We start from the raw sequence: 52,888 nt of genomic DNA on the forward strand, positions 1-52,888 counted from the left end.
TGGGACAATACTTGTCCCGTTACGAAAGTCGCACTGCCTGAGCTACTGATAGCTTCTCATATTGTTTCTTGGGTATTAAGTGATGATGATGAAAAGATCGATGGCTACAACGGCTTCCCTTTCACCCCCAACGTCGACAAGTTGTTTGATAAAGGGCTCATTTCCTTTTCAGATGACGGTTTACTTCTAATAAGCCCACACCTATCAGTTGCAACTCTCAATGCCCTAGGCATTCGTGAAGATACAAAGATCGCAGGGCTTACTGAAGAACACATCTTCTACCTAGAAAAACACAGAAAAACATTCGGGTTTTAACAAAAAAACTCATACCCTTGCTGATGTAAAACGTGTATTTCCACTAGTTGCTCCTGATGGAGCATAATCGGCCGCTTTGTCCATGTTACGAACGGATAGTTTGACTCAGGTGGGTCAATTTTAAATCGGCGTTAGTGGGTCAGTTTCACATCGGATATGACAACAACTGCATATTATTAGTTTTTACGGGCAGAAATAGAATAAATAAGAGGTACTTGTTGATTTTTGTGCAGCATCTGATAACCGGCGCCAGGAACATATTCTAGTCCATCAAAACAGTCATAAGGGCTATAGGGAGATTCAGTGAGTCCTTCAATGGTTAACCCTTCTGCTAATAGGGCGCTGACAACCTCACTAAGCGAGTGGGACCACGTCGCCATAGTTGATGTCGTACCATCGCAGTTTTCAGTGTATGTACCTTCTTCATCAATATCAGGTGTATTTTTTGGAAAGTAGGAATATCCATTTAGCAAATCGTTGAACGAATGAAACTCGACCAGGTGGAATTGACCTCCAGTATTTAGTGATCTGGCTATGGTCTTAGCCCACTTAGACAAATCAGACAACCAGCAAAGTACACCGTATGACGTAAATACGATGTCAAATTGCTTGTCGTTAGTGTCGCCGAACTGCACCACATCACTCTCAATAAAGGTCGCTTCTAACCCCAACGATGTTTTCAACTGATTCGCAGTGGCTATTGCTTTACTGGAAAGATCCACACCTGTCACTTCGGCTCCCAAACGAGCTAAGGACAAAGTATCCTGACCAAAATGACACTGAAGATGGAGGAGCGACTTGCCTTTTATGTCTCCCAGCAAAGTGAGCTCGAGTGGGTTGAGCGAACATTTTCCTCTTTTGAATGACTCAACATCGTAAAATTTTGACTTTATGTGGACTTCAGTTCTGGAGTCCCATGCCTTTTTGTTCAATTTTAAGTAGTTCATCTTGTTGCCTGCATTGTCTTGTGTCGTTGTTGATATCAGTGATCTAAGAGGTAGAGTTTTCGAAAGTGGTCGGCCAGTTTTTTATCCCCATGCGGGGGGGCTATCATATCTCTTGCACTGACAGTAAGAAAAAACTCTGCGGGTCCTCCTATGCGCTCAGGTAGAGAAGCCGCAATAAACAAAGCTGTTCTTCGTACCCAGTCTGGCAAGTGTGTCACTTTTACGCTTCGGTTCTGAGATTCAAATGCTAACTCTGCTATCTGGCCTATAGATAACGTCTCGGGCCCGCCCACACTTAACTCACGGTCATTTCTGTCGATGGCTTTTACGCAAAAATCCGCAAGATCTTCACCATGGATAGGGTTTAGTTTCGTTTCTCCGATTCCAAATACATACGCTCGACCCGATTGTGCCATTTTGTAATACGCTTCCAAATCAGAAAAAAATCCGTTCGGTCTTATCACACACGGGATTAAATGTTTTGTGGAGAGCAGCTTGTCAGCAAACGTCTCTTTGGCATTGAGCAAACGAACATATCGGTACTCTGGCGCTTTGAATGCCGAAATATAGATAAATTTCTCTACTCCGGCCCGCAGCGCTTCTTCTAGTAAGTTGCAGTTGCCTTGATAATCGACATCCATGTAATTGAAGCCATCTTTTTGCCTTGTGATACCAACACATGAAATGACAATATCTACGTCTTCACAACACCCCTTTAGGCTATCAGGGCTAGTAACCTCCGCTATTCTAATTTGTGTATCACTAAGCCCTGTTTGCCTTAGCTTTTCAACATTTCTTGCTAAAGCAAAAACGTCTTCACCTGAGTTTATTAATTCGTTAACAATATGATGGCCGAGGTATCCAGTTGCTCCTGCGACCAGAACTTTTCTTGTTTTACTCTTCACTTTTTCCTCCGCAATTGAATTCAATAACGAAAGCTTACATAGAAATCTTAGCCATTAAATCACCATAAGTGGTGATTATGTTTCCTATTGCGATTGGTAGCGTGATCCATTGTTTTGTTTACTCAGGAATCACTGATATGAACTCAATAAACAAGGCTAGAGCCGCACTTTTTGTCAACGTTTTCTGTTTTGTTTATGGATTGGTGTTGTTAATCAGTAAGTTTCAATATTTGCAGGATGAGCAGCTCACTCATAGCCAAATACTGGACATGCTACTGTCAGATATCCATTACTTCCTGAGCTGGAATATAATTATTTACCTAATTTACGGTTTGTCACTGCTCCATCTGACCGTTACCTTGTTTTTTGCAGCTAAGCGAAAGACACCGCAAACCGCGACTGGTTTTCTAGTGATGGGAAGCATTTGGTCAGGTTACATGTTGTTCAGTGGTGGACTTGCGGTTGAGCTTATCAATAGCGTTGCAGTCCTCTATCAAAACAATCGAGAACTTGCGGTAAAAATATGGATAACAGGAAGCTTGATTCACGAGAGTGTTGGTGGAGGCAACGAGCTAATTGGCGCTATCTGGGTGGGTCTAATTTCCTATATGGTTCCTCATCAAAAAGGGATATCAACGGTAACCAAACGATTTGGCTATGTTACGACTTTTTTGGGGCTGTGTACCTTGTTTGAATCTTATGAAACCTTCTCTAGCCTGTTCGGAGTTGCCTTGATACTCTGGTTTTTACTATTGTATATAGTGCTTCCAACCTCTTTTCAGACTTGGAAAAGGCGAGAATCATGTACCAGAGCACGTGAATGATCATTAAAACGAAACTTCATATTCCTGAGCCGAAATCAACCTATGTGGTGAGACAGACTCTATCGGAAACACTAAAGCAAATTATCAATACGAAACTTACGCTTGTGTCCGCTCCTGCAGGTTTTGGTAAATCAAACCTGGTTGCGGATTGGTGTTCCCGAAAGGAAGAAAAGCTCGCCTGGTTATCTTTGGATAGCAATGACAAAAACAGTGACACCTTTCTGAGTTACCTTGTCGCAGCATTCAGAGAGGCGGACATTACCCTTGCGCAAGAAGCATGGGATCTTGTTCAGGTGCAAAAAGAGGTCAATGCAGACCACGTAATTACCAGTCTGATAAATGAGCTAGCCTATTATCAGGAAGAGCTAACTTTGATACTGGATGATTACCATTTAGCAAGTTCCACAGCGACAGATTCTGTTATCAGTAACTTTCTAGACAGAATGCCTGAAAACATTCACCTGGTTCTTATCACGCGCTCAGATCCATCACTTTCTCTCGCCAGGCTAAGGGCGGAAGGAGAGCTTATTGAAATTCGCGCATCCGACTTAAAATTTACGGATGAAGAAGCCGGGAAGCTGTTGAGCCAAACGTGTCATGCGCAGTTGGAAAAGATCGATGTGGCCGCTGTAAATAGAATAACGGAAGGTTGGGCAGTTGGTTTACAACTCTCTTCTTTGGCCCTCAATAGCAATGCTCACCCTAAAGATATAATCACTCGGCTCTCAGGCTCGCACACCTTTATTCTCGATTACCTGACAGAGCAAGTTCTTTCTGGTATGGACGAAAAGGTTCGACACTTTTTATGTGAGACTTTTTTCCTGAAAGAGCTTTCTGTAGAGTTTTGCAACCATGTATTAAACAGGAAAGATTGCGGTAAAATACTTACTTACCTAGAGTCAAACAACATCTTCCTTATCTCTCTGGACAATGAGAGAAACTGGTATCGTTTTCATCACCTCTTTGCTGATGTTTTACGCATTCACGCCCATATTACAGAGGAGAGAATGCAGAAGCTGAATTTACGCGCAGCAGTGTGGATGGCCAACCAGGGTCGCCTTGTTGATGCGGTTCAATATGTCCGTTGCTGTGGAGAGAAAGAGCTGCTGAAACTATTGGAAAACCATTGGCCAACCGCACGTACACATTCACATGATTCTCAACTGACAGAGTGGTTGGCGTCGGTCGATACAGAAAGTCTTCAAGCATTTCCAATTTTAGCAGGATATTACAGTTTGGTGCTTTTGCCTCACAACCCCGAGCAAGGAATCTTTTTGCTTGATGCAACAAAGAAACATTTCGAGCAACGTGTAACACCATTAAAGGACCAAGAAAAAACAACTCTGGGTATAGTTAATATCGGGCAAGCCTATATTCATGCAGCTCAAAGTAATACCAGAGAAGTACTTGAGAGCGTTCGTAATGCTTTGAGTGTGTTACCGACAAAAGAGCAAGTTTGGCGTGGCTCATCCCGAGCCTTAGAAGGTATAGCGTTATGGCGGGATGGTGAGGTTTCTGGTGCGGAACGTAGCCTTATAGCCGCCGTAGCCAATATGGACCGCTCTGAAGATCTCAGTGCTAAAATCACAAGCCGTTTTTTACTGGGAGATTTCTATTACCAGTTTGGCTGGTTGAATAAGGCTAGGTCTGTTGTCGAATCTGCGATTGATAAGGTCGATCAAAGCAGAAGCTATACCGTCGAAGGGAGTGCTGATGTATACCTGCTGCTTTCAGAAATTGAGTTTGAGCAAGGCAACATTGAAAGCGCATTAAGTTTGCTTGATACCGCTCAGCAGTTTGGTCCTTCTGGCTCTATGCAAGAAACAAAATACCGTTATCCGCTCATTTCTGGAAGGATTGCTTCTTTAGAGAATCGTATTGAAGATGCTATAAAGTACATCAGCGATGCAGAGGCCCTATATGCTGAAACGCCCAATCCATGTCATCGTCCACCCTCGCTCTGGAAAGGTATTATCCTACTCAATCAGGGCAGCCGTGAATTACTCACAAAACAGACTCCTTGTTCCACACCTTTTTATATTAATAGCCTAGCCTATTTGACTGATGTCATTACACAGCCGAACGAACGAAGTGAAATCACAACGATGCTAGATAATGCCTTCTCTGAGGGTGCCCCACCTACATTACAGTTTGTTCAGAAAGTGGTTTGTGCTATCGACGCTGAAGCTAACAAAGACAAAAAATCTGCAGAGGATGCGCTTAGACAGGCTGTATTGATAATGGCCGAAAACAGCGCTTACGTATGGCGTACAGAGATCAAAGCATTACATGAGCTATTTGCAAGATACGATTTATCACCGAAAAAGCTATCAACAACGATGTTAGTAGACTCACTAATTGAGCCTTTAAGTGCAAAAGAGGCGCAAGTCTTAAGCTGGCTAGACACTGAACTCAGCGGCCCTCAAATTGCGTCAAAGCTGTTTGTTAGTCTCAATACGCTCAGAACTCACACAAAAAACATCTATTCAAAGCTTGGCGTGAGTAACCGCCGCGCCGCCATAAATAAAGCGAAGTTACATAAGTTACTTTCTTGAACCAAACTATGATAAATCACATCATCTGGTGATGTGTGTAAAGAGCCCTGTGGGTAACCTAGCCATTAAGCAAACCCGCTTAACCTCTCAGTAAAACAAGGGCTCATTATGAATTCAAAACTTAACTCGCTGGCAATGTCCGGCTTAATATTGCTTTTCGGCACAGTCGTTAACGCTGCAGAAAACCATTCTTCCTTTAAAGTGTTGCTTGGTAGTAAATCGCTGGACTCTAACTGGGGAAAAGATGACTCAATGGACACAATTGGATTTCAATCTACCTACCAACCCGCATCGCTGCCTTTTGGCATTGCCCTGGATTTTTTCGGAAGTGGGAATGAGAGCAAAATTGGTGGAAACACGACCGAAACAACCGTAGGTGAAATCAACCTCGGACTCAGGTACCAACCCACGATGTTAGCAGGTGCTTTTTTGCCCTATCTGGGGGCCGGGGTCAGTTATGTATCAGTAGAGCTGGAAGAATACAGTTCAGGTGTTAAAAGACACTACGAAGATACCGGTATCGGCTATTGGATTGGAGGTGGCATCGATTATGTATTTGCACAGCAGTGGTCAATTGGTATTGATGCACGCTACTCCAGTGCTGATGTAGAACTCAATGGAGAAACGCGTGATGCCGGTGGAATTGGCTGGGGAGCGAATATCGGATACCGCTTTTAGTCAGCAAGTGAGGTGGATTATGTGTAATGTGCACAATGAAGAGTTCGTTTTTTTTAACGTATATGTAGAAGAGAATTTATCTCCAGACTGGCAACAAACTTTTTCAGAAGTAACCGTACAAAAAGTAGCAAGTGGAACCTGTATTGAGGTTTATTGCAAAGATATGTCAGAGCTTCACGGTATCATGAATTTAGTTTTCAATATGGGGCTGAAATTGCAAGCAGTCATCAAACAAGGGTTTTCTGTAGATGTTTAAATTGGAAACGGAGCGATTGATACTTAGAGATATGCAGCTTGAGGATGAGGCGACCTTCGTCGCTATTTCTCAAGATGCAAAATATCAGCGTTTCTATGATGAATCGGATTGTGAACCGAATAAATATCGCGAACTGACAAGGTTGTTTATTGAACAAGCACACGAAAGGCCGCGGAAATCTTATCAATTAGCCATTGAACACAAAACGACCGGGCAGTTTATTGGAACAATCTGCTTACGCCTTGAAAAAGACAACCAAGCATCGGTAGGCACTGGGCTATCCAGAGAGTACCAGGGTAGTGGACTGATACGGGAAGCCGCTCAGGCATTGGCGCAGTATGGATTTTCTAATCTGGGAGTTCACCGTATTTACGCAGAAACCATCAACCAAAACCGGGCAGCCATTAGGCTTTGCCAAGCTCTAGGTATGAGAAAAGAGGCTCACTTTAGAGAAAACCGTTACTTTAGAGGTCAATGGTGGGATACGGTCGTGTTGGCTATCCTGCGAGATGAGTGGGATGGTTGTTAGAAAACTAAAGGTCACTCTATTACAAAAGATAAACACGGACGGAAAATATGGTTCAATTGGCTGCTACTACCTATGTATTCATTATTCTGGGAGTGGTTGTTTTTCAGTTCTGCCTTATTGCTGGGGCGCCTTGGGGGAGAGTGACTCAAGGTGGCCGCCACCATGGTTCGTTGCCTATCTCAGGACGAGTAGTTGCTGGCATCTCTGTCGTGTTACTCGTCTTTATGGCGATAGGTATCGCCTCCGACGCTAAGCTGATTGCAGGTTTACCGAAATGGGTCCCCTATACTGGACTGACCATACAGGCTTTAAGTGCCCTTTTAAACTGGATTACTCCCTCCCGAATAGAGAGGCTCATATGGGCACCCATTACCACTCTGATGTTAACATTGGCACTTTATGTCGTATTTATGTAATTGATAACATTAACTCTGGTTCGAGACATTGGATAATGTCATGCTCGTATGAGTTATCAATAGAGCACAAACTATGACCATACGGCCCTTTTTTTTAAGGGCGGTATCTAAAGAGGAAAATATGAAGTTTATCTTAAACCTATTGATAGCTTCTCCGCTGATTTACTTTGCGATTGCTTTCTCCCTACTCTCGCTACCTTTTAGTAGAGAGCATTCCGACAAAGGTTTAGATTTTAACGTTCTACACATTGATAGTGCTCCTGAAATTGATATCGCTGAAAAATACTATACTGCGCGCGATGGAAGTGACCTTTTTTATCGCTTCTTGTTAGGGGACTCAAAAGTTATTGTTGTCTTAATCCACGGTTCTGGAACGGAAGGAAGGTATTTACTTCCTTTAGCAAAAAGATTAAATGCCTCTCTAAATATATCTGTTGTGTTGCCTGACCTCCGCGGCCATGGAAAGTCTGCATTGGGGAGTATGGGTGACGTAGATTACGTGGGTCAATTGGAGCACGATCTTGAAGATTTAAAAAAAGAGCTTGCATCTAAATACTCTGATTACAAGGTCATCCTTGGAGGACATTCGTCTGGTGGAGGACTGGTTGTTAAGTATGGTGGCAATGAGCTTGAAAAATACGATGGTTATATCTTGTTAGCGCCATATTTAGGCTACAAAGCACCGACTGTTCGCCCGAACTCTGGAGGGTGGGTGCAAGTTAGAAAAGCCAGATACGCTGGGTTAGCTATGCTTAACAACGTAGGAATTAAACGGTTCAACCATCTGCCAGTACTATATTTTAATCGACCTGTAACTATTGATGACGAGTTTCAAGTAGATAGCTATACCTTTCGGATGAACGAGTCTTTTTCTCCTCAGTTTTTTTCTGCTGACCTACAAGAAAACAACAACAACATTCTAGTGTTGGTTGGAGAGAATGACGAAGCATTTTATGCTTATAAATTTGAGAAGATTTTTAGGGAAAACGCACCGCAAACTGACTTGAGAATAATATTCGGCGCTAAACATCTAGACTTGCCAAACAATCATGAAACGGTTGATATCATGCTGGCATGGATCGGAAAAATATATGATAAGGATTTGAAGCGAACAAACCGCTGAAAACCATAATGGTGCCACACAACAAAGAAAAGTAACGCCGCATCAATCATGAGGATAACCACTGCCAATATAAGATCGGGAAATATATCACATAGCTCGTTTAATGAAGCGCTCGTACTCCTTATGAGTATTAAACACGTAGCCCAGCTGCTCACTCACCAAAACCAGTCGCTCGCAACGGCCTAGCTCCATAGTTCGATAACCGAACGCTTCAGTTTTTCTTAACCGAGCTACACCGGCTTCAATTTTCTTCACGGCACTTTCAGCGCGATTAAGGAGAGATTTTGGGGCCTTCTTCGGTAATACGATCTTGATGCTCATTGGTACGTCCTCATAACTTGTTTGGTCACTACACATGAACCATTAAATCACGAATTTTCTATTTCCAAAGCGCAAAAACATGCTGTTTTTTTTGGAGATAAAGGGTCCTTTAAATTGACCAAGCATCGCCCAAAACCCTTGATACACAAGGCTTTCAGTGGAGTTTAAGTTTAGGGGAGCTCAAGAGATTTCGTCTGTTAATTAAAACTCTCTCTTAACCAATGGTCAGCAGCGTCCAGTGCTGGCTCTTGAGGACGTTCGATATATCGTTCTCATTCGACAACGTGTCGATAATGCTTTCTATCGAAGTGTCCAAGGTCGTTGATTTGTAGTGCTGACCGCACGCCGCGCTTTTGTACCAGAAAATGTCTATAGACATAACTCCCTCAACATTTTTTGTTCCTCTGGTTATCTTCCTCTCTCTGCCAGCATTTCCAAAATCACTGGCTACCGGAAAAAGATTGGGTACTATGTTGCTGTCTATATGTACAGTGGATTAAATATGCCTTGCATTCGTTTTCGGTATCATTTTGGCGGCGTTGTTCTTGATGCCAGCGGTCGCGCCTTAAACCGGAGTATAACCGGTAGCAAAGTCCCGCTTCTTAATAAGGACGGCTCTGAAAGGCTTTTTGAGTTCGGCGGCTTTCGAGTCGCACCGCTGCCAGATATTCCCAAGCCTCAGCTTGTGAAAGTTCCGCATATTGCGCAGTTCACGGAAGACGAAAACGGGCTGAAGGGTTGGGTAAATATCCCCAAAAATCACTACTGCGTTGGAGTGTTCGAAAAGAACCGGTGCTTTATCATTCTAGATAGCGGCGCTCCAATAACGCATCCGTTGGCGGCACCGAGAAAGCCTAAGCGAGATGTTGGTAGTGTGGTTTTTTTAAGGGATGTCACTCGCAAACCGTGACACAATTTAGGGATCGCACTCCCTCCCCTAAATGATGTCAGCAAAAAAAAGCCCCGACATTGGTCGAGGCTTTGCGACAATCCCTATTTGGTCAACAATTTCCAGAAAGCGGTCGATTCTTGGTGAAATACATTTTTTGACCATCAACCAGAAGCGCGTGGTGCTTCTCTAGGCACGTTAACACGCTCACCCTTGAGGAGGTATCACTTTTGCTCTCCAAGCCGAACAGAGAGCCAATGTCGGCGTTTTTCGGGTTATTAAGACGGTGAGCTATCAGTCCGTTGATGCAATCCATGTAGTTCCCCTCATCGTGCTTAAAGTGATCGATGCCCTGCGTTGAGAGCAACATCCCCACTCCAAACTCTCGCCCTTCCTTCAGAATCTTTTTCAAGGCTGGAAATTGGTGACTCATCAAGTTGTCGGCTTCATCTACGAGCACAAGGTTACTCAGCGCACGATGATCGCCTTGAGGTTGAGGCTTACCAGATTGGTGCATTTGGGTATAAAACACATCGAGCAGCACCGCGACTATCAAGTTTTGTAGGGCAACATCTGTACCCGACAAGTTAATCACAATCACGTTGTCTTTCAGTGTTTCAAACAAATTCTTGCACTTGCGACCGTTCGGTTCGAACAACTCGTATTCAGCGATATTGTCGAGCGCACTGAGTAGAGAATCTTGAGGCTCCTTTTCTTGGTTAACAAAAATATTGTAAACATCGTTCATTGTCGGCGCGGGACGGCTGAAGGTTTCCGGTCGGTTTCGCTCAATCCCCTTCATGTCGTAAGCCAACATGATGACGTTTTTTAACATGAGCTCTTGCTTGGAACCAAGACGGAAGACTTTCAATAATGTCGAAACCAAACCCTTCGCGGTGTGAAAAGAAATCAAACTTTCCAACTTCAAAATTAGGCCATCTGTTTTCGCTCCAATCATCTTGGCGGGAATGCTTGCCAAATAACATTCTCGAATAACATCGTACATCGCATTATTGCTGTAGGACACAAACAAGAATGAGCAATTACTCTTATAGTCAGAGCCGCGAAATACCTCGGTATCAAAACCCGCGCCTTCCACCTGTATTTCTGGATCTATATGCGCAAGAACTCGCTGCGCCAAACTAGCGACTTTGGGACCGTAGCGGAACGACTTATTTAAAGGGAAGTTCTCGAATGGCAGTAATCCCATTGCATTAACCGAACCTCTGAACTGATATATCGCTTGGAACCGGTCGCCTACTACAATCTTTTGACAGGGCTGAGAAAGAATAATTTGAAGTGTTACTGGGTTGGCATCTTGAGCCTCATCAAAAAGAATGGCGTCAAACGGCAATATCGGATTGGTTAATTGATACGCTTTTAAATAACCGTCATGAGTAGTCGGGCAATTACTCTCGGGCGATACCATCTCATAAGCCAATTCCTTGGCGTGCTTTAAGAACAGGTTGGTTAATTCTTCCTTCTATTCTATTTCGACCTTACTCTTTTTTTATTAGGGTGTCGATAAATTTGTGAACTCGGTCTGGAATGTGAATGGGTTTAACTTCAGTCGATGTACTCGCAATATATTGATTGGCAATAGCAGAGAACAAACGAAAGTTTTTGTTTATCTCAATGGCCTTTTCGAGCGGCCTTGTTTTCTTGAAGCTTGTGAACGATAAAAAATCATCCAATGTCAACCAAGAGGAAACGCGCCTCATAAAACGACTTCTTTCGTCTCTTGAAAATTGGTTTAACGCAAAAGCATGGCTGGTATATATCTCGACATTGTTTCCTTTGAATGTTTCCTTAGCCTCAATCTCAAGTGCTTTATTGAGACAAATGTACAACAACCTTTTTTAGGGCTGTACTTTTCCACCGCCCTTAATATGCTCGTTTTCCCAGACCCCGCCAAAGCCGAACCCTTAAACAGCGTCCATAAGCTCATTCATTTGCGGCGTTAACGTGTGACCGCCTATTGTTCTATTCGCACTCAAACCAAGTTCCTTACATTTTTTGTGTGAACTACACACCACTAAATCAAAGATTGTAGTGGGTGCTTCTTGGTTTAGCCTTGACTTATGAGCCAAACTCACCAATTCTAATACGAGTGACCTAGCAAGTGACTCGCATCGGCTGGAACACGCAGCCGCTATCGAATAGACCTCTCAGGAGGTCGTTTCCGAATTCTTTTCTAATGATATTCAGACATCCGTTCACATCGGCGTTAAGTAGCTTTCCGCAAGATGATTTGTATAGACCGCGCTTTACACGCTTACCGCTGAACGACTTCTCTCCACCTTCGCCGTGCTTTGGGATGTGGTCAAAATCGATAGCACTAGCCTTGCTGGTATAGCTTTCTTCACGAACGATAACCTCGATGCCGTATTCTTCCGCTTTGTACTGGATCTTATTAACCAACTCAGCATGAGGGATAGACACAAACTTCTGATTGTTCACGCGACCAATACCAATGGATTGTTTCCAATCTTTGTTCTTACCAATGACGATAACACCTGTATCGGTTTTTAGGCACATGTCGATAATGAACCTAGACACCTTATGAAGATGATCATTAATCCAGTTGTAACGCTTCATCGACTTAGCCAGAACGTGTTTGCCATTGCCGATTGATTGAAGTTTCGCTTTGTCCTTGTTGTACTTGTTATTGATTGACTTGATGACTTTGCCGTTAATCAGAACAGGGCGCACGCCTTGCTGATTTGATGCGATGGTTGCTAGGTTATCAATACCCAAATCAATGCCAATTACATTGGACTTATTGAGCGAGACAGCATTGCTAGGGCTGTCGTTCTTGTACACAACTTCAATGAAGTAGCACTTACCTTTTGGCACAAAACGAATATCTTGAACGATACTCAGGTCTGCTTTTTGGTTGAATGGCTGGTTGTCGCAGCACATGATTCTGAATGGCTTTAGGTTGATCACGTCAGAGCCAGATAGATGAACCATTCCGTTTTCTACCTTGAACCCATTCCTACCAACAATGAATGTTTTTTGGTGTTGCGCGTAATTAGGGAGCTTTGGTCGTCCATTGAACTTGTCAGGGCTCTTGCGCCACTCCTTGATTGAAGCAAAAAATGACTTCCAATCCTTACCAAGAACTTGAATCACTCGTTGCGCTGACGCTGCGCTAGGCATCCCCCTATAGCTTTCGTGGGCTGCTTTCTTTAGCTCTTTATCGACTGCGCTATGAGAAATGACATTTGAGTTATTAATAAACTCTTGTCGAATGCGATAGTTAGCTACATTGAATACAGACTTAGCCAAGCGGCACGCATGGCGCACAGCTAGGTAATTCTGGTCAGATGGCTTAACAAGTATTCGCTCGGCTCTCATGGTTTACTCTCAAGAAGTTCAAGCGTATGATGCACCTCAAACCAATTAGTGTCAATATTAACCATGGGCAAGAAAGCTAGTTATGGCGCACATTACCACTGCGTTTACAATCTAAAGTACCACTTGGTGTTAGTAACTAAGTATCGACGAAAGGCATTTACCAATCAGATGCTAATCGACCTTGAAGAAAAGATGCGCGAACTAGCTGATAAGTGGGGAGTGACTATATTGGAATTTGGCGGAGAATCGGATCATGTTCACTTATTGCTTGATATGAACCCATCAATACAGCCAAGCAAATTCATCAATAACTTGAAGACTGTCAGTTCTAGGTACATGAAGAAGATTCACGGTGAACACCTAAAGCGATACTACTGGGGAACTAACGCAATGTGGTCTAGAGCTTATTGCTTGATAACAGCAGGAGGCGCACCGTTGTCGGTACTAAAGCAGTACATCGAAGCGCAAGAACGACCTCACTAGGTTATCGCTGCGCGATAATGACTTACATCTCCACCCAAATAGCTTGTCATGCGCGAAGCTTTGACCGCTATTATGGATGGAGAATTACGTCAATTTGTTAAACTCTGAAATTGAATATTTCGTTATCGTCACCCTCTGTTTTATAGGAACTGGCTTAAAATCCGAAATCCCCGCCGCCTTAGCCGCGTAGGTTATTGATTGGTGAGCCTTCATTAAATGTTTTAATTGAGCTCTGATTTCAGAAGCATGCTTCTCAACGTTCTGAATTAATTCCAACTCCCATTGCTGAGCCAAAGGAAAATTCTTTTCACTCAGCGTTTCTGCATCGCCTTTGCTGACAGACTCAACAAGACGAACTAGCTTCCCCTTCCTCTTGATGAACCTCACGCTAAACCACCGCATCCTGAACGATGGCCCAGACAGCTCAATCCTGAACTCGTAGTTTGTTCGCTCCTCTCTGCCTAGCGCTGTGCCCTCTCGATTCTTCTCCCGCTTGGCTACCTCCTTCATCCAAACCATGATGATGTATTGCGCGTCATCAAACAGGTCATCAATTTTCTTGTATATTGCTTGCTGAATCTCTTTCAATTTTACCACCTCGATTTTTACTATATCGAACATTTATGTTCAAAATACCAAACAAAGTTGCAAACCGAAAATTATACTTTTCGGTTTCTTCTAAGATAGAGTTAGATACCAACAAGTATGGTTTTCGGTTTCTTCTAAGATAAAGTTAGAACCCAAAAACTATGGTTTTCGGTTTCTAAGCGGTAATAACCAAAAACTATAGGTTTTCGGTTACTTCTAAGATAAAGGTAGAAACCAAATAGAGTGATTTTCGGTTTCTTTATAAGAAACCGCAACCTATGTGACTTTTTACTCAAGAAAAAGGCCACAGCTTGCCAATCTGGTATGTCTGCGTTTTCCGTGCTTCTCCTACGCTTATCCTCGATAATGAGGCAATCTTGACCCTCACTGAAAGGCGCAAAAACATGGCGCTCTCTATCGGCGCTCACCGCTTGAGAACGAGTCACCTATGTAGCTTGATCGCGCCGTTTGAGATCGCTTTTGGCAAAGGTTTTTTGCCCACCCCCCGAGAGCAAGGGGCCAGCAATTTAGCGACCTACATTTAACATAAAGTTTATTTGCTTTTAGCTGGATTTTTATTTATGCGCCAGTGTTTCTCGATTATTATCCATGCGCGATCATCCTTTTTGGGTTTGATTGTTATAGCGCCTAACTTCACGGCAGCCTCGAAATCTCTTTTGTTTTTCTATGTGAAAATTATCCTAAAATGTCACTTTGTAATGCGGAAAGTAGTGTTATCATATAGAAGTAGACATGAGGAGTTTATGATGATTAATAAATTTTTATTGGCGTTCAATAGGGTTATCTTTAAGGTTCTGCTCGTATTTGCATTGTTATTTGCGCTTTGGGTGGCTCTATACGGATATGATCACGGTCACTTTGGGTATTTGGAGGTTTTCACTTTAATGGGTGCTTACTATCACTTCGCAACCAACTTTGTTTCTGGTAGTTACTTTGACAAAGTAATGAAAGAATTTAATGAACTTCATAACAATGGTAAGCGTGGAGGTTAAAATGTTTATTTGGATGGCTGTTTTTTATATATGTATGATTGTGGTATTACAGTTGACTGGTGCAATTGTTCATGTTTCATGCTTGCCAACGGTGGGTTCAACTTCTAATGGAAACATTAAAAGGTTGCTTTTTTGGATGGCTTTAGGTAGATAGTTTTTTTCTAATTTTTTGGTTATCCATAAATATTATCAAGTGGAGTTGTTGATAACATCCCCACCTTTGATTTTTGTGCTGTAATTTTATGAGTGTAAATTGTCGGAGGAAAATTTATTAATGGCAGTTAACTTATCGTTCAAAGAGTCTTCTTCAGCAACAGGTGGTAGCTCTGGTGAATACTCAGTTTTAAGCGGAGAAGTAATCGACTCTAACGTGTCCACACAGACTCACATTGAATCTAGCCATGCAATGACGTCTATTGGACCTGTTATTCATGAGGTTGGTTCAAGAAGCACAACAAAAACTGTTTTCTGGATTAGATTTGATAGCGGCAGAGAGGTAAAATACTCTATTAATCGTCAGCTCTGTCTTTATTCTTATTTCCTAGTAGCTTGAGTGTTACTAAGCCGCCGAGTGCAGCTAGAACAATCGCTCCTAGAGCCATACCGATCACGATGTATAAACCGGTATAATCAGACATAGTATTTCTCCCATTTGTTTCGTGAAGCAAATGTTCAACCGCTACTCGTAGCGGTCAATTTGTCTTTGCTCATTAGCTATCTCAATTTCTTTGTCTTGGATTAGTAACTGGCAGATCAGATAGACAAGCATACCAATCATACCGAACCAAGCGGAAAAGAAAGTGGGAATAGTAACTTCGCTCAACATTCCAAAAGCGCCAGCGGTAAACATAGACCAGACTTAAAGCTGACAGTGCAATTCTTAATGGACCCTGTAAATAATTCTGTGTAACTGTCGAGGTTACATGTATTCAGTGAGTCGGTCTTCGAACATAATCATAAAGCGGTTTAGAGCTTGTCGCCAGTTTCTAATCGGCATGGTCCACTTCTTAGAAGCATCTCGGATAGCCAGGTAGATCACCTTTCTAGCTGATTCATCCGTTGGGAAGAGCTTGCGTTTCTTGATCGCCTTTCTAATAACGCTGTTGAGTGATTCAATGGCGTTAGTCGTGTAAATGGCTCGGCGAATATCCTCTGGGTAATTAAACAGGGTGTTGAGGTTGTCCCTATGCGCCGTCCAAGAGCGACTGATTTGAGGATACTTACTATCCCATCGTTCAGAGAACTGCTCTAAAGCGAGCAGTGCCTCATCTTCTGTGGCTGATTGGTAGAGTTTCTTCAGGTCAGCCGTCACCGCTTTGTAGTCTTTCCAAGGGACGTATTTGACCGAGTTTCGCACCATGTGGACGATACAGAGCTGTATTTGCGTCTCTGGGAATGCAGTATTGATAGCATCAGGAAAGCCCTTGAGTCCGTAAACACAAGCGATAAGGATGTCTTTCATCCCACGGTTTTGAAGCTCAGTCAGCACATTAAGCCAGAATTTGGCACCTTCCGTTTCAGAGAGCCACATACCGAGCAGCTCTTTTTGGCCTTCCATGTTCACGCCTAACGCAAGATAGACCGCTTTATTGATGACTTGCTTGTCTTGACGCACCTTAACCACGATGCAATCGAGATAAACAATGGGATAGATTTCATCGAGAGGTCGCGACTGCCATTCAATCACTTGTTCAAGCATTGAGTCGGTAACCTTTGATATCAGCGTTGGTGAGACGTCTGCATCATACATTTCCTTGAACGTTGCGACGATTTCACGTGTGGTCATGCCTTTCGCATATAGGCTTAATATCTTGTCGTCCATGGATTGGAATCGAGTTTGGTGCTTGCGGACAAGTTGAGGTTCAAAGCTAGCTTCGCGGTTGCGAGGGACGTCGATATCGACCTCTCCATCATCGGTGATAATGGACTTACCCGAGTAGCCATTGCGGGAGTTGGAGCTGGTTCTAGGTTGGTGTTTTTGATACCCAAGGTGCTCATCGAGTTCAGCGTTTAACGCCGTTTCAACGGTCACCTTGGTTAACATTTTTCGGAAGTCATCAAGATCAGATTCAGTCTTAATTGACTTTGCTGCTTCACGAGCAAAAGCTTCAAGTGCTTTCTTATCCATATTGTCCATCCTTAGCCTTTAAGGCTTAAGTTTAGACAGTTACACAGAATTCAGGACACTCTCGTGTTCAGGGTCGAGCATTCGCCATCAATAGTTTGATTTCTTCCGTTATTTTTTGCCAGATAAAGTCCGTAATCTGCTTTTTCAATCAAAGCTTTCGGGGTAATGCTTTCGTCTGGGATCAATGATATGAATCCTGCACTAATAGTTACTATATCGATATCAGGCGACGGATGGGGAATGGCTAGATCAGAAACACCAATGCGTATACGCTCCGCCAAAGCTGATACACTCTGGTCTTCTCCATATATGATAATCGCAAACTCCTCCCCCCCGTAGCGACAAACAATATCCGTTTCTCGGTAACTGGCTTTTTCGAGTGAACGGGCAATTTTTTTCAGGCATTCATCACCAGCATAATGCCCAAGGCTATCGTTATAATGCTTAAAATGGTCAACATCGCAAAGGATCAATGAGATTAAACGCCGCTCTCTTTTAGCAAGGTTGATTATAAACTGCAACTTATTATCAAATTCCCTGCGATTCCTGAGCCCGGTTAGCCCATCACGCAAAGCCTGCTTATAGAGTGTTTCACTGACTGTTTCAGGTTCAATAATGCCAAACAAGAGTGTTGCCTTACCTTCATCGTTTCGAGCTAATGCTTTAGCCCGACTCGTAAAGTAAAGAACCTGATCCAGCTCCTCGTTATAGTATGGAAAACGATTTTGATATTCGTTAATGGTATTGTCTTTAAGCCCTCGATAGTCATCGAAGACTTTTTGTGCCTTGGCCGTACTCTTTATAGCGATATGCTTATTGTAGTCACCTGCGATGGGACAGGTGTTACTTACCGAATGGGCGGTTAAATCAGGATTAAGATAGAACACATCACACATAGTACGGTTACAATAAAAAGTATCTGGATCATCTTCTAGGTCGATAATCCACCAAGATACTCCCGAAAAGTTTAGAAGTTCATCGAATTGCTGATAGTACTTTTCAATCCTCGAATTAGGAAACATACCCCAACGCTCCTTTTATTCGCTACTAGTAGACCAATTATAGATGATGCCCATTTCGGTTGGATGTTTTGTTCGTGACTTTCTTACCCCCTCCCCCGAATTCAACAGCGACATGCGACATTCGCCAATATCAAGCAGCCAGTGCCATTTCTTTAAAGACAATCGCTGGCTACTTGAGGTCTAAGCACTTTCTTGGACGATAATTTATCCGCGATAAAGCGAATTCAATATCGCTGTCTGTTACCGTTGTTAGGTCGGTTCCTTTCTTCACATATTGCCTTAAAAGACCGTTAGCATTCTCATTGACACGACGCTCCCAAGAACTATAAGGGTGGGCAAAGTACACATGCCTTTGCGATGGTTTCATGGCCTGCAAACTCTCTCCCGTTATCTGCCGTGATGGTATGGACATACTCCTTGTAAGGCATGAGTAGCTCTATGGTTCCTTTGGTGACATCATCCGCTGACTTGGATGGCACTTTCTTCACCACGTAAAATCATGTTTTACGCTCTAAACGCACTTTCCCATTTACGATATAAGCCCTCGGTAGCCGGTTGATGAGTTGACGATAGACGTTGTGCTCGGCCTATGTGTACAGATAGACTCTTGGTTCGTAACCGCCAAAAAGCATCTCCCAAGCCAACGAAAGAAACATGACGACTACGGAGCTAGCAATAACAAGTGCGATAAGTAGCGCCGCATTATCGTTAATTACGCCGAACACATCCATTTGCTTACTCCCTGTTTGAGTTATTGATTCGTCTTTTGGGCAATTCGCGCCTGAAGGCTATCGAACGCCTCTTTGATGTCTTGCTCTTGACCTTGGATGTTCTCTTTTGACTCTAGCGCCTTATTGAGCTGGTCATATGGCAACTTCATGAGCTTGTAAGCCGTGAACTGGCCATTTAGGACGACTACCTCTTGCTCGATTGTCTCAAAGCCTTGCATTGGCACTTCAGCGACCAGAGAATCAACTAGCTGAGTAAATTGCTCTGTGGTCCCGTAATTGGTGTCTTTGATATAGCTTTGCTCGTTACCGCTGAGCTCTTGGCCAACGGATTTAGCTAGCTCGTATTGCGCAGATAAGCTGGCTTTTTGCATCGCCAACTGAAGCTTTTTGCTTTCACCAATGCCAACCCCGTAAACGCCCGTGCTATCGGGTTTGGGCGGCTCTAGCGCCCAAGCAGGTACGGAATCCAAAATGTTCTCTGCTTTCTCTTGCTCAGACTTTTGTTGCAACGACTGAGCATTAAGTTCGTCTTGTACAATCTCGGTGCGAGTCGGAGTGCTCGAACAACCGGCCAATGCAGAGCTGGCCAAAACCAGCGCAATCAATGTTTTCTTCATGCGTTCGCTCCTATGCGTATGCTTTTCTTTGATTCTCTACTTTGGGAAGTACGACTTCTTTCACTTCCTTCCCTACCGTGCTTTTGTACTTCCTATAGCTTTCGTAGATGTGCTTTGTTAAGGCATCTACGCCCTTCCCGCTCAGTAGCTCGTTTTCAGAATGCCCGTTAAACAAGGGCAATTCGCTATGTGCGGCCACCGTGCTTTTGCTGCACAGAAGCAGCAATCGAGCGCTATTCGCTAGCTGGCTCGGATAGCCGCCCAAATGTTCAGGATGCTTTCTCAGAAATTGGTCGCAGCATTGGACTTCCTGGCACAAATACTCTGCTGACAGTAAGCAGGAATGTTGCTTTTGAATACCTTCGATAAGGCGTTTCAATCGAACAATTTCAATGTTGTTCATCGATGTCATTGCTCCATCTTTATATACACGCAATAGAGTTTGTCGGTCCCAACAGTTTCATAGCCACTGCGAACCGTATTAACGCGGCCAATCGTGTGAGAGCCGCTGAGCGTCACGGTTTCCCTGATGTCGTCCACTTGCGTAACGCCTTGACTGCTTTCTTTCGTCTGAGAGCTATATGTCGTCTCGGCGCTCACAGTGCTACCCAGCTCTAGGGACAACTGCCCTTTCGCCTTTGCGCTAGCGGTTAAGTCATCAAGTCGCACATTACCGGTCGCCGGTACGCAGCCGCTCGCCTCTATAGGCTCAGCTTGCGCCCCAAAAGACGCAAGACACACCAAGCCAACCAAAACAAATCTATTCATATTTCCACTTGGCAAAGTCGGTTGCTGGACGCACGACCACTCTTGACTCAATCGCCGTGATTGATTTCAGCGTCTTCTCTGAAACGCCTTTTATCACGATTGGATTACGATATTTTTCATTAATCAGCTTGTTTCCGTTGGGCTCACTCTTGTAGTGCATCACGAAGTTCTCATGACCAAAAAAGCCGCCGAGCGCACCGATGGGAAGATAGCCAGCCTTGTCCCCTGCTTTCACTTCAATCGCGATAACATGCTCTCTGATATGCTCTTGTAGGTCTTCGGTAAACGGGCGCTTAACCTTGTCTCCGCTATTGTCGTATTTTCTTATCGAAACGGAATACCAAGGCCGGTGTCTGGTGGAAGTACTCAAGCGGAACAAAGGCTCAAGCGCTTCCATCAAAGGCTTTTTGTCCAACTCCCAATTGACCGGCACCAACACATCGAACGTGCCGTTGGTGTTCTTTCTGAACTCTGGATTACCCAGCGTGAGTTTGGTTTGATGCTTGAAATAGTCGAACACATCCCGTTGAACCGTCTCTTTGGCTAGCTCGCCTTCTTGCGCCCCAAGACTGGCAAGCTGAAACAGAGTGCCAACCTCAAAGACTTTCTTGGTTGCCTCTCGGTTAGTGTCCAGTTTGGACAACACATCGTTTCGGGCCTCAATTAACTCATCGCGAGAGCCGGTGTTAATTTTGTTTGTCAACTCGTACAGTTGTGCGTTCAGGCGTGCGTTTTCTTGCTCCAAACGCTCAATCTTTGCTTTGCGCTCAGGATCGCTTTTAAGCTTGGCCAAGCCGTCTTTGATAGATTGCTTTGATAGCCTGATTGTTGCGTTGGCATCTAGTACGATACTGCCGTTGGAATCTACAGAGCGGCTATTCTTGGTTTTCAACACTTCCAAGAAACCCGCCGAAAGAACGCGCACTTGCTGTTTGGTGATATTGTTACCGTCTACAACCAGCGTGGACTCTACATAAGACCCTGCATAGTCGCTGGCCGAACGCTTCGCTTGCTCTAGAGCAATTGCCTTAGCACTGCTTAATGTGTCGTTATCACCGAGTACATAACGCTCAGTGACAGAGAGCGTGATCGCCTCTTGGTTGTCAGAAATCACGGAAACTTGCGCTTGAACCGACACCGAGGAAAGCACAGCTGCAACAAATAGAATCAAAATTCTCATCGATACCTCCAAAGAGAGGCTGACCAAACCAGCCTCTCAAACTAACGTTATTCCGGTTTGATGAACTCGTATTTTTCACCCTGCGTATAGATAGCCGGTACGACAACCTTATACGCTACGTACTTTTTGCCGTCAGCACCGTAAAACTTTGGATACGAGGGCGAGTAAAAATAGAAGCCTTGAGGTAATAGGCTAGTGAGTTTCTTGAGAAATTCGTCTCTATCGACATCGAAGCCCATTAGCTCTAAATTCGTGGGTTCTATTGGGAATATCCCATTATTGGTAGTGTCAAACCCAAACAAATAAGCATCTCCACCCTCAATAAGATTGGTGCTTCCTTTTGAGACCAATTCCACGCCGCGAAACTTTTCTCCTTCCATTAAAGCTTTGAGGTATCCAGCATTAACCCACTGATATTTTCCATCGACTAAGATTTGGTAAACAACCGAACTCTTGGTGCCGCTCTCAAGCGCTCTAACCCCTGAATACTCCTCTAGCGCTTGCACTGTTGCCTTATGTATAGACTCTGCGATATAGACGCTGGCCTCTTTTTCTGTTGCGAAGTCTCGAGAATCCAAAGCAACAATCCATCGTGCTTTTTCAGACAAATGCCCAGAAAGCGCGGTGTCTGACACAACCCCGCCAGCGACATGGAAGATGCCCGTTAAATTTCCAGTTAACACACTGGCCATGCCCAGAATTTTTGATGCATTGGCCCCCTCTGTGCGGCGCTCTAGAATGTTCTTTGATTCCTCAATTTCCTCTCGCGTGAAATCGCGAAGCGGACTTCTATTTTTGGTTAAGTGAGTTTGGTTCGCCACATTAAACGCATATGAGTGCTCGGCGCTGAACTCTGTAGGCTCAGGCACACCTATCACCACACACCCGTTTAATAGCGCAACGCCCGTTGCCACCGCGAATAGTTTTTTTAATGTTTTCATCTTTCGTCTCTTTGTTGTGTCCTTGCTCTTTAAAATTCTACAGAGCATTTAAAATTTCCAAACTACCTACTGAAGCTTGTTCCAGCCTTCCTCGTAGGCATCACGGCGCAATTCGTCTGCATCGAAGTTCTCTGCACGCTCGATGTTCACTTCGAGTACATTCGAGCGATCGCCGGTGAGGGAGTCGATGTCGATCGTTGTCGCATCCGTAAAATTGTCAGTTTTAAGGAGAATACCTATACAAATCAAGAACAACTCACTCTTGCGTTATGCTTGCTAAGCTGTTCTGGCGTATCATCGTCTTAGGAAACCTCGGACACAAATTCGGGAAGCTCGCACTCGCCTGTTGCACTTGTACTGCACCAGATGTTGAACAAGCGAACCATTACAATGCGTCGTAGTAATCAATCAGTGCGTATACCGCGCTATCCCAAAGTTCTACAAAACCTGTTAGATATAGGAGAGCAAAAAAAACCGTCACCCCAAGCACATTCTTTGTCATTTTATTGAACATAGTTACACCTCTCTTTTTTCAGTTGGACTTGCTTACTACATGAAGGCTCATCGCCAAAGTCGGTCGGGCTTTTTTTATCCCGTAACTCTTCTAATCTATCAGTTAATTCAAATTTCCAAAGCGTAAAACATGCTGATTTTTTTGGGGGATAAAGGGCCCTTTAATTTAACCAAATATCACCCAGCCCCCTTGATATACAAGGCTTTCAGGGGAATTTAAGTTTTGGGTAATTTAAGAGGTTTCTCTCACCTTTTTTCGAGCGTATTTTTCAATGTCTGCCAGGACATCTTTAGGTATCCGAGAAAATTCTAACGTTGTCTTTCTTAGGTCAGCATTGATCGAAGAAGCAAGGACCGTGGTGTAATGGCCCAAAGGAGGATTGAAGATGATATTTTGACATGCTCACCGCTCCAAAGGACGGTGATTCCTGAATACAGGCGATGACATATTACTCTATCATCTACTTTCTGCTGCTGGCGGCTAATGCCACTCACTTCACAGACGCTACGGTTCTGCCCGAACCTGATTAATTAGTTATGCTGCTGGTTCCAACTCACGTAAATAGCGCATTAGAATCACTCTAGTTGCGTTTTTATCGGCATTATCTGAATGACCACACCGCCTTTCCACTTATGAGTGCGCTGTAGCTCCGTTATTTTTGGTGTAAGTGATCTTCACAGAACGTAGGCAAGCTACCATAACGCGCTGAACCTAGATTATGTCTTGAAAGACCTAAAATGCGATGTTTGGAAAAAAAAACAGAAAAAGAAGATTTGATGGTGGTTGTGGGAAACTGCGTAAATCTTTGATTTTCCAGTTATCCACAGCCACTATAAGGATCTATATTTAAGTATACTAATCTATTTAAACTATAAATCTATAAGATCTATAGCAATGGTAACTGTTTGATTTTTAAAAGATAAATTGAGTTTTGTGATCCTATTTTAGGCTATTGTATAACACTATTTAGGTGTTTAGGATCCTATTTTAGGTGTTATTGATCACTTTCTAGGTCTTTTGATGACACTATTTAGGTGTTTGGGATCCTATTGTAGGTATTGGTGTGACACTTTTTAGGTGTTTAACCTATTTACGTTACACTATTTAGGTGTAATCAATCATCTAAAATAGCTTGGTCACGAATCTACTCGTTTGTCTGACAGCTTTTAGGTCGAAAAATGCTTTGTGCACCTTTTTTGTGTCACATATCACAGTCACGCCCCTAAAAGATGAGGGTTATGAGAGCTGCATACCTAAAATGTGTCATCTATTAATAGTCAGGGTTGTCACTTAGGCCCGATAAGGTGTCTATCTTCTCTATCAGTGATTCCAGTTCGTCTTCTTCGCTGTTCAGTTCCTCTTGGGATTGAGAGAGATGACGGCGCGATAAACTCTCCTCTACTTTAAGGGCATGCTCTTCACGTCCAACATAGCGGTAAGCAATAGCCAAAGCTTCAAGCTCAGCTTCTGAGAGGCGAACACTATTTTGCAGGCGCTTCAATTCTAACTCTTTGATTGTTTTCAGTGCGTCGTGGCGGTTGAGCTCATCGATTGTGCCAAGTTTTAACCATCGAAACAGGAACTTGATGCCGGTAATTGTGCGTCCTTTCTTAACTACCTCAAAACCTTTATCACCTTGCTCACTTTCTAAGAACAGGAGCTCTTTACTGATTTGAGGGTGTTCTGACAGCTCTTTGATGCTTTCGCGTATGCAGCGCTTCATGAAGACGCTGTTGTTCTTAAACGAGCTTTTGTCTTTCTTTAACTTACCCGCCTCATCGAGTAAGCCGAACACTCCTTTTAACTCGCTCAGTTTCTGAGTGTGCATCTCGAAGCCCTTGTCTTTAAATCGGCTTAGGAGTTCATAAAGACGTTTGGAGTATTCCTTCTTAACATCAAAAAAGTTGCGAGTGTTGATCAGCGCAAAGCCTTGGTTGTACTCGATGTACTCTGATTTAAGCATGTCATTGGGAACCATAGTGAGGACCCCGTTTTTGTATGCGATATGCTTGAATAGAGGGCGGTAATCGAACTCCGTATCCCCTTTTCTGGACTCTATTTTGATGCCTATTTTTCGGCTCGCGAGTCGATTGGCGACAGGACTGAGATTACTACCAACGTGCTTTGGCTCAACCCCTAGCCACTCTGATAGCTGGTGTGAGGTGAACTCATAATGGGGTGTGCTAGTATCCCAATCTGCGGCTTTCATGTGCGCGACCATGAGGGCAAACATGTCGGCTTCTCGCGCGGATAAATCCTGGCGAGAAAAGACAAGCTGATGACCTTTTTTAATGTGCTTAGGCAGGTTGTCACTGACTACAGGGTAATAGTATTGATCGTCGCTCATGAAAGTTTATCCCAAACATAATTTAGGCTTAATATTACACTTTTTAGGTGCTAACGCCAATTTAGACCTAAATTGTGTTATGTATTTAACACAACTTGTTTTGTTACCAAGATTTGGCGTAGTGAGCTTCGATTTGAATGTGCTGACCTATAATGACCGAGGTTCTGGAATATTCTAGACTATCATCTTTATGCAAGACTCTGTTGGTTAACTCTCAAAAACGCACCGTTTTGCCTACACAATTGGAATACTTAAAAGGAATTCCCCCATGATGTATAAGGTATCCGTACTTTCATTCGCAGTCCTTTCTTCTCTTTCTTTTCATACCTACGCCGATGAATGTGGTGAGTTTGCTATTGCTGATATGAACTGGAACTCTGCCAGTCTAATCGCCAATATTGACCTGTTCATATTAAATAAAGGCTACGGATGTGAAGCTGAGCTAATTCCCGGCGATACCGTACCGACCGGCACTTCTATGATCGAGAAAGGTCAACCCGATGTTGCACCTGAGATGTGGACCAACGGTATCAAACAAGCGCTAGAGAAAGGAGTCGCTGATGGACGCTTACGATTAGCGGGCACATCACTGGTTGATGGTGGTGAAGAGGGGTTTTGGGTTCCTGATTACCTTGTACAACAATACCCAGAACTCAAAACCATCGAAGGTGTAAAAAAGTATGCAAACTTGTTTGAGCATCCGGAAAATGATGAACTGTATGCCTTTTACGGCTGCCCCGCAGGCTGGACATGCCAAATTACCGCGGGTCACTTGTTTGATGCGCTAGAATTAGAACAACAAAAGTTCGAAATGATAGACCCTGGTTCAGGGGCTGCTTTAGCAAGCACGATTGCTAAAGCCTATGAACGCAAAAAGCCTTGGTTTGGTTACTATTGGTCCCCTACTCCTGTGCTAGGAAAATACAATATGGTTAAGGTTGATTTTGGCAGCGGTACAGATATCGAAGAGTTTAGAAACTGTACAACTCAACCTGAGTGCGAAACCCCCAAAGTAACCATGTATCCATCCGCACCCGTCTATACTTTAACAACGGAGAGTTTTGCTAAGAACGAGCCTATTGCCTATCAATACTTCGAAAACCGCGGCTTTACTAACAATCAGATGAGCGAGTTACTCGCTTGGATGGAAGATAACCAAGCCGATGCTGAAGAAGCGATGTACCACTTCTTAGAGAACTATTCTGATACTTGGAAAGCGTGGGTGTCGGCAGACGTCGCAAGCAACGTAGAGAATGCGCTTTAAAGCACTTTCTGTGAACTGCTCACCGCCAAAGCGGTTGAGTTTCCAAACCAACAACTAGAGTTATCAGCTTTTCTTTTTTGACGCTTCGCTGAGCACTGCTAGTCGAGCTTTTGGCTCGGCTAGTCTTACTATTGCCTCCACGTCCACCCTAGCCATTAAAGGTGGAGCGTAAGTAAGACTTTAGGTTCTCTTGAACTTGAAGCAATACGCTGTGAAACAGGAATCCCCCAGGGGATTAGCTAGGGAGGATGTCAAAGCACTACATTGTGATCCTATGTCACTGATCAAGTCGGTGTTGAAGGATTGAGTTCTAACCTTTATAGCCCCCCTACCCTTACATTTGATGCAAATTCCCTATCGATTTGGATATTCCGGCAAACAGACGGCGAACTCTTGTTTTGAGGGACTTAAATGGAGGGAACAACATATTTAAGAGTTCCATCTTAATCGTACCTGTAATCTATATAAGGATGCCTTGAGAGCTACACTCGCATTGTCTTATAAAACAAAACAACCCCCATTGTCCCCACAGAGTTATTTCTAGTTTAAACCATTAATGGTAATTTTATCTCTTCTATGGTTTAACTGTCCACTTTAGTGATGTATGATAGATGGAAACTACTAAGGCACTAGGGATACTCAATGAGCACTATCATCGATTCATTAGAGCTTGTATGCGAACGAATGCAACAAGAGCAGGCTGATCTCAAAGCGGTCATCAAAGAGCGTATGCAGATCAACGTTACGGATAGCGAGGTAGAGGGGAGCGTAGACCGTCTCATCTACAACCATTCACTTAAGAAGAAAGAGCTTCAAGAGTTGTTTGGCCTATCTCGAGTAACGTTTAACTCACGAATCGATGAGGCAACAGAGCAGGGCATTATCGGCGCCCCCATCATTCAAGGGCGCACACACCTCTATAATCGCTTTGACGTGGCGAACATGATGGCTTTCATGAACTTCCCTAAATATAACCAGCGCTTTGAGCCGACCACAATTGTGGTGGAGAACCACAAAGGCGGCACCGGGAAGTCGACCACCACAGTGACATTAGCGACGGCGACAGCGCTCGACCTTAACCTAAATGCTCGATGCTTAGTAATAGACCTAGACCCACAGGGTTCGACAGGGCAGAACCTTATTCACCAAGCGGATGATGAGTCTGTGTATATGACAGCGGTCGACATTGCCCTATCTGAGTTTGAGCCGGAAGGGGACTTCGCGCAATACCTCAACGACTATAGCTACGAAGATCTCGTGAAGGCTATTCCATTTAAGACGCATCTTCCGAACCTCGATGTGATTCCCGCGTTCCCGTCTGATGAGCGATTTGTCGACTTCTACTGGGGGCAAGATGAGGTAGGGCAGGCAAAGATGGTGAGTGTATTACGGGAGAAAGTCTTACCCGTGCTTAAGAAAGAGTATGACCTCATATTTATTGATACGCCGCCACAAAACTCTCCAATCTTGTGGGCCGTTAACGAAGCGGCCGATGCCGTGCTGATCCCGGTAACGCCCCGCGAATTCGACTTTGCATCAACCAGTAATTATATGGGCACCATGCCGGGTACGTTCCGAGAACTGCCTTCTAAAGGTATAAATCTGAAATGGGCGAAACTTTTGCCGGTGAATTTTGATGATAAAAGCGCACATGAGGTGAAGGTGTTCGATAAGTTGTTGCGCGCAGCACAAGGGCACTTGCTATCGACAGCGATTCGCCACTCTGAGGCGTTTGTTGCAGCGGCAGAGAGCAACCGAACGGTGCTGGATATTCGTAAATCAGAGCAGGTTTGTAGTGGTAAACAATTCGACCTTGCTATGACATCCGTGAACGCCGTTTACCACCAATTCATCACTGAAATCAAACAGCTAGCAACTAAGGGGCTTTAACATGTTACGACCACAAGATAAACGCACTGGATTCAACCAAGGCAATCAACTTGGTAAGCGTAGCAAATCAGAGAGCCCTAAAAAGGTCTTCACCTTTGCGAGTGGTAAAACCGCCACAGCGGAACGAGTCGTCGTTAAAGCGGACGAGTTGACTCAGAAAACGGCCATCCATTCTCTGAATCCTCGACGTCAAGAATCACTCACGCTGGATTCAGTGCGTGACATCTTGCCAACCATTCAAGAAGAGGGCGTGCATACCGAAGGGGTTGCGCTTAAAGACGAGCAGGGCACTTATCAATTACTTGATAGCTCACGCCGCCGGTTTGCTTGTGTGCATGCAAAAAAAGACCTGCCTTTGTGGGTGATTGAAGATAGCGTTGACCAAGCTGATCTCGTTGCGTTCATTCAAACAACTCAATCGGTTAAGCGCTTATCTTATCGTGAGCTAGGTGCAGACTACCAAAGTATTATGCAAGAGCAGCAGTTTAAAAAGATTGATGAGCTAGCCGAGTATCTCAATATTGGCCGAGAAACTTGTCGTAAACGTTTTGCCGCTGCGGCAATCGACCAACGCTTGATAGAAGTGTTCCCGGACTGTGAGGGGATCCCTAATGGCTATTACGCCAAAATTGCCAAGGTCGAAAAGTATCTAGCTAAAGAGGGGGTGACTGCATCACGCTTCATCCAATCACTCAAGGTAAAACTCGACGATTTTGACAATGTTGAAGACAAGCAAAAGCATGTACTTAGCTTGATGGAAGCGCAGATTGCGATGGGCACAGAGAAAGTCAGCTGGGACACTCAAGCGATCGCAAATTTTGATGACAAGAACAAATATGCCAAGGTCTCTCGCAGTAGTGATAAGCGCGGACTAAAAATCGAACTTAGCCGCCTGCCTACTGAGCTCTATGATGACATTATCGCGTTTGTTGAGCAGAGAGTTACTGAAATGGAATAAGGCGATTGATGCGATAGCATCAACAAAATGTGGGGACAATGGGGGTTGTTTTACCTGAGTTGATCTTAGATCATGTGCCGGATAGTGGGACTTCCATACTCGTCACCAGGAGCAATCCCGAGGCAACTCCAAAACTTCTACTCAATGAGTGAGAGTTTAATACGAGAACCTAGCCGAGAAAGAGCCTTCCCTAGAGTCGTTCAGAAAGAACCAAGCCGATACCCTAGAAAAAACAATGCCGCTCACCTTAAGTGAACGGCATTAGTGCAAAAGCTCCGCCCTATAGCATCGTTCATACTTTGCGACCCTGTAAATAATTCTGTGTAACTGTCGGGGTTACATGTATTCAGTGAGTCGATCTTCGAACATAATCATAAAGCGGTTTAGAGCTTGCGCTTCTTGATCGCTTTTCTAATAACGCTGTTGAGGGATTCAATGGCGTTAGTCGTGTCAATGGCTCGGCGAATATCCTCTGGGTAGTTAAACAGGGTGTTGAGGTTCTCCCAATGCGCCGTCCAAGAGCGACTGATTTGAGGATATTTACTATCCCATCGTTCAGAGAACTGCTCTAAAGCGAGCAGTGCCTCATCTTCTGTGGCTGATTGGTAGATTTTCTTCAGGTCAGCCGTCACCGCTTTGTAGTCTTTCCAAGGGACGTATTTGACCGAGTTTCGCACCATGTGGACGATACAGAGCTGTATTTGCGTCTCTGGGAACGCAGTGTTGATGGCGTCAGGAACACCTTTTAGTCCGTCAACGCAAGCGATAAGGATGTCTTTTACCCCACGGTTTTGAAGCTCTGTCAGCACGTTAAGCCAGAACTTGGCGCCTTCCGTTTCAGAGAGCCACATGCCGAGCAGTTCTTTTTGGCCTTCCATGTTGACGCCTAACGCAAGATAGACCGCTTTGTTGATGACTTGCTTGTCTTGACGCACCTTAACCACGATGCAATCGAGATAGACGATAGGGTAAATGTCGTCGAGAGGTCGCGACTGCCATTCAATCACTTGTTCGAGTACCGAGTCGGTCACCTTTGATATCAGCGTTGGCGAGACATCAGCATCATACATTTCCTTGAACGTTGCGACGATTTCACGTGTGGTCATGCCTTTCGCGTACAGGCTCAATATCTTGTCGTCCATAGATTGGAATCGAGTTTGGTGCTTGCGGACGAGTTGAGGTTCAAAGCTAGCTTCGCGGTCGCGAGGGACGTCGATATCGACTTCTCCATCATCGGTGATGATTGATTTACCCGAGTAGCCATTGCGGGAGTTGGAGCTGGTTCTAGGTTGGTGTTTTTGATACCCAAGGTGCTCATCGAGTTCAGCGTTTAACGCCGTTTCAACGGTCACTTGGTTAACATTTTTCGGAAGTCATCAAGATCAGATTCAGTCTTAATTGACTTTGCTGCTTCACGAGCAAAAGCTTCGAGTGCTTTCTTATCCATATTGTCCATCCTTAGCCTTTAAGGCTTAAGTCTAGACAGTTACACAGAATTCAGGACACTCTCTACTTTGCTTGCACTGCTGGCGGTGCGACTATTGAAACATTAAAAGCTTATGTGGAAAGTCAATCGACCCCAGATTAAGACGCTATCGCGTCTACGCCTTATATCCCCGCCCTCATCGGGCGATGGTTTACGGCGAAATTGCTAAAAATAGCAGTTTGAAGGGCTTTATCGAGTGATTGTTCAACATCCTACGCACTTATGGATATTATAGTGTCCAATTTCTGTTTTATTTCGATATAATGGATATAACTGTATCTACTTGGTCTTTGCGGATGAACTTTACCTTACTTGATGATACCGATGTAAGCCAAGCCTATGCGGCTTATTTACGTGAGTTACGCAGGCAGGCAAAGCTGTCACGAGCGGCGCTTGCTGAGCGAAGCTGCGTACCTGCGGCCACCATTAAGAAATTTGAGCTGACCGGGCAAATTTCATTTCGCCAATTGCTGTTGCTATGGCAGACCCTTGATTCGCTAGATAGGCTTTATCAGCTCACACAACCTAGCAAAGAACGCGCTGCTATGCCCACGAGTATTGATGAGGTGCTAAAAGATGAGTTTTAAACCCATTCAAAAACTCACTGTAATTCGTACGCTAAGCTCAGGTGAGCAGATCTCTGTTGGAGTCTTGGCGCAGAATCGACAAGGCGTCTTTTTTCAGTATGCAGATCGTTATTTGCAGCAGTTTGGCAATTTATCACCGTTTACCTTGCTGTCGAGTACGCAAGTTCAAGCCGCACCTAAAGCGCCGCACCAAGGTGTACATGGCGTATTTGGAGATTGTTTGCCCGATGGCTGGGGCATGTTGTTACAAGATCGTATTTTCCGGCAAAAGGATATCCTGCCTAATCAATTAACGGCGATGGATAGACTGGCCTTTGTTGGTGATAAAGGCATGGGAGCATTGTCTTTTTCTCCGGTGTCTGAGTTTTCAGCCACGACGAACTCGGAAATTGATTTAGCGACGTTAGGCTTGGAAGCACAAACGCTGTTCGATTCTTCGATGTCAGATTATATGGATGATAATCACGATGAGTTAGATGGGTATACGCAACAGGTGTTGGCCGCATTAGTTGCCGGTGGTAGTTCGGGTGGGGCAAGGCCTAAGGCGCAGATTTATATGCCTACTGGAGAAACTCAGCATTGTCGAACCTTTGCTCAGCCTGGAGATGAGGCTTGGCTGATTAAATTTACCTCGAAGAATCTTGCGCTCGGTCATGAAGAAGGTTTGTGTGAGGCGGTTTATTTACAAATGGCAGAACTTGCTAAGTGTCAACCGCCGCAATGGCAACTCATTGAAGCACCACCTACAAGCGGTGCGTCTGCTTGGTTAGCGCTTAAGCGTTTTGATTATGTCACGGAACCGACCGACTTAGGCAGCAAGCGCAGTGCAGGTCGCTTGCATATGCACAGCGCTTGCGGGCTGCTGGATGCAGACTTTCGAACGCCAAGTTTAGATTATATTGACTTGATTAAAGCCAGCCGTCAGTTGTGTAAATCCCCCGCGGCTGGTCAGCTGCAATTTCGTCGCGCCATTTTTAACCTGCTGTCGTCTAATCAAGACGACCACAGTAAAAATTGGGCGTTTTTGCAAGCGGATGAAGGTCAATGGGATCCTGCACCTTTTTACGATGTGACCTACAGCCCACATCCATTCAATGAACACGCCACTGCTTTCGGCGGTTATGGCAAAGCGCCACCGCTTAAGGTGATGCAAAAACTTGCTACCAGTGCTGGCTATGGGAGCTGGCATGAGGCAAAGCAAGTCATTGAAGAAGTCGCAGAAGCCATCAGCCAATTTACTTATCTTGCACAGCAACAAGAGATCAGTAAGACAACAATGTCTGCAATTTCTAAGACATTGGATCAGCGCAAACAAGAGAATGCAGTGTTGTTCTATAAAAATAAGAAGGGACAATAATGAAGCACGGCCGAAACGATCCTTGTCATTGCGGCAGTGGTAAAAAATTTAAACGTTGTTGTATGAGTAGCGTTTCCAAGCAACATGCCCAAATCTTCGATGATGTTGAAACCATGCTGGCAATGAACCCAAGTTTAAGCATTGATGAACTAAACGCAGCCTTGCAGCACAAAGCGCACCATCGCAATAATCAACCTCATCCTGATTTTTGTGGTGTGACGCCAACGCAAATGGCCAATTGGCTTTATGCGCCTTTCGACGAATTAAAGTGGGTGACAATCAGCACACCCGACTCTCTTTCTGCCAGTCCGGTGATGCGCTATTTAGCCCTCATTCTTGATGAAGCTATTGCGCAAGAAGGCTCCTTCAAAGCCACTAGTAAAGGCAACTTACCAACTAAATTAGTCAAACAGGCTAGTGAGTTATTGCCGGAGTTTGCCGTTGCTCAATTCGAACGTGATATAAGTATCAGCGAGTTTGCGGGCAGCAACGAAGACAAATTCAATGCCTTGCACTATACCCGAGTGCTCGCCGAAATTAGTGGCATTATTTATCGGCGAAGCGGTCGCTACCATGTAAAAAAATCAGCGCAAAAGCAGTATCAAGCGCTAGGCATAGAGACCTTTTTCAAACCTATGTTAGAGGCCGCCATCAGCAAATATAATTGGGGCTATTTGGACGGTTTTGAGTATGATGCCGACTTACGAACCTTTTGGCTGTTTATGTTGTGGCGCATTCAAAGCCACAACAAGGTGGATCAACTGGTAGACGAAGTGATGATAGCTTTCCCTGATTTACTACAGGGTTTCCCAGTAGATAATTACTTCTCGCCGGAAAGAAACCTAAGCATGCTCATCGAATCTCGGTTTATTGAGCGATTTTTACAGTTTTGGGGATTTGTGAGTATTGATCCAAGGCGTTTTTTATACACGGAACCTATTGGTAGAACGGTACAGGTACTGCCTTTATTGAAGCAAACTTTTCAATTCACAATCAATAAATAGCAAGGTCTTCGTAAGCGAAAATGTATGAGCAGGTACTCAGGCTAATATTGGCGGCCCACCACTAAACAGGTAGTTGGTAACGGACATCTGCAAACCGATTTGGACGGGAAAAATAAAAAAGCCCAGTATTTACAAGAAATAACAGGGCTTTTAAGACATTTTCGACGGGTGAAAAAACTATTCGATGTTTTGGGTCAGTAAAAGCATCGACAACGAGTTTGCTTTTACTGACCCGGCTTAACATGATGGTAAATTAAGCTTCTCGCACTTTATTCTGCGTTGCTTTGACTTGTTTTTTCTTAATACGAGCAAAGATGCCGCCAAGAATCACGATGCCACACAGTGCGTAAATCACCATGAATGATGTGTCAACTGAAACCAGACCAAGGTCAGAGAACGTAATGTATGCACCTAACACCATGTACAAAATGAGTGCTGATGCTTCAAAACGGAATTCCCCCGGTTTGATGTCCATTGCTAAAAATCGAGCCGAGCCTGAACACTTTTATCTCTGAGCGTCCAAATTTAGGATGGTAATCGCGTTGGCAACGCTCGTTGCTAGTATATCAATGGCTCCGGTACGAAGAGCTCCAACAATCGACAATGGCTTGCTGCTTTCTGCGGCTATGGCGATAACCTGAGGGATTTTTTGGTAGTCAGCAATGGTTAAGCCAATGACACGATTACTCATTTTTGTGTCCTGAACTTCCCCTTTGATGTCGTAAAAATCATAACCCCCAACTTCTCCGACTACACCTTGCTGAATACGTGCCTCAACCATTTCTTGTACCGAGAACCAGCCTAGGTTGACCATGTAGCTACTTTCGTTCAAATCACCGATACCAACTAACGCGACATCTGCTTTACGAGCAATGTCCATAGTTTGCTGTACCGTTTCATCCTCCATTAGTGCACTACGTAACTCAGGGTTGCGTATATACGCTGGCGCATACAGTGTTTCACTAACCCCGTCGAAAGTCTTAGCGAAGCGACGCGAAATATGGTCGGCATTGAGGATGCCTCCGCGAGGGTGAATCCCGCCGATACTTGATACAAAAGTACACTTTTTGGGGTTCACAATACCAGTGTGTTCTGATACTGCAGAAACATTTCTTCCTTGTCCTACGGAGACGACCATTCCGTCTTTTAGAGTCGTGGATAGATATGTCGATACTACTCCGGCGAGTAGTGCTCGTTGTTCGTTCTCTGTTGGTTGGTCAAGAGCGATCAGCGCTCGTTTGAGACCAAAACGTTCTTTAAGCTGTTCTTCTAGTTTGGCACCAAATACAGGGTGGTATTTTACTTTAATTTCGACAATACCTTGGTCCCTTGCACGTTTCAGTAAGCGACCAATTTTGACTCGAGATAGGCCAAAACGCTTTGAAATCTCTTCCTGAGTGGCGCCGTCTTGGTAATACGCAACAGAAATTTCGGTGAGTAGGTTAGTCTCTTCCGTCTGTTCTATATTATTCAGTTCCATGATGTTCCTTGTGAAATGGCCGCTTAATGCGGCTCTTGTTTATGTCGCGACCGGTTCTAGTTCACTTTCAAGTAGGTGTGAATCATGAGTGGACTTAACCATTCTAATCTTTTTTGACTTGCCTTGTATCAGTAGAGTCTCGGTAGTGAGTGATTGGCCCTGTTTTTGAACACCATTAAGGACGTCTCCAGTCGTGATCCCGGTTGCCACGAATATCACCTCGGAACTTTTTGCTAGTTGATTCAGTTGTAATACGGTATTTGGCGTAACATTCATTTCCGAACAGCGCTGAAGCTCTACTTTTGCTAACGCGATAGTGTGCTGGTCTTGTCCTTTGACCTGATCGCGTGGAAGCAAGCGCGCTTGCATATTTCCACCCATTGCACGAATGACTGCGGCACTGACAACGCCTTCTGGTGCACCGCCAATACAGTACATGACATCAACTTCACTTTGTTCCAAACAAGTGAGTAGTGACGCTGCAACATCGCCATCAGGAAAGGCATAAACTCTTACGCCAAGGTTTTGCATCTCCTTAATGGCAAGGTTGTGTCTCGGCTTTGCTAATGTCGCGACCACTAATTCATTAATAGGTTTGTTGAGTGCTTGTGCGATATTCTGCAGGTTTTCTGTGAGCTCGAGTGTTAAGTCGATGGCGTGTCTTGCTCGAGGACCAACAACGAGTTTTTCCATGTACATGTCTGGCGCTTGGAGGAGTGTACCTTTCTTTGCTGCAGCAAGTACTGCAAGCGCGTTAGATTGTCCCATGGCTGTCATGCGTGTACCTTCGATGGGATCAACTGCAATATCAATCTCAACACCACCCGAACCGAGTCGCTCACCGATGTATAGCATTGGTGCTTCATCGATTTCTCCCTCACCAATCACAATGGTTGCGTCGACCTGAGTTCGATTCAGTTGTAATCGCATTGCTTCTACAGCTGCCGCGTCTGCTTTCTCTTTATTTCCTCTACCAAGCCACTGATAGCCTGCTAAAGCAGCACGTTCGGTTACTTGTACGAGAGCGAAGCCTAGTTCATCCATGTATATGTCCTTATAAAAAATGTTGATGGCCGTTCATTTGTTAAGGTTACATTTCAAATGTTCATTATGCAAAACAAAAAATGAGCAATGGGCATAGATCAAATGTTAATTGCTATGTGCATCGTAATTCAGTCAAGTCGTATTGTATTTTTGCGTCCACGAGTGGGGGGTGAGCCATAGTTACGATGGCTTTTAGGAGGTTTTTTGGTTAAAGCTATGTTTTTTAATTGTATTTTTGTGAGGGCTTGTTGGGGGTGATTATTTTCAAGTTAAAATGCTTAGTTTCATATTGATCACGTAATTGTTATCAATATGTATATATTTGGTGATCCAGGTCCCACTTAAAAAATGTTCATATGTTGTTTTTCTGTATATATGATTAAGGTCATTTGTAAAGTTCGTGGTCATATGAACAGGAGGAAACATGATAGCGATAGGTTGTGATGATGCAGCGATTGAATTGAAAGAGTGCCTGAAATCGCATTTGGCTTCGAAAGGTATTGAATTTGTCGATTATGGGGTAGACCAACAAAGTGCAGAGCTTTACCCAGATATAGCAAAGGCAGTCAGTGTTGCTGTCAGTAAAGGTAAACACCAACGCGGAATCATTCTCTGTGGTACGGGTATAGGTGTATCAATTGTGGCGAACAAAGTCCCGGGTATACGGGCTGCTCTGTGTCACGATACTTTTTCAGCAGAGCGAGCTCGAAAAAGTAACGATGCTCAAATTATCACAATGGGATCTCGAGTCATCGGTCATGAGCTAGCTAAGTCTATTTTGGATACATGGCTAGATTCTGAGTTTTCTGATGGTCCTTCAACTAAAAAGGTAAATAGAATTAAGGAGATAGAGAAAGAGTTTATAAGCTAATTTTGCTTCAATGTTTAACGGAATAACGTGGAAATAAAAATGAATAATATCAAACTTACTCTGACTACAACGGCAATCACAACCCTACTATCGACTAATGCATTTGCAACAGATCTGAAAGTGGCAACAAGTGCTCAAGTCGGGTCACTCCAGTACAACACAACTCAATATTTCACCGAAGTTGCGAACGAAGAGTTTAAGAAACAAGGCATCGATTACAACTTGAAGTTCTTCGGTGCGGCTCAGTTAGGTAAAGACAAAGACGTTCAGCAAAAACTGAAATTGGGCACAGTAGATTTGGCACTACTAACATCAACGCTGCCAACTCACGTTTCAGAAATGGCCCTGTTTGAACTGCCATTCCTTGTGTCTGACCGTGAACACGTTGCAAAGATAGAGCAAGACGTCTTCTGGCCATATATTGCGCCGGCCGCTGAGAAAAAAGGCTACAAAGTCATAGGCTTTTGGGAAAACGGCTTTCGCAATATTACTAATGCGAAACGTCCAATTAATACACCAGAAGATTTACAAGGTCTGAAAGTTCGAACACCAAACAGCTCTTGGCGCGTGAAAATGTTCAAAAACTGGGGAGCTAATCCAACGCCAATGAGCTTCAGTGAAGTATTCATCGGTTTACAAACAGGTGTTATCGATGGGCAAGAAAACCCATACACCAACATTTACGCGGCAAAACTGCATGAAGTACAGGGTTACCTAAGTGTGACAAACCACGTGTATACACCGGCATACCTAACTGCAGGCGCGCGGCACTACGGTAAGTTTCCTGATGATGTTCGTGCCATCTTAGAAAGCTCAGCGAAACAAGCGCAGCAATGGAGCTACCAAGAAGCGACAAAACTTGAGACAGAGTTAAGAGACAAACTTGTTGAAGGTGGTATGAAGCTCAACATTGCAAATCGCGATGCCTTTGTCAGCGCAAGTCAACCAATTTACGATGACTTCGTGAAAAATGTAAATAACGGCAAGGTGATGTTAGATAAAGTTATGACGGCAAGTAACTAAGTTAAACGCCATAACGTTTATCTCTAACGGCTGCACCGTTGGGTGCAGTCTAGCTGTCACATGTTGCGAGGGCTTACGATGTCTTTTTTAGCTAGCATAAATACAATTTCACATGTTTTAGAAAAAGTGCTTATCGCGATTTCGATGACGATACTCATCGCGTTAAGTACCATTATTATTGTCGCTGTTTTTTCACGATTTAGCGGCGCTTCTCTTTATTGGTGCGACGAAGTGTCGGCCATTCTTTTGGCTTGGCTAACCTTTTATGGCTCCGCTTTATGTGCACTAAAACGTTCTCATATGGGGTTTGGAGGGTTAGTGGCTAATATGACGCTTGGTATGCGCAAAGCCGTTTTCCTACTGAGTGAATTCATTGTTATTGCGTTCTTCGCCGTCATTGCTTGGGCTAGTTACTACATCTTACAAATCTTTGGTGACGAGACACTGACCAGCCTAGATTTTATCCCTTTGGCCTTTGCTCAATCAGCGCTACCAATTGGTGCGGTGCTGTTTATTGTGGCTCAACTGTGCTCTCTCCCCAAAGCGTGGGCGTGGATTCGTCTTGGTTCTAACCAAGAAAATGAAGAGATCAGAGAAGCCATCAAAGATGCGAAAAAAGATATGGCTGAAGCCATGGAGGCAGTGAAATGAGCGCGCTAGTTGTACTATTTTGTTTAATCGGCTTAGTCATGATCAATGTCCCAATTGGTATAGCTATTGGTGCTGTAGCTCTGATTGGTATGGTAGCGACATCGGGTATCGATGCTATCTATAACGCGGCTTTGGCGATGTTTGAAGGTGGCTCAAAATTTACCCTGTTGTCTATTCCATTGTTTGTCTTTGCTGGTGCATTGATGAATACGGGTGGTATTTCGCTGCGCTTGATTAATTTTGTTAACGCGATTGTGGGCTTTGTCCGAGGTGGACTTTCAATGGTGAATGTGGGTGTATCGATGATCTTCGCTGAGATCTCGGGCTCTGCTGTAGCCGACGTTGCAGCCTTGGGTTCGATCTTGATTCCTGCAATGAAAAAGCGTGGATATTCGGCCAGTTTCTCGGCGGCAGTCACATCTTCTTCTGCCTCGCTCGCTGTAATCATCCCACCTTCTTTACCTATGATTATTTACGGTGCTATGGCAGACGTGTCCATCTCGCAGCTATTTGTCGCCGGTATTATCTCTGGCCTACTGGGTGCGGCGGGTATGTTTGCGGTCTGTTATTACTACGCAGTCAAATACAATTTACCTCGTGAGGAGTCTTTCAGTTTACGAAAATTATGGGTTGCATTTAAAGATGCGTTCTGGGCTTTGACTCTGCCATTCGCCATTCTAGGCGGCATTCTTTCTGGGTTTATGACCGCAACCGAAGCTGCGGGTATTGCTGTTCTACTCGCGATTGTTATTAGTGTTTTCATCTATCGGGAAATGAACCTAAAGCTGTTTTACAAAGCGATGATGGAAGGTGTGACTGGCACTTCAGTAGTGATGCTCTTAGTGGCGACATCAGCAGTGCTTGGTTTGTTCCTAACTGAGCAAGAAGTACCACAAGCAATGGCGGCTGGGATTCTTAGCATTTCAGAAAACAAATACGTTGTACTGATGATGCTAAACCTCATGTTGTTGGTTGTAGGTGTATTCCTACACGGTGCAGCAGCGATCATCTTAACGGTTCCCATTGTATTACCGCTAATTCATGAACTGGGTATCGACCCAATTCACTTCGGCATCATGCTTGCTCTTAACATCTCGATTGGTCAGCAAACGCCTCCGGTTGCCAGTGTGTTGATTACCGCATGTTCGATAGCTAAACGTGACATTTGGCAAGTAACTAAAGTGAATATTCTATTTATTGGTGTGTTGTTCGCAGTGCTTATGCTTGCGACCTACGTTCCAGCAATGTCTGTTGGCTTTGTTGACTACATGTATAAATAACTTCAAGGATTTGAGAAATGACTAAACCTACTATTGCACTTGTTCTCGGCGACCCTTCAGGTATAGGCCCTGAAGTAGCAGTAAAAGTATTGGCTAAGGAAGCAAACCGCCAGCAAGCGAATATTCTGATCATTGCCGATGAGTATGAATTGCGCAAAGGCATGGACATCGCGCAAGTATCGTTTGATTACGATGTAGTTGAAAATTTTGAACAAGCTGATTTTCAACCTAGTAAGCCGGTGTTGTTGAGGTTCTCAAGCTCTCACGAGGAGCCGATAGAATACGGACAAGCCACGCCGCAAGGTGGTACTTATGTTCTTGAAACGTTGAAGATTGCTGTTGATCTGACGTTAGCCAACAAAACGCATGGTATCTGCTTCGCACCATTGAATAAGCAAGCGATGAACATGGCAGGGCTAGCACATCGAGACGAGCTGTCATGGTTTGCAGAATTGACGGATTTCCACGGCTTTGGCTGTGAAGTGAATGTGGTAGATGACATCTGGGCTGGCCGCGTGACATCGCACATTCCATTTAAAAATGTGGTGGAAAACCTAACGGTAGAGTCGGTGCTTGAAACCATCGAATTGATGAACACAACCTTGATATCTGCAGGTTTTGAACAGCCTCGTATTGCGGTGCAAGCACTTAACCCGCACGGCGGTGAAGGAGGCCTGTTTGGTGATGAAGAAATCACAGTAATTGCACCAGCGATTGAAAAAGCCAAGGAGAAGGGCATTCAAGCGTTTGGACCTTTCCCTGGCGATACTACGATGTGGGTCGTGGAGAAAGAGAACATGAACTCAATCGTGTCTATGTACCACGATCAAGGAGCAACCGCATTAAAGATGATGGGCTTCGATCGTGGTGTCACTGTTCAGGGCGGGATCCCAATTCCGATTGCAACGGCAAACCACGGCAGTGCATTTGATATATACGGTAAAAACGTCGCGTCGACACCTGCGATGGAAAATGCGCTCAAGCTTACAGTCCGTATGGCATCTAGCTATCAAGCGAACAATCAGTCCTAGGGTAGGGAAGAGTATGAGAAAACCAAAAAAATTAATTAATGACCCTATGAATGTCGCTCAGGAGCAATTCGACGGTTTGCTCGCGACGATGAATGGAAAATTGGAGGCGTTACCGGGAATTACCGCGGCGATGCGTACAGATTTTCCATCAGACAAAGTGGCGATTGTCACTGGTGGTGGTGCTGGGCACGAGCCGTTATTTGCCGGTTATGTTGGTCCAGGACTAGCGGATGCTGCGGTACTTGGCGATATCTTTGCAGCTCCAGCGCCTAACGTGATTTTACAAACCACTGAAGCGGTCAGTAACGGTAAAGGTGTGATTTATATTTATGGTAATTACGCTGGCGATAATATGAATTTCGACATCGCGGCAGAGCTAGCGGATGATGATGATATCAAAACTCACTCTATTCGTGTCTGGGATGATGTTGCTTCAGCACCGTTGGACAAAATTCAAGAGCGCCGCGGCACAGCCGGTGATTTGTATGTACTGAAGATCGCAGGCGCCGCTTCTGAGCAATATGATGACTTTGACAAGATTGTGTCGGTAACAGAACGTGCTCGTGATAACACCCGGTCCATTGGTGTTGCCCTATCAGCGGGATCGGTACCACAAACCAATACCTTCAACTTTGAACTGCCAGACGACGAGTTAGAAATCGGTATGGGCTTACATGGTGAGCCGGGTGTATCACGCGAAAAAATGACATCGGCAGATGACGTCGTCGATCGCATGATAGACCAACTTTGTGATGACCTACCTTACCGCTCAGGTGATGATGTCTGCTTACTAGTCAATAACCTTGGTGCTTCAACTTATATGGAGCTGCTTATTGCCAATCGACGTGCGCACATTAAGTTGGCCGAGCGCGGAATTAAAGTACATAACACTTTAGTCGGGAACTACTGCACTTCACAAGAAATGGCAGGTTACTCGATCACTCTTATGAAGCTTGATGATGAGCTAAAAACACTATTTGACCTACCTTGTGAATCATTTGCGTTGAGGAAGTAAAAATGAATGCATTAACAGCGAAAAACATGATGGCTTATGTTGCTCAAAAGATGGTTGCAAGTGAGCCAGTATTGACCAAATACGACCAAGCGATTGGTGATGGTGACCATGGGATTGGTATGGAGCGCGGCTTTAAAGCGGTTGCTGAGCTCTTAGACAGTGATTATCAGCCGGAAGATGTCAGTAAACTACTGTTGAAAATTGGCTCTACGATGATGGCCACCATGGGCGGTGCGTCCGGTGCGATTTTCGGTACTTTGTTCCGCAGTGGTGCGAAGTCAATTAAAGGTACGACAGAGCTTGATACGGATACGTTATCTACGTTCCTAGCAGGCGGCTTACAAGGGGTTTATGAACGTGGTGGTGCTAAGCCGGGTGATAAAACTATGATAGATGCATTGGTGGCTGCGGTCGAAAAATCAGAACAACTTTCTGGTCCACTAACCGATACGCTCCCGGCTATTGCACAAGCTGCCGCACAAGGTGTGGAAGCAACCAAAGATATGATTGCAACTACAGGTAAAGCAAAGACACTAGGCGAACGTTCGCTGGGGCACCCAGATCCAGGTGCGATGTCGATGGCGTTTATTCTGCAGTATATGAATGAATACGCGGCTGAGCAGGTTACCGCATGAAGAAGGTCTGGGTCGGCACTAGCTGGAAAATGAACAAAAATATGCAAGCAGCCGAAGCCTGGGCTTCTGCTGTCTTGCCATCATTGATACGTTGTTCGAATCGTATCCAACCTTTCGTGATCCCGCCTTTCCCTTACGTGCAAATGGTGTCTAAGTTGTTCTGCGAGCAATCGATTCGCGTCGGAGTACAGAACATTTGTTGGCAAGATGAGGGGGCATACACCGGTGAGGTGTCTCCTATTATGGCGAAAGACTGTGGCGCGACGATTGTCGAAATTGGTCATTCTGAGCGTCGAGGCATGTTTGGCGAGACCGACGAAACGGTCAATTTGAAAGTACATGCAGCACTGCGTCATGGTTTAACTCCACTTGTATGCGTTGGTGATACCGCGCAAGAGAAAGAGTGGGGGGTATCAGTGGAGTCTGTCATTCGACAAGTGAAGATTTCATTGTATGACGTTCCTGTTGAATCGTTAGTGCGAGTAGTGATTGCTTATGAGCCTGTTTGGGCGATAGGTGAACATGGCGTACCGGCAACTAAAGAAGAAGCGCAAATTATTCACCAAGCCATTCGTTCAGCTTTAGCTGATCAATATGGTTCAGACGTCTCTCAAAGCATGATTCTGTTGTATGGAGGTAGCGTAAATTTGTCCAATGCGAGTGGCTTAATCGAACAGCCTGATATCGATGGTGTGTTCGTCGGTCGAACAGCGTGGGAAGCAAATGGTTACTCAGAGTTACTGAGTATAGCTGAACGAAGCAGCTAAGGGCGGGTATGGAGCAAGTTAAGTTAATGAGCTGGATCATTCTTGGCCTAGGGTGTGCCACTTTGATCACTGGGATTTCCAAACCTAGAGTGGATTGGTTCAGACGCTTTGCTTTTACTTATCTTGCGCCGTGCTTGTTTTTTTCATCGGTATATCGAACGGATCTGCAAAACCTTCCATCACTGTCGGTATTTACTACTTATATTTTATGCTTTGGCGTTGTTTTCTGGGGGCTGAAAGCATGGCTCGTCACACAAGGTAATCATACGGTGGCTTCGTCCAATATCAAGGCTGTCGCAGCTTTATATCCTAATGCCGTTGGGGTAGGGGGCCCACTAGTGCTTGCACTTTACGGTCCCAAAGCCACTTTAGTTCTGATGGGTGTGATCGTGACGAACCTGTTATTGGTTTTACCATTGGTCAATATCTTAATGATTCGCTCGGGCGAGCAAGGGTTTTATAACTACCGTAATGTGGCAACTGATCCGATCTTATTGGCCATCGTGTTTGGGTTATTGCTTAACGCACGGGGTATTGAGCTTCCTATCCTCTTAGTTGATGGGTTCTCTATGATTGGTGCAGCTGCAATACCAATAATTTTATTCATCTTAGGCGCAAGCTTAAGCTTTTATTCACTCCGCTCACTAATTCAAGAAAAAATAGGCCTACTTTTGGCCATCAAGATCCTTCTATTTCCAATGCTTATATTGCTATGCGCGAAGTATGTTTTCTCTCTCTCGGTTATCGAAACCCAAGTGCTGGTTATTTTGGCCAGCCTACCGACGGGGTTGAATGTCTACTTGCTATCCGAGCGGTATCACGTCGCCAAAGAAGCCACCGCTGGAGTGATCCTATTTACTACCGGCTTCTCTCTTATCTCTTTGTTGGGTTGGGAAGTGTTGCTGTATCAGTGGGTAGTTTAAACAAAGAACTGCTAAAAGGTTGAACACTATGAAAGTATTAGAAAGACTAGCCATCAATACGGCTATTTTTGACGGACATGACCTCAAGACATCGTTAAAAACGATTCGAAGCTTGGGTGTAAACCAAGTTGAATTCGCTTTTAATCAGGGCTATGTAGGTAGATTAGATAGCGATATGTTCTCTAACACCCATGCCCAATACTTGTTGTCACTGCTAGAGAAAGAGCAACTGATCACACAAGCTTTGGGCTGCACAATGAACTTGGCGTCTCCCTCAGCGATAGAAGATTTTATGGTACGTATCGATTTTGCGCACACGCTGGGTGTTACTTATTTAAATACTTGTACCGGTCCTATTGCCGATCGTCACATTATTGTCGAAAACCTGAAAATATTGGCTGAATATGCCAAGGATAAAGGTTGTGTTATCTGTATCGAAAATGGCGGCGACCATAACTTTAACGCTTTTGCGAGCGCGCATGATGGCGTAAGAATTTTGTCGGAAGTCGATAACTCGGCACTAGCTCTGAATTTCGATCCTGGCAACTCAGTGTCATTAGTACCTAATCTTAGCCCGAGTGAAGAAGCGCAGGTCGCATTGCCATTCTGTCGTCACTTCCATGTTAAAGACGTTCAAGTGCATGACGATAAGTTCACCTTTCCAGTGTTGGGCGAGGGGGTGGTAAACTATCAGTCGATTCTGCAGTCTTTAGCATCGCGTCAAATCCCTTTTAGCATTGAAAAGCCGTTGCGTATGTACCGTCGAAAGGACTCCTTTCCTATTCGAGGGCGCTCACCAGAAAGCATGGAGACCATTGTTTCGGTATTGAGGCAATGCATTGAATACATTAACACTACCACTGACTAAGCGGGTGGCCGTATGCCAATTAGTACAATTGAAGAAATTATTGAAGATTATCGCCTAGGTAAAATGGTCATTCTAATGGATGATGAAGATCGTGAGAACGAAGGCGATATTATGATGGCGGCGCAACATGTGAGCGCACAAGACATCAATTTTATGGCCACTCATGGTAGAGGTTTAATTTGTTTAACTCTGACTAAACAACGTTGTGAATCACTCAACCTATTCCCGATGGTTTCTAACCCAACAGAACCTTGGGCTACAGCCTTTACCGTTTCTATCGAAGCGGCTCAGGGGGTTACAACGGGTATTTCAGCAGAAGACCGCGCTACTACCGTCCAAGTGGCTGTTGCGCAAGATGCCAAGCCTACTGATTTAGTCACTCCCGGTCATATTTTTCCTCTAGCGGCAAAAGAGGGTGGTGTACTTGTTCGTGCAGGACATACTGAAGCTGGTTGTGATCTAGCGAAGCTAGCGGGTGTCGAACCGGCATCAGTTATCGTAGAAATTCTCAATGAAGATGGCACTATGGCTAGGCGCCCTCAATTGGAGGTGTTTGCCGAAAAGCATGGTATTAAACTTGGCACAATTGCGGATCTGATTGAATATCGCAACACAACTGAAACTACCATCGAGCGTATTGCGGAGTGCAAACTTCCCACTGAGTTCGGCGACTTCTTAATGACTACTTATCGCGACACGGTCGATAATCAAGTGCATTATGCATTAACTAAAGGCGAAGTTAATTGCGAACCGACCAACGTAAGAGTGCATTTGCATGATATCTTCAGTGATTTGCTGCTTTCGACTCGCGACAATAAACAAAGTTGGTCACTTAGAAAATCAATGCAAAAAATTGGTACTGATGGTGGTGTTTTGGTGATTTTAGGCCACCAAGAATCGTGCGAATCTACTATCGGGCGAGTAAAGAATTATCAAGCGCTAGATGCTGGACAGAATGTTAAGCCGAATAAGAAAGATCAAGCGTCACGCCAAGTAGGTGTTGGTTCACAAATCTTGGCGGATCTTGGGGTCAGCAAGATGAACTTACTTTCTTCGTCCGACAAGAAGTATCATGCTTTGTCTGGCTTTGGCTTAGAAGTGGTAAGTTATATCGAGCCTTAATGTCCCCTTTCTCCAAAGGGGGATTCTTAGTTCGCTCGAATCAAATTGGGTCATCTAGACTGGGTTACTCCAATCCGCTAATCCAGTCGCTCCCTAAGCTAATCCTGCCTGCCCGACAGTTGCTGCGTTAAGATCTCGATGATGGCTTTCTGTTTCGAAGGTACATTAAAGCATCGCGATCGTATTTGCTTGGTTCGAGAGCAAGCAGTTTTATTTACCAATTCAAAACCAGCGGTTTAATTAAGTGTTCAGTACTATTATTGTCTATCGATAAGTGCCCGCCATCGATATGGCTGATGATCTTTGGCCGTTCAGGGAGCGTGTACTTTATCGTCTTAGCCAGCCTGTTAGACTCTATCACTTGTTGAAACGTCACCCACTCGCACAGCCCATTTAGTATGTATTTACAAAATAAAAACTTATTTATAAAAAATTATTAACTTTGTGAGACCGGTTTCATTTTCTGACAATCTCTGTTGCATAGGAAGTGCGCAACCCATAAGTTGAAACTAGTTTCAATTAGAGGGGTGTTCCGTGTTTGATATTTCGATAATGTATCGATATTTAGACTCGTTTATAGATGGATTTTCGATAACCGCTAGTATTAGCGTCGCTTCTATTATTGGTAGTTTCTGTATTGGTTTGCTGGTGATGTTTGCGTGCATTAGTCAGTCAAAAGTGCTGTCTAAAACGGGCTATATCTACATAAACGTGTTTAGGAACATTCCCTTTATTGTTCAGGTGTTCTTTATTTTTTATGGTTTACCTGAACTACGTATTTTCATTGATCCCTACGCCACGGGAGTATTGGCGCTATCTATTGCTGTTGGCGCGTATTGTGCTGATGTGCTGCGGGCGGCTGTTCAGCAGGTTGATCGGGACGTGATAGAAGCAGCTCAATCCTTTGGCTTAAAACGCCTAACTATCTATCGAAAGATCGTTCTTCCCATCGCGTTGCGAAATTCGATCAAACCGCTAGGTTCGATCTTCGTGAACCTAATTTTGACCACGTCTATTTTGTCGACAGTAACACTTAACGAACTTACAGGGACCGCAAAAATCATTGCGGCGGAAACGTTTAGGCCATTTGAAGTTTACTTCTTTTTATTACTGTTTTACTGCGTGATGACGTACATCTTATCCATTCTTATTGCTTTAGTGCACAAGCGACTAAATCGATTCTCTGAAGTAGGAGCATAGCGATGTCTGATAATGAATTTGTCCCCTATGACCTTATTGTTTTGCTTAGTGGAATCAGTGTTTCGTTAAAGGTGTTTTTGGTATCTAGCTTGTTTGGCGGTTTGTTGGGTTTAGGGTTGGCGCTATCTCGTCACTATCGATTCCCTATATTGAGCCAGCTTTCTGTTTTTGTAAGCGAGTTTCTTAAAAACTCACCAGTTCTGGTTCAGCTGTTCCTGATCTACTTTGGTCTGCCGATCTTCCTCTCTATGGACATGTCGGCGGAATTAGCCGCGACTATCACGCTGACAGGTAATACGGCTGCATTTGTTTCCGTCATTATTGTTACCGCAATGGCAGCGGTAGATAAAGGTCAGGTTGAAGCTGCACGTTCGTTTGGCATCTCTGAGATGGTGATTTTGAAGAAGATCATTACGCCTCAAGCATTGCTGGTTGCCATTGCGCCACTCGTCGGTCTCGCGGTTAACCAACTACAGGTCACGTCACTAGTCTCCGTTATAGGGGTTATGGACATTACAAAAGTAGGCGCCATTTTGAACCAACGTACGTGGCAGCCATTTATTGTTTGGCCTGTCATCGGGCTGACCTACTTCTCCATGTCGATGGCCATCTCCAAGGTGGGAAGAAAGCTCGAGCTCTACTTACGAAAACATCAATCTTGGTCTTTAGCATAAGGTGAACCCCATGATTTCAATTAACAACGTAAAGAAGTCTTTTGGAAGTAACAACATATTAAAAGGGGTCAGCCTAAATATTGAGCAAGGTGACGTAGTTTCTATTTTAGGTGCGAGTGGCTCTGGAAAGTCAACCCTACTGCGCTGTATCAATGGGCTGGAATCAATTAATGACGGTGACATTACCTTCCTCGACCTTTCGGTTTCCAACAAAACGGAGCTACAAAAGATCCGTACGTCAGTGTCGACGGTGTTTCAACACTTTAATCTTTACCCGCATTTGAGCATTTTGGACAACATCACCCTAGCACCTATTGAAGTATTAGGGCAAAGCAAGGAACAAGCCAAAAGCACCGCAAGAGAACTGTTAAAGCTTGTTGATTTAGCCGACAAAGAGGCGAGTTTTCCAGCTCAACTCTCTGGCGGACAAAAACAGCGTATCGGTATTTGTCGCGCTCTAGCAATGAAGCCGGAGTGTTTGCTATTGGACGAAGTAACTAGTGCGCTTGACCCAGAAATGACCTCAGAGGTGCTCGATGTACTCGCTGACCTGGCAAAATCAGGCACAACATTAATCTTTGTCACTCACGAAATTGCCTTCGCGAAAAAGATCTCCAATCGCATTGTTTTCCTCGACGAAGGGGTAGTAAGAGCTGACATGGATAAAGACGCTTTCTTCTCCGATGAAGGCGGTAAAAAAGACGAAAGAATTAGACGATTTTTAGAGAAAATGGATAGCAAATAATGATTGTATTATCAAATTCAGAAGCTTGGCCGGGAATCGATGACACGGTAAATATGCTTAATAGCGGCGACAATGGTCTCGATGCGGTTATTTGTGGTATTGAAAAAGTTGAAGCAGAACCAAGAATTCGCAGTGTAGGTTACGGTGGCTGGCCTAACCTATTGGGTGATATGGAATTTGATGGTGCGGTAATGGACGGCAACACGCTTCGAACAGGTGCCGTAGGGGCCGTCAAAGATCATTTTCACGTCACGCGCATTGCCAAAAAAGTGATGGAAGAACTGAACCACGAAATCCTCGTGGGGGAAGGGGCGACACGCTTTGCCTATGAAATGGGTTTTGAGTGCCCTAACCCTCTACTAGAGGACTCTAAAGAAGTGTGGTTTAAGAAGCTTCAAGAAATCACTGGCGAAGAAAACCCTGACATGTCGACTCGTCCGCTTGCGCATCTCAATTCAATGATCACCGACCCAGAGAAAGTCCGTGATACCACCGTATTTCTAACTAAAGACAGTAAAGACAGTATCTATGCAGCTACTAGTACGTCAGGGTGGGCATGGAAATATCCAGGACGCCTTGGCGATTCGCCTATTGTCGGCGCTGGTTTTTATGCGGATAGCCGATATGGTGCAGCGGCCTGCACTCATACTGGGGAAATGACCATCAGAGCCAACACATCCTACTCCATAGTAATGGCGATGCGTCTTGGCTTCTCACTAGATCAAGCGGTAGATATGGCCATTGAAGAACTAAATTCGCTTAGAACGGGCTTTTTAGCCGGCGTTGTCATTCATGCGATCGATAAACATGACAACTACCGAGTCATCAATTTTGGATGTGAAGAGGACATCAAATACTGGGTTTACAAATCTGGAATGAGTAAACCTGAACAAAGAATAGCGGAAAGACGCTATATGGATAAACGAAATGAAATGGAGAACCACAATGAAATTTAAGGCATTGGTTACCACCATATTGGCAAGTGCACTCGTAATCAGCTCCCCCTCAGTATTCGCTGGCAAACTCGAAGACATTCGAGAGCGCGGTTACATTAAAATTGGCGTTTCACTCGGTGGCGAACCTATCGGGTTTCGTGATCAAAAGAATAACCCAGTAGGTTATGACGTTGATTTAGCAAAACGCTTAGCACAAAAACTTGGCGTTGAAGTACGCTTCACTGATGTTCATGGTGACGCTCGTGTTTCAATGTTGTTTTCTGACCAACTAGATGCTGTCATCGGTAATATGTCAGCGACATTAGAACGTGCTAAATCGGTAAATTTCTCTATTCCTTATGCACGCGCTGGCCTTCGTATTGTGCATCAAAAAGACCAGAATATTAATTCACTGCAGGAACTTGCGGGCAAACGCGTAGTTGTAGGCCGAGGTTCAACTGGTGAAACCTTTTTGAAACGTGAAGTGCCAGACGCTGAATTGGTTTACACCGATAACTTTGCACCAGACGGTGTATTGTTGCTTCGACAAGGCCGTGTAGATGCGGGTATTGAAGACAGCTCCCTGATTGATTACCTAGCCACTAACAACCCAAATCTTGTAACTCTGCCAGGCTTGCACTCCAATGACCCTATCGCCATTGGAGTGAGAAAAGGCGACGCCGAGTACTTACGCTGGATGGATATGTTTGTTTCCGATTACATTAATTCTGGTGCTTATGAAGCCTCTTACCACAAATGGTGGGGCGCGGATGCTAACCCACCTAAACTAGTGGGTACTTGGTAAGCTAATAATTCAAAGGCCCTTTTCCCCGGGCCTTTTCTCTTCTCTATCTTTCCACAAGTTCCAATGAGCTAGCTGTATGAAAATTGAAGTCTGTATCGATAACATTGAATCACTGTACACTTCCATCGCGGCAGGGGCCGATAGAATAGAATTGTGCAGCGCTCTGTCGCTGGGCGGTCTAACGCCCTCATTAGGCTTGATAACTCAGGCTGTTGCTGTTTCTTCTATCCCTATTTATGTAATGATTCGCCCTCGCGATGGCGACTTTGTCTTTAGTGAAGAAGAGATCCACTTTATGGAGCAGGAAATACTCAGCTACAAGTTGCTTGGCGTTGATGGCGTCGTCATTGGTGCGCTTAATCCCAACGCTACCATTAATGAGGTGGCACTGCGTCGATGGACTACCGCCGCTCAAGGTATCGGAATCACTTTTCATCGCGCATTTGATTTGGTTGCTAACCCGATAGAGAGTTTAGAGCTTCTATGCCAATACCCGATTGACAGAGTTTTAACTTCAGGGCTTCAGCCTACTGCGCTAGAAGGTATAGCGATGATCAAACAGTTAGTCGACGTCGCTCATGGGCGCCTATCGATTATGGCGGGCTCTGGAGTAAACGACAGCAATGCGCTCTCACTGGTTGATACCGGTATTACTGAGCTGCACCTTTCTGGTAAGAGGAAGCGCCCTAGCAACATGCTTCAGCAGAGCTCACAAATCTCCTTGGGAATAGAAAGTAGCGATGAGTGGGTCTCGGTAACAGACTATGATAAAGTGCAAAAAATCGTGAGGTTATTTGCGAATGAGTACTAAAACACTACCTACATTAAAGGATGTAGCCGACCGAGCCGGCGTATCAAAAGCGGTTGCCTCTCGGGCTTTTTCAAAAGAGAAAAAACCCATATCTGAAACAAAGAAGCAGCGCGTGTTGAAAGCCGCCGAAGAACTTGGGTACGTCATGAATCCCTTCGCTCATAGCTTGAATAGTAAAACGACTGGACTCGTTGCCATTGTGGTCAACCACATTAGTGATCTGAGTGACCTTGAGCTGTTTGACAATTTACTTCGAGGACTGCAATCAATAGGCAAGCTACCAATTTTCATTCGCATCAAAACCGAGCAGGATATTGCATCAATTACTGATAATTCGTTCGTCCATCACGTGGATGCGGCAATCATTTTCTCGGATCTCATTGAACCTAAAGACATGCCAAAGCTGTTCCTTACTCCGAGAGTGATCAACCTTAACGGACAAAACTGGGACAATACATGGTCGGTTTTGCTCGACGAAGAGCAAGCCATTCAGGATGCGGTGAATTATGCTGTTCAAGCCGGCGTGAAACGAGTTTATTTACTTGCCGGACGACAAAGCTCTGCGGTTGAAGAACGCAGGCTGGCTTTATACCGAGACAACTTTGCACGCCACGATATTTCTTTGAAAAACATCGCCTATTGCAATTATAAGTATAATGAGGCGAAGCAGTACCTCATCGACAATTCAAGCGAAATTGTTCAACCAAATAGTGGTGTAATTTGCACCTCTGATGCAATGGCGATGGCTGCAGTAGACAGTTTTGGTAACAACCAACATAACCGTCCGGTAATCATCGGGTTTGATAACACTTTCTTCTCTCACTTTGGATCTTACCAATTCCCAAGTATTGGCTACTCAAAGGAAGAACTTATTGACATGGTGTTGGAGTTGATTACCCTGTCTTCTACGGAGCAAAACCTATCTGGTGAAAAGTTCATTCGCAACTTTTTTAACTGTCATTGAGAGAATGTGTTTTATACAGGGTGTCAAACCCGAAGAGAATTAAAACGC

54 protein-coding genes and 5 pseudogenes are annotated in these 52,888 nt (G+C 44.4%); 36 read left to right on the forward strand and 23 right to left on the reverse strand.

From position 1 onward, the window contains the following. The coding region (locus AC6R0R_RS04975; protein ID WP_500625909.1) for an HNH endonuclease at positions 1-315 on the forward strand (315 nt) is incomplete at its 5' end. A 176-nt stretch (positions 316-491) separates the two neighbouring features. Here AC6R0R_RS04975 and AC6R0R_RS04980 read toward each other — a convergent pair. Then, on the reverse strand, positions 492-1,262 hold the full coding sequence (locus AC6R0R_RS04980) for a class I SAM-dependent methyltransferase (protein ID WP_500625910.1): 771 nt from the start codon (positions 1,260-1,262) through the stop codon (positions 492-494). 35 nt (positions 1,263-1,297) lie between these two features. Continuing rightward, positions 1,298-2,167, reverse strand: a complete 870-nt coding sequence (locus AC6R0R_RS04985) for an SDR family oxidoreductase (protein WP_500625911.1) — start codon at positions 2,165-2,167, stop codon at positions 1,298-1,300. 77 nt (positions 2,168-2,244) lie between these two features. Between AC6R0R_RS04985 and AC6R0R_RS04990 the strand changes: the two genes are divergently transcribed. From AC6R0R_RS04990 to AC6R0R_RS05015, 6 genes are all read left to right on the forward strand, one after another. Continuing rightward, a complete protein-coding gene (locus tag AC6R0R_RS04990) occupies positions 2,245-2,991 on the forward strand; it encodes a hypothetical protein (RefSeq protein ID WP_500625912.1) in 747 nt (248 codons plus the stop codon). After that, a complete protein-coding gene (locus AC6R0R_RS04995; RefSeq protein ID WP_500625913.1) occupies positions 2,988-5,546 on the forward strand; it encodes a winged helix-turn-helix domain-containing protein in 2,559 nt (852 codons plus the stop codon). The genes AC6R0R_RS04990 and AC6R0R_RS04995 overlap by 4 nt, the downstream gene beginning before the upstream one ends. A 108-nt stretch (positions 5,547-5,654) precedes the next feature. Beyond that, complete coding sequence (locus AC6R0R_RS05000) at positions 5,655-6,224, forward strand: outer membrane protein (protein WP_500625914.1); 570 nt, start codon at positions 5,655-5,657, stop codon at positions 6,222-6,224. A 19-nt stretch (positions 6,225-6,243) separates the two neighbouring features. Continuing rightward, the gene (locus AC6R0R_RS05005) at positions 6,244-6,480 is read left to right on the forward strand and encodes a DUF8691 family protein (RefSeq protein ID WP_500625915.1); all 237 of its coding nucleotides are present in this window, start codon (positions 6,244-6,246) and stop codon (positions 6,478-6,480) included. After that, entirely contained in the window at positions 6,473-7,009 is a 537-nt protein-coding gene (locus AC6R0R_RS05010) for a GNAT family N-acetyltransferase (RefSeq protein WP_500625916.1), read from the forward strand. Before AC6R0R_RS05005 ends, AC6R0R_RS05010 begins: the two co-directional genes overlap by 8 nt. Positions 7,010-7,546: 537 nt before the next feature. After that, entirely contained in the window at positions 7,547-8,548 is a 1,002-nt protein-coding gene (locus tag AC6R0R_RS05015; RefSeq protein WP_500625917.1) for an alpha/beta hydrolase, read from the forward strand. Between the two features lie 87 nt (positions 8,549-8,635). On the opposite strand, the gene AC6R0R_RS05020 is transcribed toward AC6R0R_RS05015, so the two are convergent. Both AC6R0R_RS05020 and AC6R0R_RS05025 read right to left on the reverse strand, forming a co-directional pair. Continuing rightward, entirely contained in the window at positions 8,636-8,869 is a 234-nt protein-coding gene (locus AC6R0R_RS05020) for a hypothetical protein (RefSeq protein WP_500625918.1), read from the reverse strand. Positions 8,870-9,083: 214 nt separating this feature from the next. Then, positions 9,084-9,248, reverse strand: coding sequence for a hypothetical protein (locus AC6R0R_RS05025; RefSeq protein ID WP_500625919.1), 165 nt, complete (start codon positions 9,246-9,248; stop codon positions 9,084-9,086). A gap of 123 nt (positions 9,249-9,371) precedes the next feature. On the opposite strand from AC6R0R_RS05025, the gene AC6R0R_RS05030 reads away from it, so the two are divergent. After that, positions 9,372-9,779 (forward strand): hypothetical protein, encoded by a 408-nt coding sequence (locus AC6R0R_RS05030; RefSeq protein ID WP_500625920.1) that lies wholly within the window; start codon positions 9,372-9,374, stop codon positions 9,777-9,779. A gap of 91 nt (positions 9,780-9,870) precedes the next feature. Here the strand turns inward: AC6R0R_RS05030 and AC6R0R_RS05035 are convergent, their stop codons facing one another. Continuing rightward, positions 9,871-11,187: a UvrD-helicase domain-containing protein gene (locus AC6R0R_RS05035; RefSeq protein ID WP_500625921.1), complete on the reverse strand. Its 1,317-nt coding sequence runs from the start codon at positions 11,185-11,187 to the stop codon at positions 9,871-9,873. A gap of 686 nt (positions 11,188-11,873) precedes the next feature. Next, the gene (locus tag AC6R0R_RS05040; RefSeq protein WP_500625922.1) at positions 11,874-13,118 is read right to left on the reverse strand and encodes an RNA-guided endonuclease InsQ/TnpB family protein; all 1,245 of its coding nucleotides are present in this window, start codon (positions 13,116-13,118) and stop codon (positions 11,874-11,876) included. Positions 13,119-13,181: 63 nt separating this feature from the next. Here AC6R0R_RS05040 and tnpA point away from each other — a divergent pair, with 63 nt between their 5' ends. Beyond that, positions 13,182-13,601: an IS200/IS605 family transposase gene (tnpA, locus tag AC6R0R_RS05045; protein WP_500625923.1), complete on the forward strand. Its 420-nt coding sequence runs from the start codon at positions 13,182-13,184 to the stop codon at positions 13,599-13,601. An 84-nt stretch (positions 13,602-13,685) separates the two neighbouring features. Here tnpA and mobI read toward each other — a convergent pair whose 3' ends face one another. Further along, a complete protein-coding gene (gene mobI, locus AC6R0R_RS05050) occupies positions 13,686-14,222 on the reverse strand; it encodes a conjugative transfer protein MobI(A/C) (RefSeq protein ID WP_500625924.1) in 537 nt (178 codons plus the stop codon). Between the two features lie 731 nt (positions 14,223-14,953). Between mobI and AC6R0R_RS05055 the strand changes: the two genes are divergently transcribed. After that, positions 14,954-15,202, forward strand: coding sequence for a hypothetical protein (locus AC6R0R_RS05055; protein ID WP_500625925.1), 249 nt, complete (start codon positions 14,954-14,956; stop codon positions 15,200-15,202). A 509-nt stretch (positions 15,203-15,711) separates the two neighbouring features. On the opposite strand, the gene AC6R0R_RS05060 is transcribed toward AC6R0R_RS05055, so the two are convergent. The 11 genes and pseudogenes from AC6R0R_RS05060 to AC6R0R_RS05110 form a co-directional block, all read right to left on the reverse strand. Beyond that, positions 15,712-15,840: a hypothetical protein gene (locus tag AC6R0R_RS05060; protein WP_500625926.1), complete on the reverse strand. Its 129-nt coding sequence runs from the start codon at positions 15,838-15,840 to the stop codon at positions 15,712-15,714. Positions 15,841-16,121: 281 nt separating this feature from the next. Continuing rightward, positions 16,122-17,330: an IS256 family transposase gene (locus tag AC6R0R_RS05065; RefSeq protein ID WP_500625927.1), complete on the reverse strand. Its 1,209-nt coding sequence runs from the start codon at positions 17,328-17,330 to the stop codon at positions 16,122-16,124. A 50-nt stretch (positions 17,331-17,380) separates the two neighbouring features. After that, positions 17,381-18,352 carry a GGDEF domain-containing protein gene (locus AC6R0R_RS05070; protein WP_500625928.1) on the reverse strand — a complete coding sequence of 324 codons (972 nt, stop codon included), beginning with the start codon at positions 18,350-18,352 and terminating at the stop codon, positions 17,381-17,383. Between the two features lie 169 nt (positions 18,353-18,521). After that, a pseudogene (locus tag AC6R0R_RS05075) lies at positions 18,522-18,867 on the reverse strand (IS30 family transposase); the annotation flags it as partial. Between the two features lie 236 nt (positions 18,868-19,103). After that, positions 19,104-19,700, reverse strand: a complete 597-nt coding sequence (locus tag AC6R0R_RS05080) for a hypothetical protein (protein ID WP_500625929.1) — start codon at positions 19,698-19,700, stop codon at positions 19,104-19,106. Between the two features lie 10 nt (positions 19,701-19,710). Beyond that, positions 19,711-20,103, reverse strand: coding sequence for a hypothetical protein (locus AC6R0R_RS05085; RefSeq protein WP_500625930.1), 393 nt, complete (start codon positions 20,101-20,103; stop codon positions 19,711-19,713). 5 nt (positions 20,104-20,108) lie between these two features. Continuing rightward, positions 20,109-20,468: a hypothetical protein gene (locus AC6R0R_RS05090; protein WP_500625931.1), complete on the reverse strand. Its 360-nt coding sequence runs from the start codon at positions 20,466-20,468 to the stop codon at positions 20,109-20,111. Continuing rightward, entirely contained in the window at positions 20,461-21,648 is a 1,188-nt protein-coding gene (locus AC6R0R_RS05095; RefSeq protein ID WP_500625932.1) for a hypothetical protein, read from the reverse strand. The genes AC6R0R_RS05090 and AC6R0R_RS05095 overlap by 8 nt, the downstream gene beginning before the upstream one ends. A 47-nt stretch (positions 21,649-21,695) precedes the next feature. Continuing rightward, on the reverse strand, positions 21,696-22,589 hold the full coding sequence (locus AC6R0R_RS05100) for a hypothetical protein (RefSeq protein ID WP_500625933.1): 894 nt from the start codon (positions 22,587-22,589) through the stop codon (positions 21,696-21,698). A gap of 66 nt (positions 22,590-22,655) precedes the next feature. Next, positions 22,656-22,838 carry a hypothetical protein gene (locus tag AC6R0R_RS05105; protein WP_500625934.1) on the reverse strand — a complete coding sequence of 61 codons (183 nt, stop codon included), beginning with the start codon at positions 22,836-22,838 and terminating at the stop codon, positions 22,656-22,658. Between the two features lie 1,535 nt (positions 22,839-24,373). After that, positions 24,374-25,450, reverse strand: a complete 1,077-nt coding sequence (locus tag AC6R0R_RS05110) for a replication initiation protein (protein ID WP_500625935.1) — start codon at positions 25,448-25,450, stop codon at positions 24,374-24,376. 271 nt (positions 25,451-25,721) lie between these two features. On the opposite strand from AC6R0R_RS05110, the gene AC6R0R_RS05115 reads away from it, so the two are divergent. The 4 genes and pseudogenes from AC6R0R_RS05115 to AC6R0R_RS05130 form a co-directional block, all read left to right on the forward strand. Next, complete coding sequence (locus AC6R0R_RS05115; protein WP_500625960.1) at positions 25,722-26,714, forward strand: ABC transporter substrate-binding protein; 993 nt, start codon at positions 25,722-25,724, stop codon at positions 26,712-26,714. Between the two features lie 642 nt (positions 26,715-27,356). Beyond that, positions 27,357-28,604 carry a ParA family protein gene (locus AC6R0R_RS05120; protein ID WP_500625936.1) on the forward strand — a complete coding sequence of 416 codons (1,248 nt, stop codon included), beginning with the start codon at positions 27,357-27,359 and terminating at the stop codon, positions 28,602-28,604. A 1-nt stretch (position 28,605) separates the two neighbouring features. Next, positions 28,606-29,562, forward strand: coding sequence for a ParB family protein (locus tag AC6R0R_RS05125; RefSeq protein ID WP_500625937.1), 957 nt, complete (start codon positions 28,606-28,608; stop codon positions 29,560-29,562). 81 nt (positions 29,563-29,643) lie between these two features. After that, positions 29,644-29,817 (forward strand): annotated as a pseudogene (locus tag AC6R0R_RS05130) (IS4 family transposase); the annotation flags it as partial. A gap of 131 nt (positions 29,818-29,948) precedes the next feature. On the opposite strand, the pseudogene AC6R0R_RS05135 reads toward AC6R0R_RS05130, so the two are convergent. Then, positions 29,949-31,009 (reverse strand): annotated as a pseudogene (locus AC6R0R_RS05135) (IS256 family transposase); the annotation flags it as partial. A gap of 63 nt (positions 31,010-31,072) precedes the next feature. Here AC6R0R_RS05135 and AC6R0R_RS05140 point away from each other — a divergent pair. From AC6R0R_RS05140 to AC6R0R_RS05155, 4 genes and pseudogenes are all read left to right on the forward strand, one after another. Further along, positions 31,073-31,150, forward strand: a pseudogene (locus AC6R0R_RS05140) (IS200/IS605 family transposase); the annotation flags it as partial. Positions 31,151-31,344: 194 nt separating this feature from the next. After that, a complete protein-coding gene (locus tag AC6R0R_RS05145) occupies positions 31,345-31,635 on the forward strand; it encodes a helix-turn-helix domain-containing protein (RefSeq protein WP_500625961.1) in 291 nt (96 codons plus the stop codon). Next, the gene (locus AC6R0R_RS05150) at positions 31,625-32,992 is read left to right on the forward strand and encodes a type II toxin-antitoxin system HipA family toxin (protein WP_500625938.1); all 1,368 of its coding nucleotides are present in this window, start codon (positions 31,625-31,627) and stop codon (positions 32,990-32,992) included. The genes AC6R0R_RS05145 and AC6R0R_RS05150 overlap by 11 nt, the downstream gene beginning before the upstream one ends. Then, positions 32,992-33,996, forward strand: coding sequence for a YecA family protein (locus AC6R0R_RS05155; protein WP_500625939.1), 1,005 nt, complete (start codon positions 32,992-32,994; stop codon positions 33,994-33,996). Before AC6R0R_RS05150 ends, AC6R0R_RS05155 begins: the two co-directional genes overlap by 1 nt. Before the next feature lie 253 nt (positions 33,997-34,249). On the opposite strand, the pseudogene AC6R0R_RS05160 reads toward AC6R0R_RS05155, so the two are convergent. The 3 genes and pseudogenes from AC6R0R_RS05160 to glpX all read right to left on the reverse strand — a co-directional run. Continuing rightward, positions 34,250-34,471, reverse strand: a pseudogene (locus AC6R0R_RS05160) (solute:sodium symporter family transporter); the annotation flags it as partial. Between the two features lie 30 nt (positions 34,472-34,501). Next, positions 34,502-35,476, reverse strand: a complete 975-nt coding sequence (locus tag AC6R0R_RS05165) for a sugar-binding transcriptional regulator (RefSeq protein ID WP_500625940.1) — start codon at positions 35,474-35,476, stop codon at positions 34,502-34,504. 39 nt (positions 35,477-35,515) lie between these two features. Continuing rightward, a complete protein-coding gene (glpX, locus tag AC6R0R_RS05170; RefSeq protein ID WP_500625941.1) occupies positions 35,516-36,520 on the reverse strand; it encodes a class II fructose-bisphosphatase in 1,005 nt (334 codons plus the stop codon). Positions 36,521-36,944: 424 nt separating this feature from the next. On the opposite strand from glpX, the gene rpiB reads away from it, so the two are divergent. The 11 genes from rpiB to ribB all read left to right on the forward strand — a co-directional run bounded on the left by rpiB (position 36,945) and on the right by ribB (position 46,706). Continuing rightward, the gene (rpiB, locus tag AC6R0R_RS05175) at positions 36,945-37,391 is read left to right on the forward strand and encodes a ribose 5-phosphate isomerase B (RefSeq protein ID WP_500625942.1); all 447 of its coding nucleotides are present in this window, start codon (positions 36,945-36,947) and stop codon (positions 37,389-37,391) included. Between the two features lie 27 nt (positions 37,392-37,418). After that, entirely contained in the window at positions 37,419-38,414 is a 996-nt protein-coding gene (locus AC6R0R_RS05180; RefSeq protein WP_500625943.1) for a TRAP transporter substrate-binding protein, read from the forward strand. 78 nt (positions 38,415-38,492) lie between these two features. Next, complete coding sequence (locus AC6R0R_RS05185) at positions 38,493-39,065, forward strand: TRAP transporter small permease (protein ID WP_500625944.1); 573 nt, start codon at positions 38,493-38,495, stop codon at positions 39,063-39,065. Beyond that, entirely contained in the window at positions 39,062-40,345 is a 1,284-nt protein-coding gene (locus AC6R0R_RS05190) for a TRAP transporter large permease (protein ID WP_500625945.1), read from the forward strand. Before AC6R0R_RS05185 ends, AC6R0R_RS05190 begins: the two co-directional genes overlap by 4 nt. 17 nt (positions 40,346-40,362) lie before the next feature. Continuing rightward, positions 40,363-41,376, forward strand: coding sequence for a 4-hydroxythreonine-4-phosphate dehydrogenase PdxA (locus AC6R0R_RS05195; RefSeq protein ID WP_500625946.1), 1,014 nt, complete (start codon positions 40,363-40,365; stop codon positions 41,374-41,376). Between the two features lie 13 nt (positions 41,377-41,389). Next, the gene (locus AC6R0R_RS05200) at positions 41,390-42,391 is read left to right on the forward strand and encodes a dihydroxyacetone kinase subunit DhaK (protein WP_500625947.1); all 1,002 of its coding nucleotides are present in this window, start codon (positions 41,390-41,392) and stop codon (positions 42,389-42,391) included. Between the two features lie 2 nt (positions 42,392-42,393). Continuing rightward, positions 42,394-43,026, forward strand: a complete 633-nt coding sequence (gene dhaL / locus AC6R0R_RS05205) for a dihydroxyacetone kinase subunit DhaL (protein WP_500625948.1) — start codon at positions 42,394-42,396, stop codon at positions 43,024-43,026. Then, entirely contained in the window at positions 43,023-43,793 is a 771-nt protein-coding gene (locus tag AC6R0R_RS05210; protein ID WP_500625949.1) for a triose-phosphate isomerase, read from the forward strand. Before dhaL ends, AC6R0R_RS05210 begins: the two co-directional genes overlap by 4 nt. Positions 43,794-43,819: 26 nt before the next feature. Continuing rightward, entirely contained in the window at positions 43,820-44,716 is an 897-nt protein-coding gene (locus AC6R0R_RS05215; RefSeq protein WP_500625950.1) for an AEC family transporter, read from the forward strand. Between the two features lie 28 nt (positions 44,717-44,744). After that, complete coding sequence (locus tag AC6R0R_RS05220; protein ID WP_500625951.1) at positions 44,745-45,584, forward strand: sugar phosphate isomerase/epimerase family protein; 840 nt, start codon at positions 44,745-44,747, stop codon at positions 45,582-45,584. 12 nt (positions 45,585-45,596) lie between these two features. Beyond that, entirely contained in the window at positions 45,597-46,706 is a 1,110-nt protein-coding gene (ribB, locus tag AC6R0R_RS05225; protein WP_500625952.1) for a 3,4-dihydroxy-2-butanone-4-phosphate synthase, read from the forward strand. A gap of 214 nt (positions 46,707-46,920) precedes the next feature. On the opposite strand, the gene AC6R0R_RS05230 is transcribed toward ribB, so the two are convergent. Beyond that, positions 46,921-47,133 carry an IS66 family transposase gene (locus tag AC6R0R_RS05230; protein ID WP_500625963.1) on the reverse strand — a complete coding sequence of 71 codons (213 nt, stop codon included), beginning with the start codon at positions 47,131-47,133 and terminating at the stop codon, positions 46,921-46,923. 107 nt (positions 47,134-47,240) lie between these two features. Between AC6R0R_RS05230 and AC6R0R_RS05235 the strand changes: the two genes are divergently transcribed. The 7 genes from AC6R0R_RS05235 (at position 47,241) to AC6R0R_RS05265 (ending at position 52,840) form a co-directional block, all read left to right on the forward strand. After that, entirely contained in the window at positions 47,241-47,906 is a 666-nt protein-coding gene (locus AC6R0R_RS05235; protein ID WP_500625953.1) for an amino acid ABC transporter permease, read from the forward strand. A gap of 2 nt (positions 47,907-47,908) precedes the next feature. Further along, positions 47,909-48,580, forward strand: coding sequence for an amino acid ABC transporter permease (locus AC6R0R_RS05240; protein ID WP_500625954.1), 672 nt, complete (start codon positions 47,909-47,911; stop codon positions 48,578-48,580). 10 nt (positions 48,581-48,590) lie between these two features. Further along, positions 48,591-49,325, forward strand: coding sequence for an amino acid ABC transporter ATP-binding protein (locus AC6R0R_RS05245; protein WP_500625955.1), 735 nt, complete (start codon positions 48,591-48,593; stop codon positions 49,323-49,325). Then, positions 49,325-50,281, forward strand: a complete 957-nt coding sequence (locus tag AC6R0R_RS05250; protein WP_500625956.1) for a glycosylasparaginase — start codon at positions 49,325-49,327, stop codon at positions 50,279-50,281. Before AC6R0R_RS05245 ends, AC6R0R_RS05250 begins: the two co-directional genes overlap by 1 nt. After that, positions 50,271-51,065, forward strand: coding sequence for a transporter substrate-binding domain-containing protein (locus tag AC6R0R_RS05255; RefSeq protein WP_500625957.1), 795 nt, complete (start codon positions 50,271-50,273; stop codon positions 51,063-51,065). Before AC6R0R_RS05250 ends, AC6R0R_RS05255 begins: the two co-directional genes overlap by 11 nt. 76 nt (positions 51,066-51,141) lie before the next feature. After that, positions 51,142-51,876, forward strand: coding sequence for a copper homeostasis protein CutC (locus AC6R0R_RS05260; RefSeq protein WP_500625958.1), 735 nt, complete (start codon positions 51,142-51,144; stop codon positions 51,874-51,876). Further along, positions 51,866-52,840 carry a LacI family DNA-binding transcriptional regulator gene (locus AC6R0R_RS05265; RefSeq protein WP_500625959.1) on the forward strand — a complete coding sequence of 325 codons (975 nt, stop codon included), beginning with the start codon at positions 51,866-51,868 and terminating at the stop codon, positions 52,838-52,840. The genes AC6R0R_RS05260 and AC6R0R_RS05265 overlap by 11 nt, the downstream gene beginning before the upstream one ends. Positions 52,841-52,888 lie beyond the last annotated feature (48 nt).

It is taken from the genome of Vibrio sp. R12-SW3-ISO1 (assembly GCF_059834005.1).

What these genes read in the sequence shown, in the direction of transcription:
- AC6R0R_RS04980 (WP_500625910.1), bottom strand. Translation starts at nt 1,262, where the DNA reads ATGAACTACTTAAAATTGAACAAAAAGGCATGGGACTCCAGAACTGAA.
- AC6R0R_RS04990 (WP_500625912.1), top strand. Translation starts at nt 2,245, where the DNA reads ATGTTTCCTATTGCGATTGGTAGCGTGATCCATTGTTTTGTTTACTCA.
- AC6R0R_RS04995 (WP_500625913.1), top strand. Translation starts at nt 2,988, where the DNA reads ATGATCATTAAAACGAAACTTCATATTCCTGAGCCGAAATCAACCTAT.
- AC6R0R_RS05000 (WP_500625914.1), top strand. Translation starts at nt 5,655, where the DNA reads ATGAATTCAAAACTTAACTCGCTGGCAATGTCCGGCTTAATATTGCTT.
- AC6R0R_RS05005 (WP_500625915.1), top strand. Translation starts at nt 6,244, where the DNA reads ATGTGTAATGTGCACAATGAAGAGTTCGTTTTTTTTAACGTATATGTA.
- AC6R0R_RS05010 (WP_500625916.1), top strand. Translation starts at nt 6,473, where the DNA reads ATGTTTAAATTGGAAACGGAGCGATTGATACTTAGAGATATGCAGCTT.
- AC6R0R_RS05015 (WP_500625917.1), top strand. Translation starts at nt 7,547, where the DNA reads ATGAAGTTTATCTTAAACCTATTGATAGCTTCTCCGCTGATTTACTTT.
- AC6R0R_RS05020 (WP_500625918.1), bottom strand. Translation starts at nt 8,869, where the DNA reads ATGAGCATCAAGATCGTATTACCGAAGAAGGCCCCAAAATCTCTCCTT.
- AC6R0R_RS05025 (WP_500625919.1), bottom strand. Translation starts at nt 9,248, where the DNA reads ATGTCTATAGACATTTTCTGGTACAAAAGCGCGGCGTGCGGTCAGCAC.
- AC6R0R_RS05030 (WP_500625920.1), top strand. Translation starts at nt 9,372, where the DNA reads ATGCCTTGCATTCGTTTTCGGTATCATTTTGGCGGCGTTGTTCTTGAT.
- AC6R0R_RS05035 (WP_500625921.1), bottom strand. Translation starts at nt 11,187, where the DNA reads ATGGTATCGCCCGAGAGTAATTGCCCGACTACTCATGACGGTTATTTA.
- AC6R0R_RS05040 (WP_500625922.1), bottom strand. Translation starts at nt 13,118, where the DNA reads ATGAGAGCCGAGCGAATACTTGTTAAGCCATCTGACCAGAATTACCTA.
- tnpA (WP_500625923.1), top strand. Translation starts at nt 13,182, where the DNA reads ATGGGCAAGAAAGCTAGTTATGGCGCACATTACCACTGCGTTTACAAT.
- mobI (WP_500625924.1), bottom strand. Translation starts at nt 14,222, where the DNA reads ATGTTCGATATAGTAAAAATCGAGGTGGTAAAATTGAAAGAGATTCAG.
- AC6R0R_RS05055 (WP_500625925.1), top strand. Translation starts at nt 14,954, where the DNA reads ATGATGATTAATAAATTTTTATTGGCGTTCAATAGGGTTATCTTTAAG.
- AC6R0R_RS05060 (WP_500625926.1), bottom strand. Translation starts at nt 15,840, where the DNA reads ATGTCTGATTATACCGGTTTATACATCGTGATCGGTATGGCTCTAGGA.
- AC6R0R_RS05065 (WP_500625927.1), bottom strand. Translation starts at nt 17,330, where the DNA reads ATGGATAAGAAAGCACTTGAAGCTTTTGCTCGTGAAGCAGCAAAGTCA.
- AC6R0R_RS05070 (WP_500625928.1), bottom strand. Translation starts at nt 18,352, where the DNA reads ATGTTTCCTAATTCGAGGATTGAAAAGTACTATCAGCAATTCGATGAA.
- AC6R0R_RS05080 (WP_500625929.1), bottom strand. Translation starts at nt 19,700, where the DNA reads ATGAAGAAAACATTGATTGCGCTGGTTTTGGCCAGCTCTGCATTGGCC.
- AC6R0R_RS05085 (WP_500625930.1), bottom strand. Translation starts at nt 20,103, where the DNA reads ATGAACAACATTGAAATTGTTCGATTGAAACGCCTTATCGAAGGTATT.
- AC6R0R_RS05090 (WP_500625931.1), bottom strand. Translation starts at nt 20,468, where the DNA reads ATGAATAGATTTGTTTTGGTTGGCTTGGTGTGTCTTGCGTCTTTTGGG.
- AC6R0R_RS05095 (WP_500625932.1), bottom strand. Translation starts at nt 21,648, where the DNA reads ATGAGAATTTTGATTCTATTTGTTGCAGCTGTGCTTTCCTCGGTGTCG.
- AC6R0R_RS05100 (WP_500625933.1), bottom strand. Translation starts at nt 22,589, where the DNA reads ATGAAAACATTAAAAAAACTATTCGCGGTGGCAACGGGCGTTGCGCTA.
- AC6R0R_RS05110 (WP_500625935.1), bottom strand. Translation starts at nt 25,450, where the DNA reads ATGAGCGACGATCAATACTATTACCCTGTAGTCAGTGACAACCTGCCT.
- AC6R0R_RS05115 (WP_500625960.1), top strand. Translation starts at nt 25,722, where the DNA reads ATGTATAAGGTATCCGTACTTTCATTCGCAGTCCTTTCTTCTCTTTCT.
- AC6R0R_RS05120 (WP_500625936.1), top strand. Translation starts at nt 27,357, where the DNA reads ATGAGCACTATCATCGATTCATTAGAGCTTGTATGCGAACGAATGCAA.
- AC6R0R_RS05125 (WP_500625937.1), top strand. Translation starts at nt 28,606, where the DNA reads ATGTTACGACCACAAGATAAACGCACTGGATTCAACCAAGGCAATCAA.
- AC6R0R_RS05145 (WP_500625961.1), top strand. Translation starts at nt 31,345, where the DNA reads ATGAACTTTACCTTACTTGATGATACCGATGTAAGCCAAGCCTATGCG.
- AC6R0R_RS05150 (WP_500625938.1), top strand. Translation starts at nt 31,625, where the DNA reads ATGAGTTTTAAACCCATTCAAAAACTCACTGTAATTCGTACGCTAAGC.
- AC6R0R_RS05155 (WP_500625939.1), top strand. Translation starts at nt 32,992, where the DNA reads ATGAAGCACGGCCGAAACGATCCTTGTCATTGCGGCAGTGGTAAAAAA.
- AC6R0R_RS05165 (WP_500625940.1), bottom strand. Translation starts at nt 35,476, where the DNA reads ATGGAACTGAATAATATAGAACAGACGGAAGAGACTAACCTACTCACC.
- glpX (WP_500625941.1), bottom strand. Translation starts at nt 36,520, where the DNA reads ATGGATGAACTAGGCTTCGCTCTCGTACAAGTAACCGAACGTGCTGCT.
- rpiB (WP_500625942.1), top strand. Translation starts at nt 36,945, where the DNA reads ATGATAGCGATAGGTTGTGATGATGCAGCGATTGAATTGAAAGAGTGC.
- AC6R0R_RS05185 (WP_500625944.1), top strand. Translation starts at nt 38,493, where the DNA reads ATGTCTTTTTTAGCTAGCATAAATACAATTTCACATGTTTTAGAAAAA.
- AC6R0R_RS05190 (WP_500625945.1), top strand. Translation starts at nt 39,062, where the DNA reads ATGAGCGCGCTAGTTGTACTATTTTGTTTAATCGGCTTAGTCATGATC.
- AC6R0R_RS05195 (WP_500625946.1), top strand. Translation starts at nt 40,363, where the DNA reads ATGACTAAACCTACTATTGCACTTGTTCTCGGCGACCCTTCAGGTATA.
- AC6R0R_RS05200 (WP_500625947.1), top strand. Translation starts at nt 41,390, where the DNA reads ATGAGAAAACCAAAAAAATTAATTAATGACCCTATGAATGTCGCTCAG.
- dhaL (WP_500625948.1), top strand. Translation starts at nt 42,394, where the DNA reads ATGAATGCATTAACAGCGAAAAACATGATGGCTTATGTTGCTCAAAAG.
- AC6R0R_RS05210 (WP_500625949.1), top strand. Translation starts at nt 43,023, where the DNA reads ATGAAGAAGGTCTGGGTCGGCACTAGCTGGAAAATGAACAAAAATATG.
- AC6R0R_RS05215 (WP_500625950.1), top strand. Translation starts at nt 43,820, where the DNA reads ATGAGCTGGATCATTCTTGGCCTAGGGTGTGCCACTTTGATCACTGGG.
- AC6R0R_RS05220 (WP_500625951.1), top strand. Translation starts at nt 44,745, where the DNA reads ATGAAAGTATTAGAAAGACTAGCCATCAATACGGCTATTTTTGACGGA.
- ribB (WP_500625952.1), top strand. Translation starts at nt 45,597, where the DNA reads ATGCCAATTAGTACAATTGAAGAAATTATTGAAGATTATCGCCTAGGT.
- AC6R0R_RS05240 (WP_500625954.1), top strand. Translation starts at nt 47,909, where the DNA reads ATGTCTGATAATGAATTTGTCCCCTATGACCTTATTGTTTTGCTTAGT.
- AC6R0R_RS05245 (WP_500625955.1), top strand. Translation starts at nt 48,591, where the DNA reads ATGATTTCAATTAACAACGTAAAGAAGTCTTTTGGAAGTAACAACATA.
- AC6R0R_RS05250 (WP_500625956.1), top strand. Translation starts at nt 49,325, where the DNA reads ATGATTGTATTATCAAATTCAGAAGCTTGGCCGGGAATCGATGACACG.
- AC6R0R_RS05255 (WP_500625957.1), top strand. Translation starts at nt 50,271, where the DNA reads ATGAAATTTAAGGCATTGGTTACCACCATATTGGCAAGTGCACTCGTA.
- AC6R0R_RS05260 (WP_500625958.1), top strand. Translation starts at nt 51,142, where the DNA reads ATGAAAATTGAAGTCTGTATCGATAACATTGAATCACTGTACACTTCC.
- AC6R0R_RS05265 (WP_500625959.1), top strand. Translation starts at nt 51,866, where the DNA reads ATGAGTACTAAAACACTACCTACATTAAAGGATGTAGCCGACCGAGCC.